Below are 57,671 nucleotides of genomic sequence, written 5' to 3' on the forward strand. Positions count from 1 at the left end.
CTGGAGCCGGCCAAGGCGGCTTGTTGGCGTTGTTCTTTATTCAGCTCACTATTGAGCAACAAACTCAGCATCCCCAAAATCCCATTCATGGGAGTGCGAATTTCATGGCTCATGCTGGCCAGAAATTCAGATTTCAGTTTTGTGGCGTCCTGAGCGGCATCGCGGGCATCGGTTAGTTCCTGTTCTGTGCGTACTCTGTCGGTTATGTCGGTTCGTATCGCAATATAACTGCGAGGTTTTCCGTCCCCTTTGAGGAACGGAACGATCGTTGTATCCACCCAGTACAAAGCGCCGTTCTTATTCCGGTTACAAATTTCTCCGTGCCAAACGTTACCTTTAGCTATGGTGCGGTACATATCACGGAAAAATTCCGTAGAATGGTGGCCGGAGTTAAGTATGCGGTGATTTTTTCCGATCAACTCATCGCGTGAATAGCCGCTAATGGCCGTAAATTTATCGTTAACAAAGCTGATAATCCCTTTCACATCGGTGACGGCAACAATGGCATGTTGGTCAATGGCAAAGCGTTGTTCCGCCAGGTCGTGCAGCATCTGTTCTATAGTATTTACGTTGTCTTCCAGCATGGCTTCATGCCGTTGTCTGGCATCCAACAGTTCGTTGAATCCCTGTGCCAGCAGGCCGATTTCGTCCTTACGCTTTACACTAATAGAATGGTTAAAGTTTCCTTCGGCAGCTGCTGCAGTGGCCTTAATTACATCCAGTAGCGGTCGGGTTTTGCGGCCGGCAATATATACGGCTAGCGGAATGACCGATGCAATTAAAAGCAAAAACATGGACATGATGAACTGAATGGACTGGTGGGCCGGTTTCAGGACATGTTCCTGGCTTTCCTCTACAATAAGAAACCATCTGATGTTTCCCAAATGAATAGCTCGGTGTACGCCAATTACCAATTGACCGAAGGGATCAATGTAACTTAGGGCACCTTCAATGGCGCTTAGATCCTGGTCCATTTTAGCCGCAGGGCTTTCGTCCCAATATATGGTTTTACGAGTGTTGATGATTGTTTCCAACGCCTGGTTGTTTGCTTGGTTGTCTATGGTGCTGCGCAACAGTAAATCGCTACCAACGAGGTAGTTTCGGATTCCGGAATTGACATTGAGGATATCGTGTATGTCGGTAATAGTTATTTCCACTGACAAAATACCTATGAGATAGCCTTTGGAATTAAAAACCGGACTGCTTATATAACTGGTAATGTGGTTGTTATGGGTTTTGATTAAATCCGAGTAAGCTGTTTTCTTTGTGTTGAGTACAGATTTATAGTGCTTTATCAATTTTGCATCAAATTGATTGTCGGCAAATACATTGATTCCTGCGTCGATGTGCTGTCCGGTTTCGGCGCTGTACACAACATTACCGTCTAAGTCCAGGATAAGGCCGTTGGAATAGTAGTTGTAGGCTTTGATAAAGCTGTTTAAGTCGGATTGGTGTTGCCGGATTGTATGTTTCCAGTTTGGAGTGTTCACATAAGATGAGATTTCCTTATTGCGTGACCCACGGTTTAACTGCTCTACAAACTTGACGTTGTGAGTATTCGTCGCTTGAAATTCCACATCGTGGAATCGTTGTTCAAACCAATTGCTGATGTGCCGAGACAGGTCTTCAGCACGCAGGGTCATCGATCGGGAGGCGTCAAGAAATAAGATTTTTTTAGTCTGCTCCAGGCCAATCCAACTGGCTAACAGTACCGGAGTCAGTGCCAGAAACAAAAACCAAAGAGTAAGGTCTCGCGTCAGCCCCGGTCTAAACAGGGCTTGTACAAAGCTGCCGGGAGTTCTGTTTTTGAGTGTATCAGCGTTTTTTTCAAGTGTATCCATGCGGTTTTGTCGTCACTGTCATCTTCTGAATAACGCTGTGGTTATGTTAGGCAGCAATCTTGATGTTATTGCGGCCGCAGTTCTTCGCTTGATACAGGGCTTGGTCTGCGCGGTCTAGCAGTTGTTCCAACTCACTGTCATCGGCGTGTAGTTCCGTTACACCAAAGCTGGCAGTGATTTTTATATTGCGAGGTTGAAGTTGTTCGATTTGAAATCGGATTCGTTCCAATAACGACTCTGCCTCCGTGATATTGCAATGGTCCAATAGCAAAACGAATTCTTCACCACCCACTCTTGCTGCGATATCTTCCGTGCGGCAGGATCTTAATAACACCTGCGCGGTTGCGTGCAGCACTTCGTCGCCAACATTGTGTCCGTAGCTGTCATTAAGGTTTTTAAAATGGTCAATATCAATCATTGCAACGCTCATGGGGAGTGAATGCCGTTTGGCATTGGCGATTTTTTTGACGGCATAGTCCAGGAGATAATGGCGGTTGTAGAGACCGGTTAACTGGTCATGCATTGCCAGGAATTGCAGTTGACTGTATTGTTTTTGCAAGGTGATGTGGGTTTTGACCCGAGCGCGAACTATGGCGGAGTTGATAGGCTTGGCAATATAGTCCACAGCGCCCAGAGCCAATCCTCTTTCTTCATCCTCCGCGTCACTGCGCGCGGTAATGAAAATAATGGGGATATGTCGTGTTTCCTCGTTTGCCTTCAAGCGCTCACAGACTTCATAGCCATCCATATCCGGCATGATAATGTCCAGCAGTATTAAGTCCGGTAAATTTTTTGCCAGATCCAGCGCCCGAGCACCGGAATTGGCGACCTTTACTCGATAGTCTTCTTTGAGAATCTGAGCAAGGACTTGGACATTGCTTGCAGCATCATCTACCACAAGAACGGTAGGTTTGGAATCCATAATATAACCTTTATAAATTTTGAATATTCGCAGCACTTGTGGCTTGAGATACTTTAGTCGCCAATCGTAAATATTTGTAACATTGGGGACGGAAAAACAATAACCACGATTTCAAGTTATATCGGTTGGGAAGAGAATGGTATTTACGTTGAAAAGGGTGGGTTTTAACGTTTTTACAGATTAGTAATACTTATCATGTATTATTTTCAGTAGATATACGTAGAATTACTGCAAAGACCTTAATGATAGTGATAGTTAGTGTTTGTTCCTGGCGTGATCAATGATGGAGCGAAAATAGCAAAACCAAAACCAGAGCAGTCCTGCGGCAAACAGACTGTACAAGCTGACAGTGATCCAAAACAGGAACGGTGTTTCGCCTGCAAGGATGCTTTTTGTTGGGGTGTCAAAATCGAGCATGGACACTCGCCCATGCCAAAATGCTGTGACTACATTGTTTGCGGTGACCCAAGAGCCTGGAAGCAGTATGCAGAGGCCGAGGAGATAAAGCAGGCTGATTCTAAATTTCTTCACAAGTAATCCGGTGTCTCCTTACATTTGCACAGGTGCATAGAAAAAATGTCCATAGTGATGCACTGAGTTTGGTCTATATTTTTTTTAAATGTCCGGTCGGTACTCAGAGGTGCGTATGATTTTGGATTTTTTGATCTTGCTTACCATTTTTTCCAAGTCTTTATTCTCGTACGCCTTGAATGTAATATATTTTCCAATTTCGCCTCTCACCATCTCTATGGGATAGTTATTTTTACTGACGTTTTCTTTGAAACTTTTTACAACCTCTTCATTAAAGCTCAGTTCATACACCATCCCTTCCTGGAGTTGTACGGAATGTTCAAATTTCAAACGACTGATGCGGTTATGCAGGCTGTTTCTATTGGGGCTGCGGCCGCGGTCTCTGGCATACTCTGTGGTATACACATTGTATTGTAGTTTGTGTTCTCCAGGTAACACCTGTACTCCACATAGACCTTCATCAAAGGTACACAAATCGAATATGCGATTGTCCACATAGCGCAGTGCAACCTTAGAAACCACTATGGTCGCTACTTTTTCCATGGGAGCGGCGGCGGCTTTTTCCAATCGGAATATGGTTGTGCTGCAGGCACTCAGAATAAACGTACACAGAACGGCGGCAGCCAGCCGCAGTGGGAATGTGCTCATCAATGTTTTTCCTCTTAAAATGCAAAAAGAAAAATCACTTACTTAGCTGTTGTTTCTTCCCTTTTGTTACGTTCCCTGTATTTAACCTGCAATCCTTTGTTATCTTCCTTGCCCCCAAGATAAGTGCTAAAAACCTACCCGCTTCATTCGTTGTCGACTTTCTCGGCCTGGTAACAGACTTGTCTCTATGGAAAATCTTAACTTTAGGATAAGTTCTACTTTTTCTATTATAGATACTGTCTAAACTTTACTATTTCACGCGGGTGGGATTCAAGTATTTGAGCGGCGGGAAGAAAAATATATTTTTGGATAGCAATGGTGGTTATTAGGAAGTGGTTTGTATATAAATATTTAGTATATAACTGCTCAAACTTCCGCCCACATGCGTAACAAATTAACATAGGAGCGATCCACTTGCTCGGTTTCAGGGGTCTGAGGGTGCTCGGCCAGCAACACATTACGCGCCTGATCCAACTCGAACAGCAGTTCTCGCCGAGCTGGGTCGCGCACCATGCTTTGCAGCCAGACAACCGCAACCAGACGTTGGCCTTTGGTTACTTCTGCAACCCGATGGAGGCTGGTAGAAGGATACAAAACTGCGTGACCTGCCGGGCATTTGATTTTCTGTTCGCCAAAGGTGCTGTTGATGACAAGCTCACCACCTTCGTATTCATTCGGATCATTGAGGAAAACAGTAATGGATACGTCGGTACGAAACTTCACTGCACCACTGCCCATAATAGGGTCATCCACATGATTACCGTATTGCATACCCGGTCCATATTGAGCAAAAACCGGCTGGGCGACTCGAAACGGCAAGGCCGCACTACGGAACAAGGCATTTTCTGCCAAACTTCCCATCAGCAAGTGGTCCAGGTAGTCGGCTTGTTTAGTGCCCTGGACCATTTCTTCGTTGTTTTTTACTTTCTCCGCTGCAGAACCGGCGCTAATTTTTCCGTCTACAAAACGGCAATTCAACAAAGTCGCGCGAATATTTTCCAGCTTGGCCGGGTCCAATACATCGGCTATGGTCAACAACATAGATTTAGCTCCATCGAAGGGTTTTAATATAAGGCAATATTAACAATGAGTTAGGCGAAGTTTACCCAGGTGGTGGCAATGTACTTGACCCCTTTGTTCACAGTGCAGGCGCGGTGTTCATGTGTCCAAAAGGGCGGGAATAAAACCAGTTTACCCTGTTCCGGAGAAACTTTTATATTTTGGCTAAGAAACTCCGTTTCTCCTCCGGGTCCCGGCACATCATTAAGGTACCAGATCGCCACCAGTTGGCGTTGGGCAAATTCATGGCTGCCACTATCGATGTGCCAGTGGTAGTACTGTCCTGCCTGGTAACGCTGAATATTGTAGCCAATGTCCTTAAACGGCCCGTTGAAGAAGGGGAACTGCTCCTTGAATAAGGACATGGCCAAGGCTAAGGAGCGAAACAAAATGGTGTCCACGTCCTTCCAGTTTTCGTGACCGCTGCAAGCCAGGTCAGTAGTGCTTTTAACTGATTGATCTTGTTCAGCTTGTTGACCAATACGTCCTTGATATTGCTGTTCCGTATTGGCTTCAAAACGACGGATGATTTCCTCGCAAATCTCCGGCGTCAGTGCGTTTTTAATCTCAAATATAAAACTGGAGGGTTTGATTTCTTGAAGTTGGTAGGGGGCGACCTGGGTTTTCATAGTCTTAACTCGTTGTTTTGAAAATAAATTGTCTGTTTTTTAATCGCGTACATTGAAAAATTTTTGTAATTAAGCTTCTGTTCCGAAAGAAAAAATTAATTTATTTGCAATAATAGCGATTAAGCATTGAAATATAAGTCCGATACGGTACTATAAGCATTGTCTAATTTTCTGATATTTGAGCCATAAAAACAAAGCTTATAGCAGGCGGCGAAAAGCGAATACGAACTTTGAATTGTAAGTGCTTGGTTAGTTATTAAACCTATGGGAGTTTATCGGTTATGAATGAAGTTTACTACGAAACTATAGATAAAATGGAAAAAGCTAACGTTTCGCGTGAATATGTTGTTGGTTGGGCTAGTGGTTTTTTAAAAAACCCCAAACGGGAAGAGCAACGTTTGAACGACGCCTACGAAGCAGGATACGCGGATGGCGAAGAGCAAAATACCAGTAACTTTTCTGAGTGGGCAAATAAATAAGCTCTCTCAAACACTTTATTCAAAAACAGGCGGTTTTTACCGCCTGTTTTTTTATGTATACCGGGATCCGTTCCAGCGAGCCCTCTAAAGAACACCCCGGTTTCTACCGTTAATGAGTCAAACCACTTTCGGTTACGCTGAAATGCTCAACAGTTTTTATAGACATTTTCACCTCCGGGCCGTGTTCAACCTAGGCGTTGCAGTTACCCTGCGTGGGTTATTATTGATTGTGATCCTCATGGTAAGTGTGCATCCTGTTTTAGCTTACGAGTCCGGTGAATCCGTATCGACACTGCTCAATATCAACACTCCACCGACTATCATCGGTCTCGATGGGGTTCAGATGCTACAGCAGCGCTATCCGGGAGCGCGATTTCAAGTGGTCACCCGCGCGCAATACGAAGAGCTGAAACAGCGTCACAGTTTTCCCGAATATGTTGTTTCTCAGCCATTACAAGTGGCGGTCAATGATCGCGACTATGGAGAGACGGAACCCCGGCTGTCACGAGGCAGTTCGAATTGCTATGAGCCTCGACCGTCCAATGTCCATGTTGGCGGCGGCGCTGATATCCACTTTGGACATATCAACGGCGGCAGGGGAGATGGGGCGCTGATCGTCATTGCCATCGTTGGTATTATTTTGGTGGCTGCATTGGTGGTGTATACCGTTAAATTCCTGGTCCAAGCTATTTCCGGTAGTTTTGATTGCGGTTTGTGGCTGGGTAGTGGTGCCATAGGTGCTTCGGTATCGGGAGATGGTTTTTATGGCGGTATGGGTGGTGTTCATTTTAATACAGGTACCTTCAACGAAAAAACCCATCTAGGTTTGAGCGCGGAGTTAGGTGGGTATGCCTTTACCAAAGAAACACCAAATACGGATTTACATTTTGGAGGGGCTTACTGGTTGGTAGGGCCGGTCATCCATTTTGGCAGTATTCGTTCCGGTTACGGTACGGCATTTTCACTGGAGTTTTTGGGCGGCCATTCCTTTACGGTGGACTTAGGCGCTATGAGCCTACTGCGCTTTAATGTCACCACTTCCCTTGGAGATGCGCACCTGGGTTTCAGTGGGGGTTTGCTGTATGTGGATATTGCGGATGACAGCGGCGTTTTAGAGAATACCAATGAATACAACAGCTATTTCGGCGTAGAATTCGGTACCACTTTTTAGAGGGGCTATGCCTGATTCTCCTGCGCCAGTTGGTACCAGCGTTGCGCTTCTTCCGGATCTTTTTCCACGCCTTTGCCTTCTTCGTACATCATGCCTAAAGTCATTTGCGATCCGGGCAAACCCTGTTCTGCCGCTTTACGGAACCATTCTACGGCTGTGGATTCGTTTTTTTCCACGCATTCGCCGAACATATACATGATCCCCATACCGTGTTGGGCAAACAGGTGGCCTTGGTCCGCTGCGGCCTGCATCCACTTTATGGCATATTCGGGGTTTTTTACCCGACCCAGACCGTTTTGAAACATCATGCCCAAACGATACTGGGCTTCGGCATTGCCTTGTTCCGCCAGCGGTGAGAGTAGACGCAGTGCTTTGGTAAAGTCCTGATCTTCAAATGCGGCGATGCCACTGGCTAATTCCAATTCTTCACTCATAAAAACTTTACCTATATCGCTTGAATTAATTCATCGGTTCGCTGAGTTATGTTGCTACCATGGGTTTTAAAAGCAGCCAGTAAGCCGTGAACAGTTTGTTCCCAGTGCCGGCGGCCTTGTTGTACGCATCTGTCCAATGCTTGTGTATCACCCGATTGCAGCCAACTGCGGTAGGCTTGCAGGGCGCCGGGAAAAAGTTGCTTACGCATGCCGGTGAAATTGGCAAAATAAAAATGTAATGACAATTCGTTGCCGGAGTTTACCAGAGAGGGCAGGGTACTGATACAGTCCGCCAGGTGATCCCTGACCGCACGAATCTGCAACTCCGCCCCGGAATGGGGGATCTGCTGCAGCATGTCTTTCCATGCCTGTCCCACCATTTGCCCCACTTCCGTTTCGCCGACTTCGTGTAATAAGACGTTCTCTGATTCATTTTCGCAGAGGCGATCCAATACTTGTTCCATATCCGGTGCATCAATGAATGCTATGGCCTTCGCCATGGGGTGATTACTGTCTTTTTTCCATTGCCATTCTTCGATTTTCTGCCAGATAAACCGTCTCAATGATTCTTGTCGAATAAATACTTGATTATTCAATGACATAGCGGGAGGTGCTACCAGGTCACGAGCGTACTCCTCAGAAGAGATATACACCGTCAATCCGTTTTGTATCATCTTGCGTTTTAGTTTTCCCAGAAAAAAATGCGGTTTTCCAAAAACGCCATAACCACTGCTGTAGACATAACCCTGTGGGTTTAACACCGCGTTAATTGGATCGCTGTCAAAGGGGTCATAGTGTTGTTTGCCTAAGCGTAGATTTTGATAGGGTTCTTGCTCCAGGGAGTCCCATAATTGTTCTCGTTGTTGTAGCCACTCGCTGACGGCGGGTTTGTGTAATTCCCGGGTTAAGGGTGTTTGTTGTTCCCAGCGAAAATATTCGCGCATTTTCAGCAAAAAAATGCACAGGCTGTAATTTCCCGCATATTGTGCGTCGGAAATGTGACAATTCCTTTGGATTACTGCTGTGAGTTCACTTAAATTCATCATTTATAGCCACGACTCATTTATTTCAGGGTGTGCCGCCCTATTTCAAAGTGTATACTTATGCCGCTTAACTGCAATGACAAAGTTTTTGGGGACATTGCGGTCAATTGTAAAAGATTTATTAAGGTAATCCTCATGGTTCGTCTGAAAACCAAATGGCATCGCAGTAAACGCTCCGAACGCAATAAGGCGGGTTCCAACAAGCCCAAGCAGCTTAAGGATCTATCCAGTGTTATTGCCATGAATATCTGGAAACTGGCCAAAGAGGCCTTCGCCCACATGGAGAAGGAAGGATTTCGGTTCCGTGATGATGAGCAGGCCATCGGCAGTATTAATGAGTTCATGGTTTATCAGCTGCATATTGTGGATCGCATGATTTACACCAAGGTCAGCGAGGATGAGCGTGGCCCGTTTATCAATGCAGTGGCCGGCAATTTAATCGAAACCATGGTGGAGAATCAGGCGGAATTACTGGGGCCGGGGGAGTACCAATCATCAATGGTGGATTTTATGAATCAGCGTCTGTCCCAGTATGCCGAGTGTGATTTTACCGATGAGGGCCCCAGCTACGAATTCACTCGTTATTTGGCTCTGAATGTCTCTGAACATTTGGAACAAACTGACAGTAAATGGGTGGTGGAACAGGTGATTGATATTGAAGCTCCACCTATCATTGAGAAAATCATGCGTGTGGCCGAGGATGTTTTAGGCTTGCGCTTCCGGGGTTAAAAGCCTTTGTTCTGCGGTTTACCTCTGCAATGTCAACCAAGAAGTACATACCCAATAGCGTACCTTTAAAAGTCCGAGTGTGGTTGGCTGTAGCCGCCCTGGTGTTGTTGGTTTACGCCCTACTGCAAACTGTGATCGGTGTGACCTATATGCCGGGTAAGCGGGGTGGTATGCTGTTATCAGGCATCCCCACATTGCTCATCGTTTTTTCTTCCTTGTCCCTATCTCTGGCTTTTTTGTTGACCATCGTGGATCATTATGACACTCGGCCAAATGAACATTGGTATAAGACGGCTAAAAATCGTTGTTACATGGCCACACTCTATCTGCTCATTGCAGCGCCGCTATTGGAACTGGCTGATATACTTTTAAGGCTTTTCGGTTGGGACATGCTACCGCACTTTCACGGTCTGGCTTCCCACTACACACTGTATACGCCTGAGTTACAAAATTATTTACCCCTTCTGCATTCCTGGCAACAATACGATATTGCAGTACTGTTAATCTCGTTTGGGTTACTGTTGATTTCCTGGCTGCTGATGAAGTGGTTTCCCCGCTATGGCTTGATGGGGGCACTATTGTGTTGTGTCGGTTTGGGAGGGTTGTTTTTTGAGTTTTTTCTCCTGACCGTGGAAGATTTTCTCAGCGGCAAAGTCACTTACAATGACGCCACCTTGGAAGCCCTCAAGGAACCGGCGAAGTTCAACGCCATCTTGTTAACCCACGCCGTTATGAGTGTGGTTATGCTGAGTGCCAGTCTGGCAGGGGTTTTCCTAGCCATCCGCAAACGCAGTCGTTTTACCAGTCTGTAAAATCTAAACAAACGGTTCGTCGCTGTCCGCGTTTGTAGGGTGTAGCGCGCGTGAACTGCCTAACCACCATAAACAATTGATTTATCACGCTTACCCAATCTCGGTTATAATTTGGTCCCGATTCGGGATTGTTTTGTAACAAATCACCGCTAGGATCGACTAAATAGGCAATACGTAATCACGAGGTGTAGCATGAAACCGGTACAAATTCTCTTAATCCTGATTGGGGCTTTTTGCCTTTCATCCCAGGCCCTGGCGGCCAAGGCCGTATTTGCCGGAGGCTGTTTTTGGTGCATGGAGTCGGACTTCGAAAAACTCATGGACAAGGGTGTTATCGATGTGGTTTCCGGTTTTACCGGCGGTACCCTGAAAAATCCGACCTACAACGGTGATCACAGCGGACACTACGAAGCCATTGAAGTTACTTACGACCCTGCAAGAATCAGCTATCAACAATTGCTGGATTATTTCTGGGTACAAATAGATCCATTCGATGACAAGGGGCAGTTTTGCGATAAAGGTCATGCCTATTTGAGCGCGATATTTGTAGCCAACGATAAGGAACGCCAATTGGCGGAAAAATCTCGACGAAAAGTCGTTGCACAATTTCCCAATCAGAAAGTTGTCACCCCCGTTTTAGACGCTGCCATTTTCTATCCCATCAAAGGCAAAGAGAACTATCATCAGAACTACTACAAAAATAACCCGGTCCGCTATAACTATTACCGTTATAGCTGCGGTAGGGATAAGCGCTTGAAACAGATATGGGGCGATAAGACGACCCATTAAGTTTCTTTGTTTATGGCCACACCAACGATTACCAGTTGGGATTGTGTGATGAACGACTGCGTGATATCCATATTGGCAATTGCGACGTCAAATGTTATACCTTATACAATCAGCCAATCGAGTAGCCACCATGGAATATCGCACACTGGGTCGTACCGATTTGAAAATCAGCGCCATTGGCTTAGGCACCATGACCTGGGGTTTGCAAAATTCCCAGGCCGACGGTTTTGAGCAAATGGACTATGCGCTGAATCAGGGCGTAAATTTTTTTGACACGGCGGAGATGTATGCCATTCCCCCAAGCCCCGAGACCTATGGAACAACGGAAACCATTATCGGGCGTTGGTTTGCGGCACGACAAAACCGGGATCAAGTCATCTTAGCCACCAAGATCACCGGGCCCGGTTTGAATTGGATCCGCAACGGCGAGGGGATTAATCGTCAAAGTGTGGTGCAAGCGGTGGAAGACAGCTTGAAACGGCTGCAAACCGATTATATCGATTTGTACCAACTGCATTGGCCCAATCGCGGTTCTTATCACTTCGGTAAGACTTGGGGTTATGCGCCTGGATTCGATGTGCAGCAGGAACGGGATAATTTCCTGGAAGTGCTGCAAACCATGCAAGGTTTGGTGGATGTAGGGAAGATCCGCCACTTCGGTTTGTCCAATGAAACCGCCTGGGGTTTAACTCAATGGTTACAGTTAGCGCAGCAACACGATTTGCCCAGGGCGGTTAGTATTCAAAACGAATATTCCTTGTTGTGTCGACATTTTGAGCCCGATTTGAGTGAAATCAGTGTTAATGAAGCTTGCGGCCTACTGGCATGGTCGCCCTTATGTCGGGGCATGATCAGCGGTAAATATCTTGATGGTGCCCGGCCGGAAGGCGCGCGGTTGAGCATTGAAACCCGGGTGGAACACCGCGTACAAGCCCAAACCGATGCCGCCATCGTTGACTATATAGCCTTGGCCAAGCAGCGCGACTGGAATGTGTGTCAAATGGCCATTGCCTTTGTACTCAGCAGGCCCTTCGTCAGTTCCGTATTAGTGGGGGCCACGACCATGGAGCAATTACGGTGTAACATTGCGGCAATGGAGTTACCGTTGTCGGAAGATATTTATACATCCATACAAGAACTGCAACGCAAGCACCCCATGCCTTTTTAGGGGCAGGGGTGACGGTTAACAAAACGCTTAATGTGTGGCTCTATAACGCGTAATGGAGCGGGAAATGTCACGGATTTGTTGTATGGTAAAATCGAATAACGATAGGGAAACAGACCCTCCCGGTCCACGGATGGTCCAGCGCGGGCGCAGTACCGTTGGCATGGAAATACGGATGGAATCGTTCCAATTCAATTTGATCGCTTTGTCCTCGTAGGACAGCACAATGGCCTCCTCATTGATGTCCAGGGTGAGGGATTTTCTGGAGACCAGCAAAAACGCAATTGTGGCTAATATAAATATCCCCGCAAAGACCACGGCGTATTTTAGGCTTAATAGTGATGTTATTGAGTCGTGCAAGCTTACTGCGATGGCTGTAATGCTGGCTATGATCAGCGCTGCTAAAAAAGACTTGAACAGGGTGGACTTAAAACGTTGTGACGGCGATTGAATGATTGTCATCGGCCTGACCTCATAATGGACACAGCGTCCCTGGTCGAGAAGATTAGCCAATAAAAGCCGTTTTGCCCAGTGTTATTTTTTGTAAAAATTCACTTTTTTCTGATCTATAAAGTTGAAAAATTATTTTTCTGGGATCTCATTCCGGATCGGACTTAGTCTAAAGCCGGGGCGATGGTCTGTCGAGTGGAATAGCCCGATAGTGGTAGGGGCGATTACCATGACACGTTATACGGCCTATATTTTAAGGTCAGTTCTTTGCAGGTGGTAAACATGGCAGAGGTCCTGTCCAAAGTTTCGTTGTTCCTTAAAAACAAACCCCAGTCTTTTATAAAAACGGTGCGCCTTGGTGTTGCTGCTCAGCGGATCAACTAATATGGATGATACAGCGGCATCTGAAAAACAACGATTTATAACCATCCGCATGATCACGCTTCCCAGACCCCTGCCGGTATCCTTAATGTCACCCAGCCAAATGTCTACTGCACGAAACCCCGGGGCGATATCCCCCCAATAGTGATTGTCTTCCTTTGCCGGGTCAATAATCTGCACAAAACCCACAGGCCGGCCATGGGCCAGGGCAATTAACTGTTGACGCCACGGGGGGGATCGCTGCAGTTCGGTTTCCCAGTGCCAGTCGTCATTCGGGTCGGCAGCAATAACATGAACTTGTTTATCCCACTGTTGTAGCAATTTCAGGTCATCAATCGTGGCATCCCGTAGTGTGATATGCACTTTGCTCACCTTTTGCAGAGATTTAACTCGTGGCGGACAACACGGCCACTAGTATGACAAAGACAATAGCTACGCCGATGGCGAACCTAAAGAGTTGAATGGCCAGGTTGACTGCGCGCGGAAGACCGCCGTACCGGAATGGTGGTGATCTTCCCGTTTCAAAAAAGCAATGCCAAACATTATAACGAAAAATGCTGTTAAACGCCGTGTCGATACCGATTGCATTTTCGGGTTTCATCGGCGCTACAGTTTCGCTTTTGGCGGCTGTTTGGATGGCCTTCCATACTGCCGGTTTTTTCCGCCGCACTCTGCTCCAGGGTGGTTCCGATTGGAAAGGGCCGATCCGGAAAAGCCAAAGGCAAAAACCAATATCACTCCGATTTGGTGATTTCCAGTTCACCTGGATGCTCCGATGCCGGTTTTTATCCTAGGCTTCATGATATCATTGGCGTTGCGGTGAAACCAGGATAGGAATGATACAGGTAAACTGAAATATGAGTTTGGATATCAAAAAAATCATAAAATCCTCAACCGGCGCGAATTATGCCAAGCATGTAGAAGATATTCAATCCTTGTGGAGCGGCTACGGTAAAATCATGCGCTACGCTTTGAGCGGTGGTGAAAGCCGCAGCGTCGTCGTGAAGCACGTTCGCTTACCTGATCGACGCCATCATCCTCGTGGTTGGGATACGGATTTGTCGCACCAAAGAAAAATACGCTCTTATCACGTGGAGTCAGCTTGGTACCGCGACTGGGCCGGGCGGTGCGATGGCTCTTGCCGTGTCCCTAACAGTTTTGCTTTGGAGCCCGTGGTTGATGCAGAAGAACATGGGGAAGAGTTTCTTATGGTGTTGGAAGATTTGGATGCAAGCGGGTATCCGGTGCGAAAGAGCTCGGCGAACCAACAGGATATACAATCCTGTTTGTCCTGGCTGGCAAACTTTCATGCCACCTTTATGGATATTGTTGTCAGTACGAATCACCCTCCCGAGGGTCTTTGGCCGGTGGGGACTTATTGGCATTTACAAACTCGCCCTGATGAGTTGGCAGCTTTGTCGGATATCGCCTTAAAACAGGCGGCCGCTGCGATTGATGCGCGCTTAAATGCCGCACGATTTCAAACCGTGGTCCACGGCGATGCCAAGCTGGCCAACTTTTGTTTTCCTAAAAAAGGCTATGGCGTGGCTGCGGTGGATTTTCAATATGTGGGTGGTGGTTGTGGCATGAAAGACGTAGCCTACTTTATCGGAAGTTGTCTGCAGGAGGAGGATTGTGAACGTAACGAATTCCAGCTACTACAATTCTATTTCTCGGAATTGCAACAAGCCTTGTCTCGGCGTAACTCGGTATTAGATTTTACGGCACTGGAAGCGGAATGGCGTGAGTTGTATGCCTTTGCTTGGACCGATTTTCATCGGTTTCTAAAAGGCTGGAGTCCGGGGCATTGGAAAATCAACGACTACAGTGAACGGCTGGCGCGGCAGGTTCTACAACAAGTCAATGGAACCGGCCGATGCAGCTGAGCCCTGCGGATTTAGAAATCCTAAGCACTTGTGCCATTGAGGCAGCCACTAAGGCCGGGCAAATGATTGCCGCTTATCCCCATCGCGATTTACAAGTGCAACACAAGGCAGGAGGTAATACCATCGCCTCCCAGGTGTTGACCGAAGTAGACTTGCGCAGTGAAGCGATTATTGTTAAAGAATTGCAGCCTACCTGTGCGTGTTATGATTTGGCTTTGTTAACAGAAGAAAGCGAGGATGACAAAAACCGCTTTCATAAAGACTATTTTTGGTGTGTAGACCCGATGGACGGTACTTTGTCCTTTATTGAATCCCAACCGGGCTATGCAGTTTCCATCGCTTTGGTGTCACGCGAAGGTGAGGCTCTCATCGGGGTGGTGTACGACCCGGTGACTCAAGTTTTGTATTCGGCGGTTAAGGGTCAAAAAGTTCAGCGACAGGGAAAGGATTGGCTTGTTCATGCAGTAGATTCACACAGTGTATTAACACTGATCTGTGATCGCGGCTTTATGAGTAATGAAAAATTCACTGAAGTTACACGAGAGCTGGATGGGGTGGTTAGAGGGCTGGGTTATGCCGGTTTGACAACGATGGAGCGCAACGGTGCGGTACTTAATGCCTGTGCCGTGTTGGAACAACCCCCGGCGGTGTATTTCAAGTTTCCCAAGCCACAAGCCGGTGGCGGTAGTTTGTGGGACTTTGCCGCGACGGCTGCTATTTTTCAACAATTGGGTTTTTCGGCTTGTGATTTTTATGGCGAAAGACTGGATTTAAATCGTAAGGATTCTACTTTTATGAATCACCGCGGTGTCATCTATGTTATGGATTCACGGTTATTGAAGCCTGTTCGAGACTTGTTGACCCTATACAAAGGGTCTTGATTGTTTAAATACATGCTTGCTCGGCTAATTCTTTATACCGACCTTTTAGTCCACCGTTGTAGAAGTCAGCCGATTGTCTTAAGTAAAAGCAGTTATTCTGCTTTGTAACAAGCTTTGTGTTGTTGTCGACCGCCTGTTTACTATAAAATTGCATAATCCAACTTAATTAAGAGAGACCTATGAGCACTATTATGGCTGTTTTGTTAAACGGCGTCGCGCAACTGGAATATCACCGGGACCGTGAGTTGCCCGATCACCAGGCGGTTTATCTGGACAAAATGGATCAAAAAATGGATCAAGGTATTGACCTGGACGGAGAATCTATTGTGCAGCCGGATACAGGGCAAAGAGCCCAGTTCGTTGCAGGAAATCTGGCCGGTGCCATATTGGCGAACAATGAAACCATGGCGACTGCGCTTTGCACTTACCTGGCCGTGCGTATCCCCGAGTTGAAACAGGTAAAAATCCAAACCGAGGATGCCAGTGTGTCCGTCGAACTGATTTTCGATGAATCTTACAGTCGGCAGGTTCCGGTGAAATTCTTTCACTAATTATGGGCTATTCCTAATTAAGGCGTATAATATGCATAGAAGAAAAGTAATAAAAAGTTTGATGTAAATTCTTAAATAGATACAAGTAACTTATTTGCAATGAGGTTGCTATAGAATCTAGCCTTTAATAACGGTCCTAGATTGCTAAAATGGAAACGGTGACTCATAGGGAAAATGAGATCTTGGTGTATGTATTCCCATTGCGGGAGTACGAAAAGTATTATTCGCTTTTCTCCCGACTGTTAAACAACATAGAATCACTCAGAGCGGACTCCTATCGGTTTGTTAAAGATAAAATTCAATTTGTCATCGTGCGCGCAATATTGAAGCTTATACTGGCAAGTCATTTAGATCAAAATCCAAAATCAATAGTATTACAGTACACACGGTATGGTAAGCCCTATCTTCCCGGGAGCAAGTTGCAGTTTAGCGTGACGCATTCGTCAGGGTGGGCCGCCATTGCATTGTGTTACGGTAGAAGACTCGGAATTGACTTGGAGTCGGTTAGACACCGGGTGGATATGATAGGTTTAGCTAAGGAGTTTTTCTGCGAGCAGGAAAATGAATTGCTGCAGAATGCAAGGTTAAACGTCGGTAAAATATTTTTCAATTTATGGGTACAGAAAGAGGCGGTTTTAAAAGCCACTGGTAGCGGGATCGCTCAAGGGCTTGACGCTTTGGATTTGTCTCAAGAATTGCTTTCACCTAGAGTTGTCCAGTATCAAGATCGTCATTGGTTTCTGTTTCCCTGTGTTTTTCCATGGTTATATATCCCTTCGGTCACTCGACCCCACGAATCCGATTCCGCGGTTTGTTTGCTTCCCCATAATATCGATTATACAGCTGAGTTTTCCAATTCATTTTGTTCCAGTATCGCTGTGGAATATTGTGATACCGAGCCCAAAGTATGTGTGAAAAAAAACTTAGATGAACTACTTTTATCACATACTGACAGTGGTTTCGATTTGAGACACAAGGTAAGAAATACCGCAGTTTGTTTGTAACTATTTTTATGCATCTCACATGGTGAGATAAGCATATGTTGTTGTATCTGTGCGATATAGAATATTCAAGGCCTATTAAGCTCTAGGAGGAATACGATGGCCGGCAAGTTGGTTCTGGTGAACTGGTCTGATAAGGAAAGCTATGCTCGTTTAACTGCGACCTTTGGATCTATTCCCAATATCTGTATGGAAAATCTACCCTATGGTGAGGAAGTGGGGGCTGCCGATGAGCCTGTTCTCTATGTGTTTCAAGATAGTCCGGAAATTGATTTGAATGAGTTGAAGCTTAAATTGTCTGTAATGAGCCGGTCGCCCAATGCAACCGTTCTGGTAGTGTCCTATCATGAATCTGTCAAGAAAACGGTAATGGCATTCCGATTGGGTGTGTTGGACTATTTGGTACTTCCGGGTGAGGTCAGGAGGTTGGTGAGTTTTGTAGAACAGCATATGAAAAACACCAGTCCAGAAGTCAAAACTGTGAACTTCACAGCAGCAGAAAAAATAGGTAAAGCGATAAACACAATAGTTACGGAATATCGTAAGGATCTGCGGATGGATAAGTTGGCGGCGAGTTGCAATATGTCAGAAAGTTCTCTTTACAAATATTTTAAAAAGGAAACCGGAGTTTCAATTAGAGAATACATTAAGAACAAACGTATTGAAGCAGCCAAACAGCTTTTGCTGTCTACGGACTTATCGGTAAAAAAAATCAGTTACCAAGTAGGCTACAAAAACATTTCGCTGTTCAATCGAATATTTAAAGATAGCACAGGTATGTCTCCTACTGAATTCAGAGAGATGAACCTGTGTTATTTGTAAATCAAGCTGCCGGCGTCTGGATTTTTTGATTGGACTTGTCCACTTTGACGGCACACCCCGCTGGTATTGATTGGTACACAAATGCAGAGCTGCCAACAACGCAGTGGCTTTGTACTGTGGTGGATCCACCCAGTACTGTTGCATTCGCATATATAGTAACGTTGTCTTCTACCGTAGGATGACGTTTTTCTCCGCGTATAATGTTTCCTCGCTCGTCTTTGGGAAAGGAGAGGGCGCCCAAGGTGACACCTTGGTATAGCTTAACATTGTCGCCGATGATCGCGGTTTCTCCAATAACAACGCCTGTTCCGTGGTCAATAAAAAAGTTTTTCCCGATTTGTGCGCCTGGATGAATGTCTATGCCGGTTCGCGAGTGGGCCCATTCTGTCATCATTCTAGGGAGTAGGGGGACTTCAAGGAGATACAGTTCGTGAGCCAGCCTATATACCAGTACAGCTAAAATACCGGGGTAAGTTAAAACAATTTCTTCATACGAAGTGGAGGAGGGGTCTCCGGCATAGGCGGCCTGTATGTCGCCTTGTAGCATTTCATGAATTGCCGGCAATCGACTCATGAATTTGTCTCTGCTTGCCTTGCACTGGCTGGAAATATTAGCGTCATGTAAAAACGAGCTATTAGCGCTACATTTATCCATTGACAGATGTTGCTGTTCGCGTTTTGGTGTGTTTACTTGTAACGATGAAGCCGTACCGATGGATCTGGCCAGGCATTGTTGTATCGCGATCATATTGCTTTTGACGAGCAGACCCAAATCAATCTGGTTGCCATGTTGCGTATATAGGCCGGGGAAAAAGCTGTCTCTTACTAAGAAAATTAAAGTTTCCACTTCCTCTGATAGATTCTTCGCACCGGAAAGGTGCATATTCCTCATTTTGCTTTCTTTTATACGCAGTACCAATTGCTCTGTGACTGCATCACAGCTTTTTGTCGTTTCAAATAAATCCTTAAGCGGTTCCAGTTCATCTATGGTGGTGTGGAGTTTCACTGTTACGTTCCCTGTGTATGAGTTATATGAGTCACTTTATGTTAGTGGCACATTATTGGTTTAAGGTTACATAAACCTTTTGTTCTTGATTAGTGTCATTAGTGTACGAAAAAGTGAAAGCTTTCTTTGAATATGCGTAACAAAGCTTAATTGATGTAACAAATTGTTTCAATTTATTACGGATTGTAATCACGAGGTAATGGTGCGCAAGTAAGATTGCGTGAACATAAAGATTGCCACTTTTTAATAAGCAAGGAAGAAAAGGTATGAATACTGGAAAGCGAGTGGATGTAGCTGTGATAGGAATGTCTTGCCGGTTTCCGGGCGCGGACAATTATGAACAATATTGGGATAATCTTTCTAACGGTGTTTGTTCAATCGATGAGGTTCCGGCTGATCGTTGGGACTGGAAGAAATATTTTGGCGACCCAAACAAAGAAGAAAACAAAACCAACAGTAAGTGGGGTGGCTTTCTTCCAGAGATAGACCGCTTTGATGCGCAGTTCTTTGGAGTCTCTCCCAGGGAAGCGGTGTGGATGGATCCACAACAGCGATTGTTAATGGAGCTGACTTGGCAGTGTATAGAAGATGCAGGGTATTTGCCAAAGGAGTTGGCCGGTAAAAACGTGGGTGTATTTTTGGGTGTGGGCGGGTTTGACTATCAAGAGCTTCAAAACCGACACTGTTCGGTTTTAGAGGGGCATCGCGCCACCGGAGTGTTTAATTCGATATTGGCTAATCGTCTTTCCTACTATTTCAATTTTCACGGACCCAGCATTCCGGTTGATACAGCATGTTCCGGTTCCCTTGTGGCCTTGCATTTAGCCGCCAATGCCATAGCAAATGACGAATGCGAATCAGCCCTGGTGGGTGGTATCGGTTTGTTTATGACGCCCAGTAACTTCATATCTTTTGCTCAAATGGGCATGTTGTCACCCACCGGACAATGCAAAACCTTTGACGATGCGGCAGACGGTTATGTTAGAGGCGAGGGCTGTGGATTGATTTTTCTGAAGCCTTTGAATTCTGCTTTGAAAGACGGTGATGACATTCTCGGGGTAATAAAAGGTAGTGCGATTAATCATGGTGGAAGGGCTAAGTCTATAACGGCACCAAACGCTATGTCCCAATCCAAAGTAATTACAGCTGCCTTTAAAAGCGCAGGTTTTGAACCGCACACCGTAAATTATATTGAAGCCCATGGAACCGGAACCCCGTTAGGTGACCCTATTGAAATACATGGCCTAACTCGTGCGTTTCGCCAGCTGTCAAAATCATATAAGCAAAAGCCGAATAATCAAAGCTGTGGTTTGGGTGCGGTGAAAACCAATATTGGACACCTGGAGCCGGCTGCCGGAATTGCCGGTGTTATAAAAGTGTTGTTAGCAATGAAAAACAAAATGCTACCTGCTAATGCCAACTTCGACAAAATCAACAGTCGAATCAATTTAGAGAATACACCTTTTTATGTGATGGACAGAAACAGGCAATGGCTACCGGTTAAAGATTCCTCGGGTGAACAGTATCCGTTGAGGGCTGGAGTCAGTTCATTTGGATATGGTGGAGTCAATGGTCATGTTCTATTGGAGCAATCTCCCTTGCAAATTTCGTCAAAGACAACCGGCAGGAGGTCGGATAACAATCAGTCCGAGGGGATGGGGCTGCTTTGCATGTCTGCCAAAAATCCGGATTCATTGCAGAAACTGGCTGAATCTTACCGCAATAAACTATCTTTGGAGAATATAAGCACAATGGATTTGTGTTATAGCGCCAACACCAAGCGTACCCATATGGATAGAAAGATAGCTGTTTTAGCCGGAAAAAATTCTGAGTATGCAGCTGCAATTAGTGCATTTCTAAACGGTACGTCCAACGAAAACTTGATAAGCGCAAGCGGAATCCGAAATGGAAAACTGGGGTTTTTATTTACCGGGCAAGGAGCGCAACTACCACAAATGGGAAAAACGCTTTATCGAAACTATCCGGTTTTTCGCCAGGCTGTGGATATGTGCGATTCCATACTGCATAAACTAATGAACGAGTCTATCAGGGAAAGAATGTTTGCCAAGGATGGCGCTTCTTTATCGCTGACTCAATACACTCAACCGGCCCTGTTTACTTATGAGTATGCCATGGTGCAATTATGGACATCTTTGGGTGTGAAACCGGAGGTATTGCTGGGGCATAGTATCGGTGAATTTGTGGCGGCGTGTGTCAGTGGTGTTATTTCACTGGAAGACGCGCTGAAGTTGGTGGCTAAAAGGGGCGAGTTGATGGGCAGATTGCCCAGTGACGGTGGTATGTTGGCGGTTATGACATCTGCAGAGCAGGTAGAGAAAATCAGCGATGGAAACTTGTGGGGCCTGGACGTGGCAGCAATTAATGCGGATGATTCGATTGTTTTATCCGGTGCGATGGCGCAGGTGCAGCAGGCGAAGGTTGCATTATCGGAGCTAGGGGTGGAGTCCAGGCAGTTGGAGGTATCGCAAGCGTTTCATTCCGGATTGATAGAACCGATGTTGGATGAGTTTCGTGTTGTGTTGGAATCGGTACAGTTTAATGATCCTAAAATTAAAATTATTTCCAACCTCAGCGGAGAAGAGGCTGGACAAAACATGTGTACCGTTTCTTACTGGTTAGACCATATTCGCAAACCGGTTTTGTATGCCGCGGGTATTAAAAGTGCATTTGCAAGTGGTGTTCATACCTTTATAGAAGTGGGGCCTCAGCCCATTCTTTCCGGCTTAACGCTGCGTAATGCGGGGCCGGACAATTCCAAGACCGTCTGTATTCCCAGCGCCGGCAAATCCACCGACGAGAACGCTGCATTTTTACGCGCAGTGGCTACTGCTTATGTGGAAGAATGTTCCCCGGATTTGTCCAAATTGAATTACGGTCCAAGTGTTAAATCCATCAAGTTACCGCTTTATCCCTTCTCCGGTAATCGTTATTGGATCGATTTGGGCGCTAAAAACAGTATTTTGGATTCCGGTGCCGGGTTGTCGCACACAAATCAAGACGATGCGCGGCTACCGGTATTGGGGCGACACGTAGAGTTAGCTCGTCCACGAAAATCTGAATATTTTTATGAATCACTTTTACCTGACGACATGGGTGCATATTTGCTGGACCACAAAGTGGAAGGGCAATCCGTAATGCCTGCTGCAGGATACATCTGCCAGTGCTTGGCTGCAGCGGCTGAGTCGGGTTTGGTGCCGGAAGGTGAATCTGTCAATTTGCGGGAAATAAAATTTCACAAACCCATGATCTTTGATGGCAACAGTTTGCGTTCACAGATCATTGTGGAGCAATCCGATACCGATGCGCTTTATCATATTCATATATATTCCAAGGTTAAGGATGAGCCCAGCTGGACCGAGTTTGCGTCGGCTACCCTTGCGCATACGAATGAGATTAATTTCTCCGCAGTGAAAGAAAGTCAGAAATTCAGCGAGATTCAAGATCTGGAGAGCTATTACCAAAAATTACGGGAAATCGGCCTGCAATACGGTAATGATTTCCGGTCTTTGAAATCACTAAGCGTGGGCAATCGTTTGGCTACAGCAGAATTAAGCATCCCGGATGGTGTGTCCGCCCTGGGACCCCGGAAATTGAATTTGCATCCAGTGATTTTGGATGGTGCGTTTCAAATGTTGGCGGCATTGGTCAATTTGGAAGACCACCCGGGTAAAATTCCTTTACCGGTGGAAATGGAGGCTTTGCAAGTGTTCAGCGATTGTCCCGACCGGGTGCAGGCGCAATTGCAACTGCGTGAGAACTCAAGGGGTGATCACAATTCCTATCACGCCGATATCACTCTTCGGGATATGAAAGGACGAATTATCGCTCAGGCCGGTGGATTGAAAGTGATGTGGGTGGAAAAACAAGCCATTTCCTCTTCTAAGGATCTGCTGCTTAACAGTTGCTTTACACCGAAATGGCGTGCAATTCCGACACCGCTGCAATCAGAATCCAACGTATTGGCAGACTCCGTCTGTTTCTATACACCGCAAGCAGAACCGTTAATGGACTTTCTGGAAGGCGACGATACGTTCGGTGTTTTGGTTAGGCTGGCAAACAACAATAAGAAAATATCAAGGAATCACTGGGAAGTGGATAGCAGCAGTTCCACCGCGATTGTTGATTTACTGACCCGGATTCCACAGTCTCAAAACTTGTTTTACTTAAGCAGTCCACAGGTTGATGTTGACTCAAATGACATAGTGGTAAAACGCACAGGAAAAGCGCTAATCGACAGGGAGTTGAAACCCCTATTCCACTTGCTCAAAGAGCTGGCAAATACCCGCAGTGACCAATCTATGAAACTTCACATGCTCAGCGCCAACAGTTGTGCGGTGTTGCAAGGTGAAACGGGCAATCCTTTGGTCTCGGCTCAATGGGGATTGATTCGTTCTGTGTGTAACGAAATCGGGTCTTGGCAGGCAACGAATCTGGATATCGATATTACCGCGGCGAAAAATGGCACGGCGAAAGTAGTAAGAGAGTCTGTGCGCCGGACTTACCCGGGATTTCCCTTGGGGCTGGCAATCAGAAATGGCGAGTTTTATGCGCGGGAGTTGGTGCTTGCGAAGACTGATGTCAACTCCAACAGTTTAACGAAAACGGGCCTCAATCCCAGTCCCTACAAGGATGAGGGGGTCTATGTAATTGCCGGGGCGGGTGGGATTGGCTTGGAATTAGCCAAAACCATTGTCAGTGATGTCTCTGCCAGGGTAATCCTGTTGGGCCGATCGCCAATGAATGTTGAGATGGAACAAGTGTTACTTGGTATCAACGACCAGAATAGAAAAAAGAGAGGAGAGATTCACTATCTACAGGGCGATATAACCAACTTGTCCAGTTTACAGGCGGCTGTTTCACAAATCAGTGAACGTTTCGGTCCGATCACCGGTGCTGTCCATTCCGCTGCCGTCGTACAGGATAAAAGTATTGTTAATATGACGGAAGATATGTTGGATAAAGTTTTGTTGCCTAAGGTTCTGGGTAGTGAAAACCTTGCCTTGGCTCTAAAGGACCAGCCTTTGGACTTTATACTGTTTTTCTCTTCCGCCATGTCTCTTTTGGCCTCGTCCGGTCAGGCAAACTATATTGCTGCAAACGCGTATATGGATGCATTTAGTCAGGCACTGGAACAACAAACGGGTGCTTCGGTGCGAACCATTAACTGGGGCTTTTGGGGCGAAATCGGTGTGGCGGCTGATAAGTTCTATCACGAACGTTTTGCTTCGCAGGGTGTTTATCCTTTGAGTACTGCAGAGGGCATGGAAGCCATTCGTCGTTGTTTGCTGGGTCAGACACAACAAATAGCGGTAGTGAAAGCGACAGCGAATGTATTGCAACAGATGGGGGTGAACGAACCTGGGTTGTCAGCTCAAATAGCATTATCTGTTTCAGAGGCCGAGTCCGCAGAACAGGCTCTGCTCGATTTGCCGGATGTGGAATCGCTGGCACATTTATCCAATGACGAACTTTCTGTGGAGGTACTCTATGGTATTTCCAGGATCATCGGTGATGTGATGCGGGTGGATGTGCGTAGCGAATTTGGAGACATCCCGCAACTATTGGAAGTTCGATTAACTTCCTTGGGGATAGACTCACTGACTACTGTGGATTTGCGCAACCGGGTCAGAGCCTGGTTGGGTGTGGAAATTCCCGCTGAGCTGCTAATCGGTGGAGGAAGGATCAGTGAAGTGGTTGAGTTAATCAATCAAAAACTTCTGCTGCAGCGCATCAGCCGAACTGCATCCGTTAACAATGATGAAAAGGAAGAAGCGGAGGTATTCGTTCTATGAATATGGCTATAAGTCTAATGAGCGTACTGCAACGGTGTCAGCAATCGGGTGTCGCTTTAAGTTATGACGGAGACTCTCTGAAAGTAGAGGCACCAAAGGGTGCACTGAGTCAGGATCTGAAACAGGCTTTGGTAACACACAAAACCGATTTGCTGAATTGGTTGAAAGAAAGCGATGAACCGCAATCGGTGGCGCAGGAGACCTGTAGTGCCGATTCGGAAAATCTGTTTGAGCCGTTCGCAATGTCGGATCTGCAACGCGGCTTTTTCATGGCTGAAGATCCTTTTATGGAGTTTCATGTCAGGCCTCACTACTATATTGAAAAAAACATCGATAATCTGGATGTGAACCGTTATCGGGCTGCCTGGCACAAAGCTCTGGCACGGCACAGTAAGGAGATCGTGATCGTTCGAGACGATGGGAATCTGCAACTAGTGAAAGATCCCCAGCCCATGCCCTGTCGAGTAAATGATTTATCCAACTTCACCGCTGCGGAAGTGAACCGGGCTTTGGTGCAGACCCGAAAGGAAATGATGCGCGCTGAGCTGCCATTGAAGCAATGGCCGTGGTTGGATTTGCGTATTAGTGTATGGAATGAAGCCGGTCGCAGCAAAGCCAGGATTCATTACAACCACAATAACTTTTTCTCGGACGGTGGTGGTACCACAAAACTTCTGCAGGAGGTGGATCAATATTATAGTGATCCGGATATAGAGAAACCACCATTGCGCATAAGTATTCGAGATGCTCTATTACATCTGGAAAAAATGGCGTTATCCGAAACAGGGCAAAAAGACAAAGCCTATTGGGAAAGCCGTTTGCCCACCTTGCCAGGGCCACCTGCCTTACCGGTACTCGGTAATGTTGATCGGCGGCGTCGGTCCGAATTGCATAGACGCGAATTTTTTATGGATGCTCAGAGATGGGCGCAATTTAAAGAGAGCGCCAGGCGCAACGGTCTAACGCCCACCGGTGCCATTAGCGGTGCCTATGCCGAAGTGATAGCAGCCTGGAGTAATCAATCTCACTTCGTCATCAGCAATATGGTGACACGACGTTTGAATATGCATCCGGATATATGGGAAGTTTTGGGCAACTTTGCTTCGCTTTATCCCCTGGAGATAGATTTGAGCCAAGGGGACAATTTTGCTGCTCGGGCATTGAATATCCAACAACAAGTTATGAAAGACGGGCAGCATTTGCATTGGGGTGGTATGCAGGTGATGCAAGCGTTGAATCAGAACAAAGGCGGATTTGGTCAAGCACCGATCCCATTTGTCATCGGCAGTGGTTTATTCATGAAGGGTTTTGAGCGCTCCGATTTCAGCTGCTTGGAAACCTGTCAAGTGATGTTGGATCATCAATTTTGGGAATTAAAGGACGGATCCTACTATTACGTCTGGGACTTATTAGAAGAATATTTTCCGCCCGGTATGATTGATGATATGTCGGCCGCCTATTTGAATTTGATTCACCAACTGGCAGAAAATCCGGAGTTGTGGACAACATCCCATTTTGAGTTGTTGCCGCTGAGGCAGCAAAGCGTTCGTGAAAAACGTAATCGTGATGCGGCCAAAGTTTGTGCCGGCCTGGAACGACTGGAGCAATTTTTGCCGGCAGTATGCCAAACCTACCCTAAGAAGAAAATCGTACAGTCTCCTCAAGGTTGTTTGACATACGCAGAATTACTGCAACACAGCACGAACCTGGCTGCCGTATTGGCCAAACACGGTATCAAAACACAAGATGTTGTGGCGGTGATATGTGACAGGGGGCCGCAATTGCTGGCAGCGGTGTATGGCACACTGATGGCGGGTGGGGCTTATGTGCCTGTCGATCCTGCTTTACCGCAGGATCGTCGCGATACCATATTGGAAAATTCCAAAGCTCGTGTGGTTTTGGTACAAGACCGTTATAAGGACCTGCAGTTACCACCCGGTGTTGAGTCTATAAATATAGAAACGACAGAAACCGGCATCTGTCAGGCACCTGCTCATACCTCGTCGTTCGATTTGGCCTATGTGATTTACACCTCCGGCTCCACGGGTCGACCGAAGGGAGTTATGATCGAGCATAACGGCGCTATCAATACCATAGAGGACATAAATACACGCTTTAGTGTCAATTCCGCCGATACCGTTTTTGGCGTGTCATCCTTTGGATTTGACTTGTCAGTTTACGATTTGTTCGGAACTGTTGCTGCCGGAGCAACGTTGGTTTACCCGGATGAGAGCAATACGTTGAATCCGTCTCATTGGCTTGACCTTATGTTGCAACATCATGTCACGATATGGAATTCCGCTCCGGCGCTGGCGACTTTACTTGCGGATGCGGCTGAATATCGCAATGTGAAATTACCTCACCTTCGTTTGGTTTTGTTGAGCGGCGACTGGATTCCTCTTGATTTACCGCAACGACTTAAGACGATTGCACCAGGCGCTAAAGTGGTCAGTTTGGGAGGCGCGACTGAAGCATCGATTTGGTCCATTTTGTATGAAATAGACGAGGTTGATTCACAGTGGAGCAGTATTCCTTACGGCTACCCAATGAAGAATCAAAGTTGGTATGTGCTGGATCAGTGGGGGCGTCCGGCCCCGGAATGGACGCCGGGAGAGCTATATATAGCAGGAAAAGGATTGGCAAGAGGGTATTGTAATGATGAAGAAAAAACTCAAGCGGCCTTTGTTAATCATCCTCTCAACGGAGAACGTTTGTATCGCACCGGTGATATGGGGCGCTATGTACCCGGGGCGCTGATAGAATTCCTGGGTAGAAACGACAACCAGGTAAAAATACAAGGGTATAGAATTGAGCTTGGAGAAATTGAAACGGTATTAAGCAATCATACCTGCGTGTCCGGTGCAGTTGTAGTCGTGGACAAGCAGACGGGATCGTCAGACAGACTATGTGCGTTTGTACAACTGGAACCGGGTAAAGAGTTTTCCGAACCCGAACTGAAACGCCATATACAGGCCAAGCTACCCCAGTACATGATACCGTCTTCAATACAGACCATCGAGCAATGGCCGCTCAGCAGCAACGGCAAGGTGGATCGCAAAGCACTGGTAGCCGGTATCCAAACAGACTCGAACATTCGTTCGAACCCATCACTGGAGCAGGAAGTACCTGCAACGGCAATGGAAACTACTTTGCTGAAAATTTGGCAACGTGTATTGCCGGGTAGAGTGTCAGGTGTCACTGAGGACTTCTTTGCTTTGGGAGGCCAGTCCTTCGAAGCCATCCAAATCGTCGGTCAGATAAGAGAAAACACAGGTGTTTCCCTGTCGCTTGGCGACATCTGGCAGGCACGCACCATACGCGAATTGGCGTGTTTAATTGAGAATGCCGGACAGCAACAACAGTCCCGCATTGTTGTTCCTATCGATTTGACCGGAGAAGGCAATCCCATGTTTCTGGTGCATCCCGCCGGAGGTCAGGTCTTGTGTTATAGGCAACTTGGTGGCGGTCTGTCACGCCCTGTATACGCATTTCAGGCGCCGGGCATGGATGGAGTGAATCAACCTTTATCCGACATCCGTGCAATGGCGCGTATCTATGTAGAGCAACTGGTGAGAATCCAAGAAACAGGGCCGGTGCTATTAGGCGGGTGGTCGTCAGGTGGCTTGATTGCCTACGAAATGGCTGTACAACTGCTTGCTTTAGGCAGGGAGGTGGAGGGTATTGCCGTTATAGACAGCCCTGCACCCTTAAATCATGATCCTGTATCTGACAAATGTATGGTCGAGTGGTTTCTCACTGATCTGGACTTGGCGTCTGCATTTTACCAGGCCTATGACAAAGTGGAGTTGGGATGTGAGACAGAAGAACAGCTGTTGCAGAGCGCGTTCAAGATAATGCAGCAACAGAATATCGAATTGGCATCCGACCCGGTTCAACTAAGAAGGATCTATGGCGTATTCAAAGGTATTGTAAATGGTAGTCGCAATTATAGCGCCACGCCGGTTAACTGCAGTATGTTGGTATTGCGTGCGGCGCAGGGATGCGTAAAAGAGTTTGCTCACCATCCGTGTGCTGATGATGTGACCTGGGGGTGGAGTAATCTATCCGGCGGCCGCATTGAAGGTGCCTCTGTAGAGGCCACGCACTACACTATCCTGTCTCAAAGAAATACGCATTCGGTATTGACGGTGGTGGAACGCTGGCTGCAATCCCTGGAAAAACCTGTGCCACTGGAAGAAAACTTGGGAAGTGCAATGTGATACAGGGCGGGAAAGTATTTCCATCGCGATAGCCGACTCGGAAAACTCCGAGGCCACAGAATGACAAACAGAATTTAATGCAATAGGAGTGCATGACAATGGAAGAATTATTGGTTAGCGTAGCCCGTGCCGGAATACAATTGGAGATTTCCGGGAACGATTTGTGTGTCAAAGCTCCGGAAGGAGCACTGACAGATGAGTTGCGTCAAGGTTTGCGTCGACATAAGGCAGATCTGTTGAAATTGTTGAAATCGGAGTCCCGTACTGAAGAAAAGTTGCCCGTATTAGTACCTGATGAGAAAACCCGCCACGAACCGTTTCCGCTCACCGATTTACAACATGCTTATTGGTTGGGGCGAGATGGCTTTATGGAAATGGGTAATGTTGCAACGCATTTATACGTTGAATTGGAATGTGAAAATCTGGATGTTCAGCGTTTAAACCTAGCTTTAAACAAGATGATAGCCAGACACGATATGTTGCGCGCAATCGTTGAGAAAAACGGACAGCAACGCATTCTGCAACACGTCGAGGAATATCAAATTTCGGTGAATGATTGCAGTGGTGTGGGAGATGAAGCTATTGCTGAGTCTATTGATGAAGTACGTGAAGCCTTATCACATCAGGTTTTTGTGGCCAGCCAGTGGCCCTTATTTGAAGTCAGGGTTAGTCAACTGCCACAATCCAAATCCAGGTTGCATGTAAGTCTGGATCTATTGATCCTGGACGCCTGGAGCATATTTCTCTTTTTTAAAGAATGGCATCAGATATACCAAGAGCCGGGACGAAACGATCCTCCCTTTACAATTTCTTTCCGCGAATATGTTGTGGCGGAAAAGGCTCTTTTGCAATCGCCTGCTTACCACCGGGCACAGGACTACTGGTTTAGTCGTCTGGACTCCATACCCGCTGCACCACAGCTGCCTATGGTGATAGATAAAACCTCACGGGATAAACCCCGATTCGTTCGCCGAGAGTCCAGGTTGGATCGAGAAACCTGGAACAACTTGAAAAAGAGAATTCGCAAGGAAGGACTGACACCATCGGCTACGCTGTTGGCGGCATACTCGGAAATACTGTCTCGTTGGAGTCAGGAAGCACATTTTACATTGAACGTTACAATTTCCAATCGGTTGCAAATGCATGAAGAAGTAAACCACATACTGGGTGATTTTACTTCGTTGATAATGCATGAGGTGGACCGTCGCAATGGTGACTTAAGTTTTATAGAGTTCGCCAGGCAGCAACAAAAACTTTTTGCCTCGGATCTGGAACACCGCGAGATAAGCGGTGTCAGCGTGATGCGTGAGTGGGCGAAACGTCGAGGTTTGTCCATGCAGGCAATTATGCCGGTGGTATTCAGTAGTGGTTTGATTTGGAGCGGTGATGATGAAGTTGGGAACCTGGAGCAGTTTGGCAGGAAAGTATACAGCATAAGTCAGACCTCTCAGGTGTGGCTGGACCACCACGTAATGGAATTGGATGGGGAATTGGTGTTTGTGTGGGATGCGGCCGAGGATGTGTTTCAACCTGGTGTTTTGGATTCCATGTTCAGTAGTTATTGTCAAATGGTTCGTCGACTGGCATTGGACGACTCTGCATGGGATAGAGTTAATTTGACCCAACTTCCGGACACAATGTTATCGGTTCGCCAAGAAGAAGTTGCAAATAGCCAAGTCGATAATATGGCATTACATGCCGGGTTTGTTGCTAATGCGTTGAGCAAGCCGGACGACATTGCACTCATCGCGCCTCAACGTACACTAAGTTATGGGCAGCTTCTGGGTGAAAGTGCGTGTTTGGCCAAACAATTGATTAATCTTGGGGTGCGTCCGGGGGAACCCGTGGCTGTTTTGATGCGTAAAGGCTGGGAGCAGATTGTAGCGGTCTACGGTATTTTAATGTCTGGTGGAGCTTATATGCCTGTGGATGCCGACCTGCCGATGAGACGGCAGCTGGACCTTTTGGCTTTGGCCAAGGTACGCTATGTCGTGACCCAAGCCGGCGTCGCCAAAGAAAATATATGTCGTGCTGAGTTTCAGTGTATAGAGTTGCAGGCGGAAACCACTGAAACATTGAACGACTCTTTAATTCAGTCGTTGGACGTTGAGACGACTCAACTCGCATACATTATTTTTACCTCGGGTACGACCGGTGTCCCCAAAGGCGTCATGATCGATCACTATGCGGCTAACAATACGATTACCGAGATCAATAAACTGTACGGAGTGGAAATGCAGGATCGTGTGTTGGGGGTGTCGTCTTTAAGTTTCGATCTATCCGTTTACGACATATTCGGTTCACACACAGCCGGGGCGGCATTGGTATTGCCTGATTACAGTAAAGGCCATGATCCGGCTCACTGGGCTGATTTGATTCAGCAACACCGAGTCAGCGTATGGAATTCTGCACCGCAATTAATGCATATGCTATTGGAATATCACGGATTGGATATGCCCGCAGAAGAGCATCCTTTGTTGGGTTTGCGAACCGTTTTACTCTCAGGTGATTTCATACCATTGAATGTACCGGAACGTTTACATGCAATAAATCCCTCTATGGACGTTGTGAGTTTGGGAGGCGCCACGGAGGCGGCAATTTGGTCCATTCATTATAAAATTGAGGAGATGGATCCCAAATGGAAAAGCATTCCCTACGGGAAGGCCTTGCCCGGTCAGAAAGTCTGGGTTCTGAATCAAGGACACCAGGTATGTCCGGACTATGTACGGGGACGAATATATATTGGCGGTGCAGGTTTGGCTCTTGGGTATTGGGAAGATGAAAACAAAACCAATGCCAGTTTTAAGATTTCACAGACCACCGGAGAACGAATCTACGATACCGGTGATTTGGGGTACTACCGTCCTGACGGCAACATCGTGATAGAAGGGCGGGATGACGGTCAAGTCAAAATTCGAGGTTATCGCATAGAATTGGGCGAAATTGAAACGGTCTTGAGACGCTATCCCGCAGTATCCCAGGCCGTGGTGTCAGCGCTAAGTGATGAAAAGGGTAATAAACAACTGGTCGGATATATTGAATGGCAATCGCAATTAGATGTTATTCAGGATGACGCGCCAATGGAATCGATTAAGGCGTTTTTGGCTGAGTACCTACCGGAGTACATGATCCCAAAACAACTCGTTTCATTAGAGCGCATTCCCGTCACAGCCAATGGGAAAGTGGATTATAGTGCGTTGCCCGACTCCTTTGATCAAGCCGTAATGGCCAGAGAGACAGTTGGGCCGCGTAATGAGCTTGAACAAACAATATTGAATGCTTGGGGTGGCGTGATATCCGGTTGTGAGCTCGGTGTTACGGACAATTTTTTTGAACTGGGCGGGGACTCTGTACTGGCAACGCAACTGGTTCGGGAAATTAACGAAACCTTGCCCGGGTTTCAATTGGAAATGCACGAATTGTTCGAAAACCTCACGATAGAGTCTTTGGCGGTATTGTACGAATCAAGACGGGAGGAAAGTACATACATCGAGCAGCGGGAGGAATCAGACAACGGATTCATGGCAAACAAAACCAGATTGGAAAATCATGTAGACCAATTGTCACAGAGTATACGGAAGATTAAGTTACCGTTGACCGAAGCGTCAACCGGAGCACCCATCGGCGGTCATTCGGTTTTTCTTACCGGTGCAACCGGTTGGGTCGGAGCGCATGTCTTGTGGGAGTTATTGGTGAAAAGCAACTCAACTGTCTATTGTTTGGTTCGAGCTGAAAATACCAATATAGCTCACAAACGGATTCTGGATGCCATGTCCAATTGCCATCTTGTGCTGAACAGTGAGCAGAAAAGCCGGATCCGCGCCCTATGCGGAGATTTGTCGCAGCCACTACTGGGTATGTCTAAGGCAAAGTGGGATCATGTATGTAGTAAAGTAAGTACCATTTATCATTTGGGGGCGTCAGTCAGTGTATTGATGGATTACCAGCGCCATAAATCGGTAAATGTGGATTCCTTGTCCGAACTGGCCTTATTGGCAAGTCACACTCGATTAAAATCTATTCGCTACCTTTCTCCTATGGCGGTATGTAGAAGGAATATCAACGGCAAACTGGTGGTGTTGGGCGAAGAACGAATTCAAGACAGCCCGGATGGTTTGTTAACACCCTATTCTCAGTCGAAATGGGCGGCGGAAATGCTATTAAACACCATGATACAAGTCGGGATACCCGTGAAAATCTACCGAACTTCACACGCACTACCGGCGTTTAACACGGGAAGCGTCAAACCCAATGATACCTATTGCGAAGTGTTGAGTATCGCCTGTAACGCAGGCGCGGTTCCGGACTGGGAGGATTCAGGTGTATTTGGTGTACCGGTGGATATTCTCTCCAGCCTGATAGTTAAGAACGCAATTGATGAAGATGGTTTCAGCGGCGTGGTGCATCTGGAAAATCCGGAACCCCTTAGCTTGAAATCCGTATTGCAACAGTTGATGTCGAGCACTTTGGATGAAAGTAGTAACAACGGTGCGCAATTGCGCTTGTATACGCTGCAGGAATGGAAACAAAAATGTCTGGATAAGGCAGGAAGCATAGGGGAGGCGCAAGGTTTACATGGGACGTCTGCGCAAGGAAGCGCATCGGTCGGAAACATGGGAATGGTGAAGTCTTTGTTTGAAGAACGTCGTACCGGAACCGGTGTGGAAAACATGTTTGCCCGACATCACATCGACGTCGGTTATTTGTCGAAAAGTAAGGATGTAAACGTCATACGGAATATGGTGCCGGCTGAGTATTGGAAAAAAATGACTCCTCTTTTATTTAAACACAGTTCCGGAAACCAGGAAGTAAACAAGTCTGTTTTAAACTCATGCTGCGATGACGCTTCGCAGGTTATGCAAGTCAACTGATCAATTAACATTGGAGGGAAGGGAAATGAGTCAAAAGGAAAAAAGTGATAAGTACTCTGCTATTTTGGTTCAAGGATGGATGGCCATGTTTACCATATATATTGCCAACCTGGTGATGGATATGGTTCGTTGCAATGTGATGGATCAATGCTCAACCTGGGCATCGCACATTGGACCGGGCGGTTTGGTGGTTATTACGATTGTAATGTTTATCTACGCTGTTATGCCCTTGTTGATCAAACTGATCAGCTCACTTTGGTTTCGATATGTAGCGGTTGGTATCACTGCGTTCATTACTTTGTTCTACGTGGCGCATGAGCTTACTCATTTGGTCGCCGGTGATAAACCCTTTGGCATCGCCCATACCCTGGATATTACCCATCACATTGTGGGTGTCGGTATGATAGTAGTGGCAACGCTGTGGGCCAAAAGCGCCAAGAAGGAAGAACAACCCATGCAAAGTGGAGTGTCAGTACCGCTGCAGGCTTCCAGTCAGGCAGGCTAAACCCTGGGTTTGGGGTCTGTTCTGTCGGGGTAGATGGGGTTAGTAAAAATGGACTGTGAGGGATTTATGGAAAATATAATGGACGAATCAACACATCAAGATTTATTGCAGCACTACGATGTGATTATTATTGGAGGCGGTTCCAGTGGTTCCGTCATGGCTAATCGTTTGAGTAAGGACATTTCTCGCAAAGTGTTATTGTTGGAGTCCGGCCCTGAACAGCCTCAAACGGATGGTGTAAAAGCAGCAGTTCGAAACGGTAATCAACCTGCTGTTATGCCGGGTCTGAATTGGAAAATCCGTACCTACATAAAAGGTGAAGCAACTAAAAGCGATTCCACTGCTCCATCAGGCCGGAAACACGCCAGTATATTTGACTACGAAGCCGGTCGTTTGCTGGGTGGTTCCTCAGCAATTAACGCAGTACAGGCTCTGCGGGGCGCCCCTATAGATTTCGACGAGTGGGCGCAAGACTGTGGTCAAGAGTGGTCCTGGAATTCCGTTCTACCTTATTTTCGTATATTGGAGGATGATCCTCAGGGCGATGAGGTTTTACATGGCCGCGGCGGTCCTATGCCGATTCGTCGGGAGCGCCGCGAGGATCTTACTTTGCTGCAAAATTCACTGTACGAAGTTTGTTTGGATCACGGTTTTTCAGAAACACCGGATCACAATGATCCGGAGACGACCGGTGTTGGCGTAATACCCAAAAACGTGGTGGACGGTGTGAGGATGTCAACCGCCATGACCTATTTGCAACCGGCTCGTAAACGGGAGAATCTGCACATACTCACCGGTGCACATGTGCACAAACTCATTATAAAAAACCGTAAATGTGAAGGGGTTCTGGTAGAACGAGGTGGGGAGTTGCGACCACTCACCGGGGAACGCATTGTACTGTGCGCCGGAGCGATGAATACACCACCGATATTGATGCGTTCGGGTATTGGTAATCCCCGTTTGCTTCAGCCCATGGGGATTGACGTGTCTGTACCGTTAAGCGGTGTTGGTGAGCATCTCATGGATCATCCTGTTGTGGGTATATGGGGAATTCCCAAACGCGATACCTGTGAGGTGGGCGAACCCTTGCGACAAACCTTACTGCGATACAGTTCCAGTGATTCAGGTTACGAAAACGATATGCATATTTGCATGATGGCGGGTATTGACGTGGCGCATATGTTTCCCAAGCTGGCTGCTTCATCCAGTGCTACAACTATTGCCGGCCTGACAACCTGTTTTAATAAATCCACCTCAGGAGGATATGTGCGGATTCGTTCCGCCGATCCTTATGAAGCGCCCAATGTAGTGATAAATTGTCTGGCTGATAAAACCGACGTGGCTCCACTAAAGGAAGGTGTGCGTATTGCCTGGGATCTAATGCAGTCTCCCCGGCTTAGGCAACGTTTTGACAAGGTGTTGGCTTGGTCCGACGGTATGATTCAGTCTGATATGGCTTTGAATCAAGCGATTAACTCATTTGTTCGTCCCAGTGCTCACGCCTGCGGCTCGGCAAGGATGGGAAGTTCGCCGGACAAAGGAGCTGTGGTCGATGCTAAAGGTAAAGTCTACGGTGTGGACAATTTATGGATCGCGGATGGTTCAATCATGCCTATGATACCCAGCTCTCCACCCCACCTGACCTGTTTGATGATTGCGGAGAAACTGGCTGCCGAACAGTGTTTGCATTAGGCGGCGCCGGCACCACCGTACTTAATGACGCGAACGTTAAGTGAAACACATAGAGTCGATAAAACCAATTGGGATGGGAAATATGTCAGTAAAGGAAATACAAGCGGGTGCTTGCCTGCGCCTATTACGGAAGTCAGTAAATGCAGATGCGCGTTTGATCTGTTTTCCATGGGCCGGGGGAGGGGGGAGTTTTTACAGGCGTTTTTCGGCTGATATTCCGCACAATATGGAGCTGTGGTCAATTCAATATCCCGGTCGGGAAGACCGCTATTCAGAGCCGCTTTGTAACCGTATGGAAACACTAGTGGAACATATTGTTACCGATTTGAAATATTTGAGTGACAAGCCCATGGTATTTTTTGGACACAGCATGGGAGCTCTGGTGGCTTATGAAGTAGCAGCGATGATGCAGCAGCGCTTTCGTCGCGAACCGGAGCTGCTGGTGGTATCCGGTTCCGGTGCTCCGGGATACGATCGGACTTATGTCCGCTGTCGTTGGGATGAAAGCGATGCGGTATTCATGGAGGAATTGCGGCGCTTGGGTGGAACGCCGGCTCCAATTCTTGAAGACAGTCAGTTGATGCAGTCTTTGTTACCGGTGATTCGTGCCGATTATGAGATTTTGGATCATTACGAAGCGACTCCGGAAGGCAAGTTAAACTGTCCCGTGATTTTTTGTGCCGGTAAAGATGACCACAGTGTGTCTGAATACTCACCCATCGCTTGGAGACGTCACAGTTTGGGAGTTTTTCAAGAACACTGGTTTGAAGGAGATCATTTTTACTTGTATGACCGAACGCCGGAACTGGTTAAAGAGTTGAGCGATTGGATATTTGGTTGTCGAGAGCAAAGCAGGAAAATTAGAAAGATTGTTATTTAATCACCAGAGTCCGTTGATGTTCCCGGGCTACAGTGGAGCACAGGACGCTACAAACTACTGACAAGGAGTGCGAAGAAATGAGAAAGGCTACTGTAATGAAAGTTATGCTAACATTGTTATTGTTGTTACCAAGCTTGGCGTTGGCTCATACCGAGGACGATGGCAACGGTTTTATTTCCGGTCTGCTACATCCCATATTTGGATATGATCATTTACTCGCCATGCTGTGCGTGGGGATTGTCAGCGCGCAGTTGGGAGGAAGGAATATATGGGTCATCCCCACACAGTTCGTGGCCTTTATGGTTCTGGGTGGTGTGCTTGGTGCTAATGCAGTGTTGTTTCCTTTTGTTGAAGTGAATATTGCCTTATCGGTTGTATTATTGGGTTTGGCTATTGTTTTTGCTAATAAAAACAGAAGCGTCATACCCATTATGTTGTTTGTTGCATTTTTCGGTACGTCGCACGGTTATGCCCATGGAGTGGAAATGCCCGGCTCGGCCAGTCCCGTGTTTTACTCCTTCGGCTTTGTTGTCAGTACCAGCTTGATTCATTTGTTGGGGGTCGCTATCGGCCATTTTTTCATCACCAGCCAGAAACTGCATCAGGGGTTGACTTATATTGGTGCAACGGTTTCCGCTGCCGGTGTGTTTATTTTATATAGTGCAATGGGTGCAGCTTAAGATGACAAATGTTGTTTCAATTTTGGAAAACGCACTGGGTGCATTGACCGTTGAGGTTATTAAACGGCCATTGTTAACGATATGGTTAACTCTTACCATGGTCGTTATTTTTGCCGCGGGTGCATCTCAAATCTATATTGACGTTAGCAATGAGTCATTGTTTCGGGATGATGACCCCACATTGAAACAATATCAGGCATTTCAACGGCAGTTTGGCCGGGATGATGCCGTCATTGCCGCCATTAGCTCCAAATCGGTTTTCAGTGCTGAGTTTTTCTCAAAGCTGGAATCATTGCAAAGGGACCTCGAAGCTGAGGTCCCTTTTCTGGATCTCGTTACCAGTTTGGTTAGTGTGACATCCATCAGCAGCAAAAACGGTGATGTGCTGATAGATGATCTGCGGGAATTATGGCCAACTGATGCAAATAAGTTTCCAGCTTTCAAACAGGAAATTATTAAGAATCCCTTGTACCGGAATCTGATTGTTTCCGAGGACGGTGAAACTACTTTGCTGATCATTCAGGCAAATGCGTATGCATCGGATATGGATAGTAAGGTTTCCTTCAAAGACAAAATCGTCAATCTGCATGATCGGTTTATGGATTTCATGGCAGGCCGTTCGCAGGAGAAAAAATCCCAAGCTGAGGCACCGTCGCCGAAGTCCTCCCCATCCAGGTCTCTGAGTGGTGAGTTGGACTTGGGGATGTTACCGGAAGAGGTGAAAACCGCCGGTGGTTTTGCGGGAGGCACAGAATCTGAGCAAAAAGTGTTGAAGCCCTTAACGGCGTCTCAGCTCAGCCAATACATGGATGCAGTGGAGAGAGTTATCCAGCGGCATCAATCGGAACAGTTCAACATTCGTCTGGCCGGTGGGCAGATGATTGATGCGGAACACAAAAAATCGATTCATGTGGACCTGGCAATGTTATTACCCATCGCTTTTATAGTGGTGTTTATCGTGCTCTACATTGTGTTACGACGAATATCCGCCGTGTTGTTATCGCTGATGGTGGTTATCATGAGTTTGCTGGCAACCATCGGTTTCATGGGCTGGATAGGGTCACCTATTACGCCGGTGGCGGTTGCGCTTCCTCCACTGTTATTGACAATTGGTGTCGGGGATTCGGTGCACCTATTGGGGTATTTTTATTCACACTTGAGTAAAACACAGAAAGTAGAGCAGTCTATTGTGTATGCGGTGAAGCGTACCGGTGTTCCTATCGTGTTTACCACGCTCACCACAGCTGCCGGATTTATGGCGTTTGTAGTATCGGACATTAAGTCGATATCCAGTTTCGGCTTGCTTGCGGCGTTTGGTGTCAATATGGCGTTGTTAATCAGTATTACCATGGTGCCGGCAGTGTTGATGCGCATGAAAATAACCGAAACCCCGGGTGCCTTTGAGCGCCGTTGGCATAACTACGCCCGTTTCATGACCGCCTTGACCCGCTCCAGTATGCGACGTCCCAAAACCGCTATCGTCGTTACCGTACTGTTGATCGCCGGGTCCATTCCGGGGGTGATGCAGTTGAGATTTTCTCACGACGTGCTGAGCTGGTTTCCCCAAGACAGGCCGGTAAGAGTTAACACTATCGCAGTGGATAAAGAGTTTCACGGCAGTATCCCTTTAGAGGTGGTTATTGATACCGGTACGGTAAACGGAATTTACGAACCGGAATTTATGCAAAAACTGGCTCAATTTCAGCAGTTCGCCCAAGGTTTGGAAGATGAGCATATAGACATGGGTAGAGCAACTTCCATCGTAGATACGCTGAAACAAATCCATCTCACCATGTCCAACGGAAATCCCGCGAAGGAATTGCCGGATAATCGAAATCTGGTGGCTCAGGAACTGTTGTTATTTGAAGGCAGTGGCGCGTCGGACGTAGCCAAACTTATCGACAGTAATTTTTCCAAAGCTCGGGTTACGGTGCGCATGTCCTGGGCGGATGCCGTGAACTATGTGCCGGTTCGAAATCAGATCGAGCAAAAAGCCAAGGAGATCTTTTCCGGGACGGCCACTGTCAGCGTGACCGGTTCCATTGATCTGGTCAGCAGAAGCCTGGTGGGTGTAATGCAAAGTATGAGTTCCAGCTATCTCATTGCGGCCTCGGTTATAGCTCTGATGCTGATATTGTTGACCCGAAGCGTGCTCTACGGTCTGGTGGGCATGATTCCCAACTTTTTACCGATTATTATCACTTTAGGTATCATGGGTTACGTGGGCTATCCCATCAATATGTTTACGGTGTTGCTTGGTGGTATTGCTCTGGGGCTGGCCGTGGATGACACCTTACACTTTATGCACGGGTACCGCTATCATCGACGGGAGCGTGGCGAGAGTGTGGAAACCGGAATACTCAATACAGTGAACATGGCCGGCCCGGCGTTACTGTTTACAACACTGGCCATTAGCCTGGGTTTTTTCCTGTTCACTATGTCCACCATGGACTCATTGTTTTACTTTGGCATATTTTTGGGGTTGACCTTGGTCAATGCGCTTATCGCAGATATCGTGTTAGTGCCCGCATTGCTGAAATTTATGGATCGTACACCGGTTTCTCAAATAACATCGGGACAGTCGTCTATGGGTAATTCGAATCTGGCACAGGAATCGAATGCGGCCGGTATAGGGCAGAATCATCAATAGGAAAAAGGGATTATTATGCTTTGCAAAGTAAATATAACGGATCTGGTAAAGTCAGGGTTTGTATTGATGACATGTTTTCTTGCGGTGAGCCTTGCTCACGCGGCTGATCCCAGCGCAGCGCAAGTAATGAAGCAAGTGGATGAAAGATATCAGGGTGATACCAGAAAGCAAAAAGGTATACTCACTCTCATCGACAAGAGTAAGAATAAGAGGGTGCGAGAGGTCCATGAATGGATGAAAAAATTTGGCAGCGACGAAAAAGTCTTTACGCGTGTGATATCGCCGTCGGAGGTAAGTGGCACCACTATTCTTTCTTACGAATGGCAACAACGCAGCAAAGATGACGAGACCTGGCTCTATCTTCCGGAACTGCGCAAGGTAAAGCGTTTGGCCACTACGGATAAGTCCTCCTATTTCTTAGGCAGTGATTTTACCTATTCGGATCTTAGCGGTATAGACGTAGATGACTTTACTTACCGTTTCGATGCTGAGAACGCCAAAATGGCGTCACAGGGTACCTGGGTGATAATGGCGGAGCCGGTTCAGGACCGGCTTAGCCAGGTCTTGGACGAGACCGGATACACAAAAATCAAATACTGGATAGACCAGGAGAAAAAAGTCATTGTAAAAGCCAAATACTGGCTTAAGGATGGAGGAAAAATTAAATATTTTACCGCCTCTGACCTGGTGCTAAAAGACAAAGTATGGGTGACTACAAAGGCACAAATGGTAATGACTCAGGGTGGGCATTTGCAACATGCCAGTATATTCGAAATAAAGGATGTGGTTTTTAACAGCAGTATAAAGGATGAGATTTTTACGACTTATGCGATGGAACGACAAATTAACTAATAAACGAGTAAAGACGTTCATTGGAGCGTTGCTTACAATCCCGGTCTTAGTCGTAAATACCACCGCTGTGGGCGTAGAGACTGATGCGGCAAAGACAGAAGAATTCTTCGGAATTATCGATCTTTCTGAGAACAAAGTGGTGACCGAAGCCAAGAAGAAGGAGACGGGAGTCACCGCGGGTGAATCCTGGTCCATCAAAGGCTATGTTAAGCAACGTTACGCCTATTCTCTGGAACAGCCGGTTTCAGCGAGCACTCGCAGAGAAAGTGAGGGCTTGTCACAAGTCAGGACTGTGTTTGATGTGAGTCTGGAAGGTAAGTTGTATAACACACTGGAATACCGCCTAAATGGCTATCGCAGTGAAGACAACTACGCCACCTGGGATGACGGCTTTGAGTGGCGCGAAGCCTACATAAATTTTCCTGTAGGAAATCGTCTTTGGCTGAAAACAGGCAGGCAAATTGTCGCCTGGGGTCAATCCGATTTTACCCAGATTCTGGATCAAACCAATCCCAGGGATGTTCGTGAGTTCGGTTTGGTGGAAGCTGAGGATATTCGTATACCGGTAGCGGCCACAAAACTGAATTTTGTGGGAAACCGATGGGGTGTCGATTTGGTTTTTACTCATGAGTATCGTTCCAATCGTATGGCCGCGCAAGGAGATGATTTTGATCCGTATGTGGTGTTACGTGGCAACTTCTATATAGATGACGGTCGAGAACCGGAATTGGATGACCCGGAGATTTTGTTTCGAAGCTTTTTTTCGTTCAGCAAGGGCGATATAAGTTTTATCTACGCCGATGTGTATGATGATAGTCCGGTCTTGCGCATCACAGGCCCGGGTCAGATGCAGCGGTACTATAATCCCATTAAAGTCGCCGGTGTTGGTGCCAATTGGATTGAAAACCAATGGTTGTTCAAAACAGAGTTGGCGTATAAGAAGGATGTGGAAATACTTCGCAATAATTTCGCAGGAGGCCGTGTTACTGAAACCGGAGCCAAATGGGTGGCAATGCTGGGCGCGGAGTACACAATCAACGGCGATGCCGGTTTAGCCTTGGAATATCTAATGGAGCAGATTCAAGACTATTCAATACAAATGCGTCCCGAGGAAAGCGAAACATCTTTTATTTTATCAGGAAGGTTTGAATATCTGCGCGATCTGGCCACCCTCACACTGGCTTGGGGGCATTGGGAGGAAGGCAAGAGCGATATATACCGGGTCACTTTCGATTACGATGTTGCTGATAACCTGGAACTGTCTGCCGGTTATCTCGTCTACCAGGCCGAAGAGCCCGGATCACTACTATACAGTTTTCGCAACAATGATCAGTTCAGCGTGGGTTTGCGTATGGGCTTGCAGTAAACGAATATAAAACAGCTTTCGGTAGAAAGACAAAGGCCGAATTCGAGGAACTTGTCATTCAGGGATAGGATATGAAATACGATTATATAATAGTGGGAGCCGGTTCTTCAGGGGCCGTATTGGCATCACGGTTAAGTCAGGACACCGGTTGTAATGTGTTGCTGGTGGAAGCCGGTAAGGACTATTCCAATACGGATGACATGCCGGAGGAGCTGAGGGCAGCCCATGAAGCAGTCATCGGTTCGCACAACTGGCCGTTTAGAGCTCAAGTCAGGCAAGCAGCGGTCAGTGCCACTCTAAAAGGTGCAAGTGCGGTTTTTTCCGCAAGCTCAAATCAATCTCGGCTCAATATGGCCAAAGCGGCTATTAAATCCACCTTGGACCGAAATTCCTGCCTAACTCAGTTTGTTTACCCAATGGGTAAAGTGGTTGGGGGCGGGTCCGCCATCAATGGCACCTTGGCACTCAAGGGTGCCGCAGATGATTACGATGAATGGGCTCGATTGGGTAATAGTGAATGGTCTTGGCAGCGAGTGTTGCCTTATTTAAAAAAACTGGAGCATGACCTGGATATGCAGGGGCCTGAATACGGAAACAGTGGTCCTGTTCCGGTACAGCGCACACCTTACGAGAAATTGCATGCAGTACAGAAAGAATTTTTTGACAGCTGTTGTAATCTGGGTTTTACACAGGTGGATTTGAATCGATCTGTCCCGGGAAATGGAGTAGCCAGTATTCCCCGCAATATTTGCAACGGCCAACGCGTGTCAACGGCTGTTGCTTATTTACGCGAAGTTAGAGACCGCCCAAATCTGACTCTATTAGCGGAAACCTGCGTTAACAAACTTGTGTTTGAAGGTAACCGGGTGAGTGGCATAGAAGTCACAAATCAGGGTATTACTCATCAGTATAGAGCAGATCGGGTGGTTTTGTGTGCAGGTACGATCAATACTCCCGCCATACTGATGCGTTCCGGTGTAGGGCCGGGCGAGATTTTGCGTTCACTGGGAATACCCATCGTCCAAGAGTCCCCCGGAGTGGGTAAGAATCTGACGGACCATCCTTCAGTAGGAATTTGGATGGTGCCCAAGGAAGGTGTGTGCAGCTTTGGAGAAGACGCACACCAAGTCATGTTGCGTTACAGTGCTCCAGGATCACAGTATCAGGATGACTTGCAGCTGTATATGGTCAATTCGGTGGATACCCGAAAAATTCCCGAATTGAACACGGCTTTGGGCAGTGATATGGGTATGTCCATTACCACGGTGTTGGGTAAGCCACTGTCCCGAGGCAGTGTGGAAATCGTCAGTACCCAACCCGATTCCAATCCGAAAATTTGCCTGAATTGTGCCGTGGAAGAATCGGACATGGAACGCTTGAAATCCGGTATAAGAAAGGCCTGGGAAATACTCAATCACTCAAAGCTGCGCAGTCACGTTCAGCGAGTGTTTGCATGGAACGATCACATTATTAATAACGACAAACTGCTGCGGGAAACCATTTCCACGTTTGTTCGGGGTTCTTGGCATCCTGTGGGTACGGCAAAAATGGGACCGGAGAACGATCCCATGGCAGTGGTGGATCAAAAAGGAGCCGTATACGGTTGTTCCAACCTCTATGTTGCGGATGCTTCCATCATGCCCACTATACCCAGAGTTCCGACCAATCTTAGTTGTATTATGCTGGGTGAAAAAATCAGTGATCAACTCATGCAATCAGCTCATGAAGTGGACGAGCCGGAACAGTCGCAAGCTCCACTGGTATATGCGGAATACATTTAAACTCACGAGAACAAAAGGGATGCTATGTTACTCATATTGAAATCGCTGCGTCAGACATTCATTTGGTTTGTCATATTTGTACCGTCGCTTATGGCTCAGACACTGGATACGCAAGAACGAAACTTAACAATTCATGTCGGTAATCTTCCGGACGATACCGGTATGGTGGTGGCGCGACTATTTCGCCCCGGTGATGATATATTTAAAACACCGTTTAAAGTGATAAAGTCACACTCATTTGCGAAGCAATCCACGCTGGTTTTTCGCGACTTGGAGTTCGGTCAGTACGCAGTTGTGGTGTTTCAAGACAAGAACGCCAATGACGACCTGGATCACAATTTTCTAAACCTGCCGGCGGAGCCCATTGGTTTTTCCAACAATTTCACCTTAGGTGTCTTCTCCGGGTTCCCCAGTTTCAATAAACTCAAAGTCAATTTTGACCCGGAGCATGAGTCTTATCAAATAGATGTGCATTAGAGTAGAGATTGTTGGTCGCGGGTATTTGTTGGCAACTAAGGAATGCATTAGACCTTGGGACATTCGCAGGGTTGACTTTATTCGTTTGGGGGCTTGCCGGTTCGTGTGGCATGATCATTGAACCCGGATAAGCGTTGCAGGATAAACTGCAATTCCTGTTCGCTGATGTTGATATATTCAAGCACCCGTCCATAGAGCATAACCGTAGGCGCATTGCGACCGCTCAACTCTTTCTGCAACTTATGAATGCAATACAGCACTACACGTTCTTTTCGCGTCAGGCCATCGCGCACGTCAGGAATATTGTCAAAGTCGCTCGGTTTCATAGACATTCGGTTTCATAAAAGTGTAGGGTCAGCTCCGGGGCTCGATATGCATTGATCGTGTCGTCGCCATAATAGTCCTGGCGGCGTTTTAACCGCGATGTTAACGGTAATTAACAATAGAAAGTTAATTACCTAGCGTCAACACAATAAGAGGGTTAAAATTCACGTTCCATCGCATGTCAGCCTCATTGCGTACCAGATCCCGGAGAGAATCAATTGTGGAAATATCACGCACCATTTGTCGGTATTAGAACATCTGGAGTTTTGCTAGACTGCGACTCTATTCAACTGACCGCCGGAAAGGAATTTATATGCTTCAGAAAAATCAAAATGCACCGGAATTTTGTGTTCCGAATCAACGCAATGAGACTATCTGTTTGTCCGATTTTAAAGAAGCTAAGACGGTGGTATTGTATTTTTATCCTAAAGATGACACGCCGGGGTGTACCATTCAAGCCAATCAATTCACGCAACTGGCCGAGGAATTCGCTGCCGTTAACACGGTGGTATTGGGTGTGAGCAAAGACTCATGCGACAGTCACCAGGCATTCATTGATAAGTTTAACCTGAAAATTGACTTATTGGCAGACACCACAGGTGAGTTGTGCGAGGCATACAATGTCTGGCAGGAAAAGGAAAAAAACGGCGAGAAGAAAATGGGAATTGTGCGATCCACTTTCGTCATCAGTCCCGAAGGCTTAATCGTAGCGGCCCAATACGGTGTCAACGCAGAAGGGCATGCGCAGCAGATTTTGGAAATGATTAAGACCTCTTAGTGGCTTGTGATGATAAAAAGAAGCCGGTTTTTAGCCGGCTGCTTTTTTAGACTGCAGCATTTCGGTTGATTCGTGTACTTGACGAGTAACTTCCTGATACAAAACCGGAAGATTGCTGGAAAACAACTCTGATACATTCAGTACCGGAATAGTTTTACCGGACTGAACAAAACTACTGACAGCGAGGGTTTGCCAAATCAGATCCTCGGGCATAGGGCAGGCTTGCTCCTCCGCCACCATAGTGAGTACGGGAGCGGAGCGCAGGCCCAGAGCGGCATATTGTAACGTTTGTCCTTCCTGTTCTTGAAAGGCCAGTACCATTGCGCCCGTATAGCCTGTGGGCTGTGATTCACCCGGATGAGTGAAATAAGCCAGATCGATGACAGGGATGAATTTCTCGCGCCATTTCAGCATGCCGGGGCAAAAATTCTGTTGTAATGGGAGCACCTCAAGCGTCGGTGCATAAATGTACTCGGCCATGTGATGATTACCGACGGCGATGTACTCTTCCCGCTTAAACGGCAGCAGCCAGGCTCTAATTTCAGGCATGAGCGACCTCCAACTCGCTTAAATAGAATGCCAGTTCTCCCGGTGCGCTCGCGCTGATCATTTTCTCCATATACTGTCCCATGCGTCTTAGCGGGGAGTTTTCTTGTATGGAAAAGTCGGGAATATCCTGCAACATTAAGTCATCATCCGCAGCGAGCATAGTGATCTGATCGCAGACCAAGCCGATCATGTTGTTTTGGTGGGATAGCAGAATGCAAAAGCGTCTCTGCTCGGGTAACTCGGAGTCTAATTCCATGCGGTGATTTATATTATACACCGGCCACTCACGGTCGTTGTATTTTAGTCGGCCTACTTGAACAGACTCATGATTTTTTGTATCGAGCGCTGCAATCAGGGAAATGAATTTGGCGTCTTTCTTGGGGATGGCAAAATCCAGTCTGCCCAATTGCAATACCAACCAGCCGGGCGCTTGATGAATTTGTGTTTCAGTCTGCACGGTATTCATGCTGCTCTACTCACCACCGAACTTAAGCGTGAAAGCAAGTCGCTTTCGTGATAAGGCTTGGTTAAGTATACATCTACTCCTGCCGCCTCAGCCTGCACCCGGTGTTTCTCACTGGAGCGCGAGGTGATCATAATGACCGGTATCTGCCTGGTGCTCTGTTGTGATCGCAGTCGGGCCGTCAGTTCTAACCCGTTCATGCGAGGCATTTCCATGTCAACTAACAAAACATCGGGGACTTTCCTGTTGATTTGCTCAATGGCTTCCATGCCGTCAATGGCAGTTCTCACATCGAAACCGTCATCATGCACCAACTGTGACAATGCGGTACGAACACTCAAGGAGTCATCAACAATCAGAATGTCCGATGTTTTACGTTCAAAACTCGGTTGATCGGTTTGAGCGCGGGAGACTGTACTTTGGCCTATGGATTTTTCCTCCAGTAAATCCAACATGTCCAGGATCGGTACCACACGCCCATCACCCAAAATGGAAGCACCGGATACGCCATTGATGTTGCGCATGTATTTTCCAAGACCTTTGATGACCAGGTCACGTCCACTGACCACTTTGTCTACGACCAATGCTTCTTTGCCCTCAAGCGTTTTAACCAATATGACGGGACGTTCGTCATCGTCCAGCGCCAGTCCCTGAGCGCCATGGCCTACACCCAATAGCAAATCCGACAGCAGACGGGCAGGGCAGGTTTCCTTGCCATCGCGAAATGCATAACCGGTACCGATTTTTTGAATTTTTTTAGCGCCCTGAAAAACAATGCGATCCAGGTTGTCGGTGGGCAGGGCAAAGGTTTTCTGGCCCACATCGGCCAGCAGGCAGTGGGCGATACCCATGGAGAGGGGAGCCCGCAGTATAAAAGTGCAGCCTTTCCCTGACTCAGTTCGAATATCGATACTGCCTTTCATTTTGGTTATGGTGTTGTTAACAATGTCCATACCGACACCACGTCCGGATATTTCCGTTACCGTTTCACTGGTGGAAAATCCGGCTTGAAGAATCAGGCGCATAGTCTCCTCGTCGGATAGCTCTTGATCGGGGGAAACCAAACCGCGTTCAATGGCCTTGGAGCGAATGAAAGGCAGGTCCAGTCCGGCACCATCGTCCTGGCATTTTATAACCAGAAAGTTACCGTCTCGGGCAAAACTCAAATCGATAGTGCCCGTTTCCGCTTTGCCCAAATGGACTCTTTCCTCGGGGGATTCCAAACCGTGATCCACGGCATTGCGCAAAATATGTTGCAAGGGATCGATAATCAAATTTACCATTTGGTCATCAAGCATGACATTTTGGCCGTGGATATTGAGTTGAACAGGCTTATGGAGTGAGTCGGTAGCCTTGCGAACGGCTCGTTGCAGGCGGGTATTCAACGTGCTGGCAGGCACCATGCGTGCGGTCATGAGCTGGTCGTGCAGCTCATTGTTAATCAATGCTTGCTGGTTTACGGTTGTGCCGATTTCCGACAAATTGTCCAGTACCTGGATACCCAGCATTTGTAAGTCCGCAATGGTTTCTATGACTGTATGCACGCCACTGTGCAGTTCACTGTATTGGTCCATCTCCAGTGGGTCAAAACCGCTGTTGACCACACCCACGCGGGATTCGATTTCCCGTTGACCCGCTGCGACACCTTGGGTGGATACCAGACGTTCCAGATCGTTGGCGCGGTGCCACAGTATATTGTGGCGTTCCACCAATTCTCTAAGTACACTCAAGCTCTGTTGCAGACGTTCCTGTACATGACCGCGGGAAATGGCCATTTCTCCGGATAAACGTTGCATTTCTTCCACGGATTCGGCCGATACCCTGACTTTGGCGTCCACCTGCGGGGTACTGAGTGGTTGGAATTGTGCGCTTGGGTTATGTGAGTCCTCAGCCGGGGATTCCTGTGTTGCTGACATAGATGAAACAAAAGAGTATTCCTTTTCAAACTCGCCCTTGTCGATGGCGTTGGCCACATCCAGCACCTGTTGTAGCACCGACAAAGCATGTTCGGGTGGGGAGCCAGTGCCCAGTAACGCCTCAAACATCATTTCCAGACAATCGGCTACATCCAGCAGCAGTCGGTTAATGCTCCCTTTAGGCAGCATACCGTTGTCACGTAAGTACTGCAGAATATCCTCTACGTGGTGAGACAATGAGGCCACACCGCGAACACCCACGGTATTGGCTTCACCTTTTAAGGCATGAATAACCCGTCGGGCTTCGTCAATGGCTTCCACTCCGGCCCGGCCGTTTTCTATGCCCTGGATCATAGAGGAGTAGTGCATAGCTTGAAGCGGTCCTTCAGTAAGAAACGCTTCCACCAGTTCCTTGTTAATGTCGTCTTCCAACTGCAAGGCGATATCTTCCATGGTGGCTTCTATCTGGCGCGACTCGGTTTGTTCGATGTCTTCCGGTTCTTCGCTGATGTCTAAGAGTTTTTGCTCCAGTGAGCTGGCCAGCTCTGACTCCGGTGCCATGGGCCACTCTGCGTGAAAACAGTGTTGCGCCAGGGCACGACATCGTGCTTTGTCCTTTGGCGTTGCCAGATAGTCCAGCATAAGATCGGGCCACTGGGCAAACAAGTCCAGATTGGTACTGCCGATGTTTTGCGGACTGAGCACGGAGAGGTTGGTTTCTATATGCCGGCAGACCCACTGCAAGCCTGCCAGATTCAACAGCCCCGTCACATCACTGATGCGCTGCAATTGCTCGTGATAGGTTTCCACGCCTTCTTGAAAAGCGTTTTCATCTCCTGATACGATTTCAGACAAGGCCGTCTGAAAGACCGGGGAAGAGTCACTGAGTTCGTCCGACAAAACAACAAGTATTTCCGGCGATGGCATGATATTAACTCGCTTCTTTCATTTTTACGGGCTGTGCTGATCTCATGGGCACCACGTTTTCCGGTAACTCGAAAGCAGCTACCGCACTGGCCAGTTCCTGACCCAGCGCTTCCAATCGCGATACGGTGGACTCGGTTCTATCCATTTGCTCGGCCGCCTGTTCGGTAACCTCACCACCTTTGACCACTTCACCGATGGCTTTGTCCATGGCGGAGATGGTATCGCTGGTTTCCACCTGAATATTGCTGACCAGTTTTGCGATTTGTTCTGTTGCCCCTTTGGAGCTCTCAGCCAGTCGTTGCACCTCGTCGGCCACCACCATGAATCCGCGGCCCGCTTCACCGGCTGCGGCCGCATGCATATTCGCGTTCAAAGCCAGTACGTTGGTTCGTTCAGCGATATTATCGATCAATTTAATGATACCGCCGATTTCCTGAGAACGTTCGCCCAAACGTTTGATGCGTTTTGCGGTCTCTTGAATGGTACCGCGTAATTCGCTCATACCCTTGGCAGCACCAAGAACGGTACCTTTGCTCTGTTCGGTATTGTGTCTTACCTCACTGGAGGCGTGTATCAATTGTTGGGAGGCGGCATCCACATTACCCAGTGTTTTGGCAATGCCCTCTGACATATTATTAATCGCATCCCCCAATGCGCCGGTGATATCCTCATTCACCGGAGCTTTGGAGTTCAGATTACCTCGGCCTAGTTTGGAAACGGCGCGTACCAGGGCAATGATGGAGTTGTTGAGCATTTCGTTTTCTTCTTCGGTTTTCATAAATTTACCGCGATCTTCCAACATGGTGTTGAAGGCGGAAGCCAGAGTACCGAATTCGTCTTTGGAGTGCAGGTCTACACGTACACTGAAATCACCTTCGGCCATTTTTCCTACCGTGTTTTGTAGCGCATCCAAGGAATGGTTAATCAGTTTTCTGACTCGGAACAGCATGGTTCCCGCTGCAACCGCAGACAGAATCAAAATGACGCCAAAACCGATAAGTATTATCAGGTGATTGGTTTTGTGAAGTTGTTTATTGCTTGCTTGGTGTTTCTCAAGGAAACTGCGCAATTGTTTTACCAAGGGATCCGCTTGATGAATGGATTTTTCAATACTCTCGATGTCCGCATTAACAGTTTTGAAACCGCTGACCAGAGTAGCGAAATGGGCTTGATAGTCTTTCATGTTGGTTCGAATTGTGTCTTTAGCGGTCTCAGACAAAGTGCTGTCTGCTACGAGGCGATTGAATCGTCGTTGCTCAGCAGCCATTTTGCTGATGTATTCTTCGGTTTGCGTGTCTAGAAAGTTCTTCTCGAATACACGCATGGTAAGTAAGGAGGCTTTCAGTGGTGCTACACCGTCATAACGTAAATCAGCCTCCACGCTCCGGGCCGATTCGTTTAATTGGCCCAAGATTCCGCTTTTGTCATTTAGACCCAAATCGATTTGATGTTGTGCCGTGGTTTTGAACTTTTTCTGGTAATCTGAAATCGTGTCTTTAAGCTTGGCTAACAAAGCGTGCTCGCCCTCTACGTTAGTTATCTGATCCAATTGAGCAATGCTCTTAAAGGCCGAATCTAGGAAGGCGCTGTGAGTTTCGAGATATTTTTCATCTTTGTGCAGCAGAAAGTTTTTCTCCTCCTTTCTGGCATTCTGTACAGACGAAAGGGCTCTATCCGCTATAGTGGCGAATTGAATTACGCGTTCGTCCTCTTTAAAGGTATTGGTCGTGAGCAAGTCCACCGCCAAAAACGCGAGACTGATCATCACAAAGCCCGCAATCATTACACCCAGAACCTGGTTTAGCCTTTGGGATACCGTTGATCCGAGGCTAAATTTTTTGAAACCTTTCATTCGTCTTTCTCCAGTTTAGTCATACTCAGCCGTATCATGCTGTATCGATACAGTCCCACGGAATCTATGCCCAAGGGGTACGCTATATTGCGATTTCCTCAGTCAATCGTTCAAAAAAGTTTTTTATTTGGATGTCTATCCACACCAGGTCTTCGTAGTCATAGGCTGCCGTAGCCACGGGCTCCAGGCGCTGCGGTACCGGAGGCAGACTGCTCAGCTTTTGCTCGGTTGGTATGGTTTTACGTTCGGGCAGCCCTTCAATCAACAGGCCGATACTTTCGTCATTGTGACCGAAAACCAGTAAATAGGGTTCTTTACTCCGGTCTCGCTCCACGTCTAATGCCAGCGACAAATCAACAACGGGAACCAGCCCGCCGCGTATATTGACTAGACCGATCATCCAGGAGGCGGTATTCGGTATAAAATTCAGTGTCGGTAGCTTGGTGACTTCTCTGCTGCCGTCTTGCGGGTACAGTAAACCAATGTCACCAACGCGGAAACCCATTCGATGAATTACCAAATGTTTGGTTTCGCTAATGCTGTCGTGGGACGATGCAGAAGGAAGTACAAATTCACGAGTCAGCGCATCGCTCAGACTGATGTTTCCAGATGGCCTTTGATCGGCCGATGGTGCCTGGCGTGTGTCTTCAGTGTTCATCGTATCTCTCCTATCGTCCCACGACATGTAGGTTAACTATTGTGGGTTAACTACCGTTGTGGTTTAACTACAGTGCTTGCAGTTGCTCCAGGATTTGCTCGGAAGTGTAGGGTTTGGTGACATAACCGGAGGCACCCTGTTCTTCACCCCAAATTCGGTCGGCTTTTTCACCTTTGCTGCTGACCAGAACTACAGAAATATCTTTGGTAGCATCATCGGACGTGATGGCGCGGCATGCCTGAAAACCGTTCATGCCATCCATAATGACATCCATTAAAACAGCGTCCGGGTGATCATTTTTAGCAACGTTGACAGCCTCTTCTCCGGATGAGGCGGTGAGAACGGTGTATCCTGCGCTGGATACGATCTGTTGCAGGTTTTTTAAATCAGTGGTTGAATCGTCAACAACAAGCACTTTTTTTACTGACATCTTATTTCTCCTATTTGCATCACAATTGGCTTTGGGTTATGAACCCTGATGGTTTTAAAAAGTGCCTGTTCTCAATCGATTGAATTGGTTTGATGAGCTTTGGCACACACTGGGCGCTACTTTTTCTACTGCTTCAAGTAGTTTCTTGCTATTTACCGGTTTGGTTAAATAGACATTGGATCCGGACATCATTCCCCGAACTTTGTCGAAAGAGGTGTCTTTGCTGGTGAGCATAATGACCGGAATGCGTTTGGTTCGTTTGGAATTTTTGATTTGCTTGCAAATGCTATAACCGTCCATTCCGCCCGGCAGCATTACATCAAGAAAAACGATATCGTAGTCTATCTCTTCAATTTTTGTAAAAGCGTCTTTGCTATTGGTTGCGAAATCCAAGTCCAGCTCTAACGAGCTCAAAGCGACGCGAATGTGTCTTTGTACTGTATAACTGTCATCGACGATCAGAGCCCTGGGCTTTGTGGATTTAACTAAACCGTTTTTCATAAGCAGCCTCATTCAAATTGTTTGTTGAGTTTTCAGCGGCGCGGCATGCTCGCATGGGTAATATATAAGTAAGTACCGCGCTCGAATACTTTATCGTTTTTATAGGTTTTAGCTGAATGGAGTTCACTACATTGCCACACTTGGATCATAGTGGGTTATAGCTGCTTCTAAGTCTTTTCAGGCTACTCATTAGAAAGGAAATATTTATCTTTGTGACGCGGAAGAAACAATCCAATCCATACTGTTTGCTGCGTTGTAACGTGAACAGTATGTTAAAGCGGGAACTGGTTCACAGTTTACCGGCGAACAAAAATCGCTTAGCGATAGCTTTTTTGCGGTGTCATGCAGGGTAGGATAAAGGGGGGCGGGTATGTTTTGTAGCTCGATACGATCGAGGTCTGTTCCCATGCCGGAACAACAAAATGTATTCCGGTGTCAGGCGGACGTCACAAGATTCAAATACACTCCGACTGAGGTTTGCAGCAATCGGTTTGTGGTGCTGGGGCCGGCTGATTGCCCAACTTTCGGGTAACGAACAGATAGCTTGCAGGCATTAACCAGCCAGTAAAAAACACCAGCAAGCCAAAGCCTGTGTGCCGGGTAAAAGCTAAAAGCCAGAAAGCCATTGTTAAGGTGAAAACGGATAACCCCAGGATGATCTTGGTATTGTGGGGCATGGGGCCGGACCGCCGAAATAAGCCCACAACCGGTCCAAAAAACAGAATGATCAGAACGCTAAGAATTCCCCAGCCGATCAACCGATTTACCGGGTCGCGTATCTCGTCACCGCAGGCCAGGCTAAAAGCGGGTAACATGCAGATAAATAGTGCAAGTCGTCGAGTCATGGTAAGCAGGCTCCTCAAATGCATGGATGGGGAATATCATACGCACTGGAAATGAAATACCAATGACCAATTATGATGAATTCCGGCGCCAATAGCCGGACAAATGTCACAGATTGATTTGTAAGGGCTCTAGTGAGAATGTCATTTACTATTTTTAGCACCGCGTTTTAATTCAGCTGACTTTGTGGTTTGTGACATCGAAATGCTTGCAAATTCATGAACAGCCTCCAATTCGCATTGACAATCACTCAATCCAAACTACATTGGAACAATACTATTCAGTTGGCGTGCTGTCTGTAAGGCATAATAATTGCAGACTGGGACGGGCTCAGGCCTGGCCCTCGCTGGGTTTTTGACGTTTAAAAAAGTAGCGCGCATAGAATATTTGGTCCTCGTGCCAAGTTCAAACTTTAATAATAGTTAATAAAGAGGAGAAACTATGACAATCCCTCGTTTCGGTTTGCGAATTGCAACGAAGAAAATTAGTGTCTTACTTGTATCCGTGCTGGTTCTTGCCGGGTGCGGTGGAGGCGGTGGGGGAGGCAGCTCACCTCCGCAAACCACAATGGGAGGGGGGAGCGTCAAGGGTCCGTTGGCCAATGCTCAATTCGCACTGTATGAATTCGATTCAGTATTCATCAATTTTCAGGCGCAAAGTCCTGTTGCTTCCGGGCGGACCAATGCCCAGGCCGCGTTTCAGTTGGGATTGCCAACATCCAGCGTGAATCCTCCGTACATATTGGTTTTCACCGCAGATGCCTCCACAACGGATTTGATGACCGGTGCCAGACCGATAATCACCAACATGAAGACGGTTGTGACACAGGACATGCTGGACAGTGGCAAGAACCTGTACGCGACACCTCTAACCACCTTGGCGGTGGATGTGGCGATTAAAAACTCTCTGTCAAATCGTGCGCCATATTCAAACGATGAAGCTTATACAAATGCCACAACGGTACAGGAAAGGTTTCTGGCCGCTTTACCCATAGCAGCCGGCGAGGTTAAATCCACATTGGGTTTCGGTCTGGATGAAAATATCGATATATACACCACCGCACCTCTTGTGGACTCTGATACTACCAGTTTGGAATCACAAACCCAGACGGCCAAATATCGCGGCGCTGTAGAAGCCTTTGCTGCGGTGGTCGATCAATTACAGGGTCAAGTGAGCGGGACCATTGCTCCGGTGGACACGGATACTATCGTGGAAGCATTGGTCGCAGACTTAGCCGACGGACAGATTGACGGAACGGATGTTGACGGAAATTCAATCGTAATCCTTCCTGTTGAAGTTCGCGCCACCCTGGAAAACACAGATCCGCAACAGTTGATGATTCCCGGGACTTCTACAACCGTTGCACAAATTGAAGCCGTTTTGGCATCTGAAACATCTCAAACCGGTAATAGTACGGTTGATACAACAAACCTGAGCGATAGCACCATCGACACCAGCACTGAACCTGCTCAAACCAATCCGGATCGAGACGGTGACGGTGTGGTGAATTCCGATGACGCATTCCCGGATGACCCTGCGGAAACCAAAGATACCGACCATGATGGAATCGGGAATAATACCGATACCGATGACGATAACGATGGTGTGGCAGATGGGGCCGATGCCTTCCCCTTGAACAGTGCGGAAAGTGGCGATCTGGATGGGGACTGCGGTACCATAGCCACCCAAACCACGACATCCGGAAATGGCTGTGGTGACAACTCCGATCCAGACATTGACGGAGACGGTGTTGATAATGCCAGTGATGCCTTTCCACGCAATGCCTCAGCCCAAAATTCCAATGATTCCGACGGTGATGGCTGGGATGATAATCTTTACGATAATAACGTCGGTTTAGTTGATCTTCCTGCACCCGTTGACAGTGATGGCGACGGTATTCCCGATGTGGATCAAAACGGTGTCGAACTGGACACAGATCGTGATGGAGACGGCGTATCCAATAGCTTGGATGCACTACCGGATGATTCCACTGAGACCAGCGACAATGATGGTGATGGAATCGGTAACGTAGCCGATACAGACGACGATAATGATACGGTATTGGATGTAAATGACGCCTTTCCATTTGATCCAAATGAGTCAGTTGATACAGATCATGACGGCGTAGGTAACAATGCCGATCCCGATGACGACAACGATACCGTGCTGGATGTAAACGAAGCCCTCGGTTGCGAATTGTTGCGGGACTGTGACGGCGACGGTCGTACGGACAACGTGGACGCATTCCCCGGTAACAATACTGAATGGGTGGATACGGACGGTGACGGTATTGGTAACAATGCGGATACCGATGACGACAACGATACCGTGCTGGATGTTAACGATGCCTTTCCGTTGGATCCCACTCGCAGCACATTGGATACCGACACGGACATGGACGGTTTTCCGGACAGTATCGACAACTGCCTCAATGATCCCAATCCTTTGCAGCAAAATCTGGATGGCGACTTGCTGGGGGATGTCTGCGACACTGACATCGACGGTGACGGGGTTGCTAACGATGTGGATGCGTTCCCCTATAATCCCAACGAATCAGTCGATACTGATGGTGACGGTGTGGGTGATCAAAGCGACAACTGTCCCAATGCAGCCAATCCGGTACAACGGGATCTGGATGGAGATACCCTGGGAGATGCCTGTGACAGCGATATAGACGGTGACGGGGTTGCTAATGGAGCCGACGCTTTTCCAACAAATCCCAATGAATTTTTGGACACGGACGGCGATGGCATCGGGAACAATTCAGATACGGATGACGACAACGACGGCCTGTCAGATACCGCTGAAGCGACTTTGGGTACCAATCCATTGTTGGTGGATACTGATTCGGACACAGTGAATGATGGTACCGACAATTGTCCATTGGATTCAAACAGTGATCAATTGAATACAGACGGGGATTCTCAGGGTAATGTTTGTGATGCTGATGATGACAACGATGGTGTTCCTGACAATCTGGACGCTTTTCCAACGGATCCCACTGAAACACAGGATTCCGATGGTGACGGTGTCGGTGATAATGCGGATGTCTGCAAATTTAACCCAAATACGTCTACCGATGCCAGTCAGTGTGCCTTCCTGGATCTTGGTCCTATCCTGGAACAGGGTATCACGTGGGCAGAGTCCCGATTTGAGTGGGATGGACAAGCGGATGTATTGCAGTTCAACTACGGTACCTTGCAGTGGAACAGCACGCAGGGCACGACTACCGATGATGAGTATGTTTTCCACGAAACCAATCTGACCTGGGATTTACAAGTACCCACCACCAACTCGGTGATGTTTGATACGACGGGTGCAGGGGGTTGGGTAGCGCTGGGAGACAATTTGAAAGTTCAGAGTGTCAGCACCAGTCAAAGTACGGCCGTTTTGGTTAAAACCGATGCGTCAAG

46 protein-coding genes (2 of these 46 cut by a window edge) are annotated in these 57,671 nt (G+C 47.3%); 25 read left to right on the forward strand and 21 right to left on the reverse strand.

Going from position 1 to position 57,671, the window contains the following annotated elements; translation table 11 throughout:
- The 6 genes from OEY58_06495 to OEY58_06520 all read right to left on the reverse strand — a co-directional run.
- A protein-coding gene (locus OEY58_06495; GenBank protein ID MDH5325093.1) for a response regulator crosses the window boundary here: on the reverse strand, positions 1-1,841 show its 5' end (the start). It extends 2,122 nt beyond the left edge of the window; only the first 1,841 of its 3,963 coding nucleotides appear in the window; the start codon lies at positions 1,839-1,841; the stop codon falls past the left edge of the window.
- Positions 1,842-1,887: 46 nt separating this feature from the next.
- Entirely contained in the window at positions 1,888-2,763 is an 876-nt protein-coding gene (locus OEY58_06500) for a diguanylate cyclase (protein MDH5325094.1), read from the reverse strand.
- Positions 2,764-3,018: 255 nt separating this feature from the next.
- Positions 3,019-3,294, reverse strand: coding sequence for a hypothetical protein (locus tag OEY58_06505; protein ID MDH5325095.1), 276 nt, complete (start codon positions 3,292-3,294; stop codon positions 3,019-3,021).
- 84 nt (positions 3,295-3,378) lie between these two features.
- Positions 3,379-3,942, reverse strand: a complete 564-nt coding sequence (locus OEY58_06510) for a hypothetical protein (protein MDH5325096.1) — start codon at positions 3,940-3,942, stop codon at positions 3,379-3,381.
- A gap of 366 nt (positions 3,943-4,308) precedes the next feature.
- Entirely contained in the window at positions 4,309-4,983 is a 675-nt protein-coding gene (locus tag OEY58_06515; GenBank protein MDH5325097.1) for a Fe2+-dependent dioxygenase, read from the reverse strand.
- Between the two features lie 50 nt (positions 4,984-5,033).
- Positions 5,034-5,630 (reverse strand): 2OG-Fe(II) oxygenase, encoded by a 597-nt coding sequence (locus OEY58_06520; protein MDH5325098.1) that lies wholly within the window; start codon positions 5,628-5,630, stop codon positions 5,034-5,036.
- A 281-nt stretch (positions 5,631-5,911) separates the two neighbouring features.
- Here OEY58_06520 and OEY58_06525 point away from each other — a divergent pair, with 281 nt between their 5' ends.
- Together OEY58_06525 and OEY58_06530 are read left to right on the forward strand one after the other, a co-directional pair.
- Positions 5,912-6,109 (forward strand): hypothetical protein, encoded by a 198-nt coding sequence (locus OEY58_06525; protein MDH5325099.1) that lies wholly within the window; start codon positions 5,912-5,914, stop codon positions 6,107-6,109.
- A gap of 112 nt (positions 6,110-6,221) precedes the next feature.
- Positions 6,222-7,280 carry a hypothetical protein gene (locus OEY58_06530; protein ID MDH5325100.1) on the forward strand — a complete coding sequence of 353 codons (1,059 nt, stop codon included), beginning with the start codon at positions 6,222-6,224 and terminating at the stop codon, positions 7,278-7,280.
- Between the two features lie 5 nt (positions 7,281-7,285).
- On the opposite strand, the gene OEY58_06535 is transcribed toward OEY58_06530, so the two are convergent.
- Positions 7,286-7,714 (reverse strand): sel1 repeat family protein, encoded by a 429-nt coding sequence (locus tag OEY58_06535; protein ID MDH5325101.1) that lies wholly within the window; start codon positions 7,712-7,714, stop codon positions 7,286-7,288.
- Between the two features lie 11 nt (positions 7,715-7,725).
- Positions 7,726-8,760, reverse strand: a complete 1,035-nt coding sequence (locus tag OEY58_06540) for a hypothetical protein (protein MDH5325102.1) — start codon at positions 8,758-8,760, stop codon at positions 7,726-7,728.
- Positions 8,761-8,892: 132 nt separating this feature from the next.
- Here OEY58_06540 and OEY58_06545 point away from each other — a divergent pair, with 132 nt between their 5' ends.
- From OEY58_06545 to OEY58_06560, 4 genes are all read left to right on the forward strand, one after another.
- Positions 8,893-9,486, forward strand: coding sequence for a hypothetical protein (locus tag OEY58_06545; protein MDH5325103.1), 594 nt, complete (start codon positions 8,893-8,895; stop codon positions 9,484-9,486).
- 29 nt (positions 9,487-9,515) lie between these two features.
- Positions 9,516-10,298: a hypothetical protein gene (locus OEY58_06550; GenBank protein ID MDH5325104.1), complete on the forward strand. Its 783-nt coding sequence runs from the start codon at positions 9,516-9,518 to the stop codon at positions 10,296-10,298.
- Positions 10,299-10,490: 192 nt separating this feature from the next.
- Positions 10,491-11,087, forward strand: a complete 597-nt coding sequence (gene msrA / locus OEY58_06555; GenBank protein ID MDH5325105.1) for a peptide-methionine (S)-S-oxide reductase MsrA — start codon at positions 10,491-10,493, stop codon at positions 11,085-11,087.
- A 130-nt stretch (positions 11,088-11,217) separates the two neighbouring features.
- Positions 11,218-12,255, forward strand: coding sequence for an aldo/keto reductase (locus tag OEY58_06560; GenBank protein MDH5325106.1), 1,038 nt, complete (start codon positions 11,218-11,220; stop codon positions 12,253-12,255).
- A 27-nt stretch (positions 12,256-12,282) separates the two neighbouring features.
- Here OEY58_06560 and OEY58_06565 read toward each other — a convergent pair whose 3' ends face one another.
- The 3 genes from OEY58_06565 to OEY58_06575 form a co-directional block, all read right to left on the reverse strand.
- Positions 12,283-12,714 (reverse strand): hypothetical protein, encoded by a 432-nt coding sequence (locus OEY58_06565; protein MDH5325107.1) that lies wholly within the window; start codon positions 12,712-12,714, stop codon positions 12,283-12,285.
- Positions 12,715-12,948: 234 nt separating this feature from the next.
- Entirely contained in the window at positions 12,949-13,446 is a 498-nt protein-coding gene (locus tag OEY58_06570; protein MDH5325108.1) for an acetyltransferase, read from the reverse strand.
- 22 nt (positions 13,447-13,468) lie between these two features.
- Positions 13,469-13,846 (reverse strand): hypothetical protein, encoded by a 378-nt coding sequence (locus tag OEY58_06575; GenBank protein MDH5325109.1) that lies wholly within the window; start codon positions 13,844-13,846, stop codon positions 13,469-13,471.
- A 94-nt stretch (positions 13,847-13,940) separates the two neighbouring features.
- Here OEY58_06575 and OEY58_06580 point away from each other — a divergent pair, with 94 nt between their 5' ends.
- The 5 genes from OEY58_06580 to OEY58_06600 all read left to right on the forward strand — a co-directional run bounded on the left by OEY58_06580 (position 13,941) and on the right by OEY58_06600 (position 18,224).
- Positions 13,941-14,969 carry a phosphotransferase gene (locus OEY58_06580; GenBank protein ID MDH5325110.1) on the forward strand — a complete coding sequence of 343 codons (1,029 nt, stop codon included), beginning with the start codon at positions 13,941-13,943 and terminating at the stop codon, positions 14,967-14,969.
- Positions 14,960-15,850 (forward strand): inositol monophosphatase, encoded by an 891-nt coding sequence (locus tag OEY58_06585; protein ID MDH5325111.1) that lies wholly within the window; start codon positions 14,960-14,962, stop codon positions 15,848-15,850. Before OEY58_06580 ends, OEY58_06585 begins: the two co-directional genes overlap by 10 nt.
- A gap of 179 nt (positions 15,851-16,029) precedes the next feature.
- Positions 16,030-16,401 carry a hypothetical protein gene (locus OEY58_06590; protein ID MDH5325112.1) on the forward strand — a complete coding sequence of 124 codons (372 nt, stop codon included), beginning with the start codon at positions 16,030-16,032 and terminating at the stop codon, positions 16,399-16,401.
- Positions 16,402-16,550: 149 nt separating this feature from the next.
- Positions 16,551-17,405, forward strand: a complete 855-nt coding sequence (locus OEY58_06595; protein ID MDH5325113.1) for a 4'-phosphopantetheinyl transferase superfamily protein — start codon at positions 16,551-16,553, stop codon at positions 17,403-17,405.
- Between the two features lie 96 nt (positions 17,406-17,501).
- Positions 17,502-18,224: a DNA-binding response regulator gene (locus OEY58_06600; protein MDH5325114.1), complete on the forward strand. Its 723-nt coding sequence runs from the start codon at positions 17,502-17,504 to the stop codon at positions 18,222-18,224.
- A 1-nt stretch (position 18,225) separates the two neighbouring features.
- Here the strand turns inward: OEY58_06600 and OEY58_06605 are convergent, their stop codons facing one another.
- The gene (locus tag OEY58_06605; protein MDH5325115.1) at positions 18,226-19,230 is read right to left on the reverse strand and encodes a serine acetyltransferase; all 1,005 of its coding nucleotides are present in this window, start codon (positions 19,228-19,230) and stop codon (positions 18,226-18,228) included.
- 266 nt (positions 19,231-19,496) lie between these two features.
- Here OEY58_06605 and OEY58_06610 point away from each other — a divergent pair, with 266 nt between their 5' ends.
- From OEY58_06610 to OEY58_06665, 12 genes are all read left to right on the forward strand, one after another.
- Positions 19,497-25,043 carry an SDR family NAD(P)-dependent oxidoreductase gene (locus OEY58_06610; protein MDH5325116.1) on the forward strand — a complete coding sequence of 1,849 codons (5,547 nt, stop codon included), beginning with the start codon at positions 19,497-19,499 and terminating at the stop codon, positions 25,041-25,043.
- Positions 25,040-29,263 (forward strand): amino acid adenylation domain-containing protein, encoded by a 4,224-nt coding sequence (locus OEY58_06615; GenBank protein ID MDH5325117.1) that lies wholly within the window; start codon positions 25,040-25,042, stop codon positions 29,261-29,263. The genes OEY58_06610 and OEY58_06615 overlap by 4 nt, the downstream gene beginning before the upstream one ends.
- A gap of 98 nt (positions 29,264-29,361) precedes the next feature.
- The gene (locus OEY58_06620) at positions 29,362-34,134 is read left to right on the forward strand and encodes an amino acid adenylation domain-containing protein (protein ID MDH5325118.1); all 4,773 of its coding nucleotides are present in this window, start codon (positions 29,362-29,364) and stop codon (positions 34,132-34,134) included.
- Between the two features lie 25 nt (positions 34,135-34,159).
- Positions 34,160-34,639 (forward strand): hypothetical protein, encoded by a 480-nt coding sequence (locus tag OEY58_06625; protein MDH5325119.1) that lies wholly within the window; start codon positions 34,160-34,162, stop codon positions 34,637-34,639.
- Between the two features lie 78 nt (positions 34,640-34,717).
- Entirely contained in the window at positions 34,718-36,331 is a 1,614-nt protein-coding gene (locus OEY58_06630) for a GMC family oxidoreductase N-terminal domain-containing protein (protein MDH5325120.1), read from the forward strand.
- Between the two features lie 82 nt (positions 36,332-36,413).
- Positions 36,414-37,211, forward strand: coding sequence for an alpha/beta fold hydrolase (locus OEY58_06635; GenBank protein ID MDH5325121.1), 798 nt, complete (start codon positions 36,414-36,416; stop codon positions 37,209-37,211).
- 77 nt (positions 37,212-37,288) lie between these two features.
- Positions 37,289-37,891, forward strand: a complete 603-nt coding sequence (locus OEY58_06640) for a HupE/UreJ family protein (protein ID MDH5325122.1) — start codon at positions 37,289-37,291, stop codon at positions 37,889-37,891.
- Between the two features lies 1 nt (position 37,892).
- A complete protein-coding gene (locus OEY58_06645) occupies positions 37,893-40,541 on the forward strand; it encodes an efflux RND transporter permease subunit (protein ID MDH5325123.1) in 2,649 nt (882 codons plus the stop codon).
- A 66-nt stretch (positions 40,542-40,607) separates the two neighbouring features.
- Entirely contained in the window at positions 40,608-41,393 is a 786-nt protein-coding gene (locus tag OEY58_06650; GenBank protein ID MDH5325124.1) for an outer membrane lipoprotein-sorting protein, read from the forward strand.
- Positions 41,350-42,759 (forward strand): hypothetical protein, encoded by a 1,410-nt coding sequence (locus tag OEY58_06655; GenBank protein MDH5325125.1) that lies wholly within the window; start codon positions 41,350-41,352, stop codon positions 42,757-42,759. The genes OEY58_06650 and OEY58_06655 overlap by 44 nt, the downstream gene beginning before the upstream one ends.
- Before the next feature lie 71 nt (positions 42,760-42,830).
- A complete protein-coding gene (locus tag OEY58_06660) occupies positions 42,831-44,540 on the forward strand; it encodes a GMC family oxidoreductase (GenBank protein ID MDH5325126.1) in 1,710 nt (569 codons plus the stop codon).
- Positions 44,541-44,564: 24 nt separating this feature from the next.
- Positions 44,565-45,017 carry a DUF2141 domain-containing protein gene (locus tag OEY58_06665; GenBank protein MDH5325127.1) on the forward strand — a complete coding sequence of 151 codons (453 nt, stop codon included), beginning with the start codon at positions 44,565-44,567 and terminating at the stop codon, positions 45,015-45,017.
- 77 nt (positions 45,018-45,094) lie between these two features.
- On the opposite strand, the gene OEY58_06670 is transcribed toward OEY58_06665, so the two are convergent.
- The gene (locus tag OEY58_06670) at positions 45,095-45,343 is read right to left on the reverse strand and encodes a hypothetical protein (protein ID MDH5325128.1); all 249 of its coding nucleotides are present in this window, start codon (positions 45,341-45,343) and stop codon (positions 45,095-45,097) included.
- Between the two features lie 311 nt (positions 45,344-45,654).
- On the opposite strand from OEY58_06670, the gene OEY58_06675 reads away from it, so the two are divergent.
- Entirely contained in the window at positions 45,655-46,119 is a 465-nt protein-coding gene (locus OEY58_06675; protein ID MDH5325129.1) for a peroxiredoxin, read from the forward strand.
- A gap of 30 nt (positions 46,120-46,149) precedes the next feature.
- Here the strand turns inward: OEY58_06675 and OEY58_06680 are convergent, their stop codons facing one another.
- From OEY58_06680 to OEY58_06715, 8 genes are all read right to left on the reverse strand, one after another.
- Positions 46,150-46,668, reverse strand: coding sequence for a chemotaxis protein CheW (locus OEY58_06680; protein ID MDH5325130.1), 519 nt, complete (start codon positions 46,666-46,668; stop codon positions 46,150-46,152).
- Entirely contained in the window at positions 46,661-47,134 is a 474-nt protein-coding gene (locus tag OEY58_06685) for a hypothetical protein (GenBank protein MDH5325131.1), read from the reverse strand. The genes OEY58_06680 and OEY58_06685 overlap by 8 nt, the downstream gene beginning before the upstream one ends.
- A complete protein-coding gene (locus tag OEY58_06690; protein ID MDH5325132.1) occupies positions 47,131-49,974 on the reverse strand; it encodes a response regulator in 2,844 nt (947 codons plus the stop codon). The genes OEY58_06685 and OEY58_06690 overlap by 4 nt, the downstream gene beginning before the upstream one ends.
- Positions 49,975-49,978: 4 nt before the next feature.
- Positions 49,979-51,826 carry a methyl-accepting chemotaxis protein gene (locus OEY58_06695; protein MDH5325133.1) on the reverse strand — a complete coding sequence of 616 codons (1,848 nt, stop codon included), beginning with the start codon at positions 51,824-51,826 and terminating at the stop codon, positions 49,979-49,981.
- Between the two features lie 82 nt (positions 51,827-51,908).
- Positions 51,909-52,484, reverse strand: coding sequence for a chemotaxis protein CheW (locus OEY58_06700; GenBank protein MDH5325134.1), 576 nt, complete (start codon positions 52,482-52,484; stop codon positions 51,909-51,911).
- 67 nt (positions 52,485-52,551) lie between these two features.
- Entirely contained in the window at positions 52,552-52,914 is a 363-nt protein-coding gene (locus OEY58_06705; protein ID MDH5325135.1) for a response regulator, read from the reverse strand.
- 54 nt (positions 52,915-52,968) lie between these two features.
- On the reverse strand, positions 52,969-53,415 hold the full coding sequence (locus OEY58_06710; GenBank protein ID MDH5325136.1) for a response regulator: 447 nt from the start codon (positions 53,413-53,415) through the stop codon (positions 52,969-52,971).
- A gap of 455 nt (positions 53,416-53,870) precedes the next feature.
- Complete coding sequence (locus OEY58_06715; protein MDH5325137.1) at positions 53,871-54,260, reverse strand: hypothetical protein; 390 nt, start codon at positions 54,258-54,260, stop codon at positions 53,871-53,873.
- Positions 54,261-54,699: 439 nt separating this feature from the next.
- On the opposite strand from OEY58_06715, the gene OEY58_06720 reads away from it, so the two are divergent.
- Positions 54,700-57,671, forward strand: partial view of a thrombospondin type 3 repeat-containing protein gene (locus OEY58_06720; protein ID MDH5325138.1) — the start only. The gene runs 3,775 nt beyond the window's last position; 2,972 of the gene's 6,747 nt are visible here — the first part of the coding sequence; its start codon is at positions 54,700-54,702; its stop codon lies beyond the right edge, outside the window.

It is taken from the genome of Gammaproteobacteria bacterium, from assembly GCA_029882975.1.
Classification (GTDB): Bacteria; Pseudomonadota; Gammaproteobacteria; order SZUA-152; family SZUA-152; genus JAJDNG01.

Bases quoted from the DNA above. Each gene is read 5' to 3' on its own strand.
- OEY58_06715 (MDH5325137.1), bottom strand. From the start codon at position 54,260: ATGACTCGACGACTTGCACTATTTATCTGCATGTTACCCGCTTTTAGC.
- OEY58_06585 (MDH5325111.1), top strand. From the start codon at position 14,960: ATGCAGCTGAGCCCTGCGGATTTAGAAATCCTAAGCACTTGTGCCATT.
- OEY58_06550 (MDH5325104.1), top strand. From the start codon at position 9,516: ATGTCAACCAAGAAGTACATACCCAATAGCGTACCTTTAAAAGTCCGA.
- OEY58_06645 (MDH5325123.1), top strand. From the start codon at position 37,893: ATGACAAATGTTGTTTCAATTTTGGAAAACGCACTGGGTGCATTGACC.
- OEY58_06705 (MDH5325135.1), bottom strand. From the start codon at position 52,914: ATGTCAGTAAAAAAAGTGCTTGTTGTTGACGATTCAACCACTGATTTA.
- OEY58_06565 (MDH5325107.1), bottom strand. From the start codon at position 12,714: ATGACAATCATTCAATCGCCGTCACAACGTTTTAAGTCCACCCTGTTC.
- OEY58_06625 (MDH5325119.1), top strand. From the start codon at position 34,160: ATGAGTCAAAAGGAAAAAAGTGATAAGTACTCTGCTATTTTGGTTCAA.
- OEY58_06685 (MDH5325131.1), bottom strand. From the start codon at position 47,134: ATGAATACCGTGCAGACTGAAACACAAATTCATCAAGCGCCCGGCTGG.
- OEY58_06540 (MDH5325102.1), bottom strand. From the start codon at position 8,760: ATGATGAATTTAAGTGAACTCACAGCAGTAATCCAAAGGAATTGTCAC.
- OEY58_06675 (MDH5325129.1), top strand. From the start codon at position 45,655: ATGCTTCAGAAAAATCAAAATGCACCGGAATTTTGTGTTCCGAATCAA.
- OEY58_06580 (MDH5325110.1), top strand. From the start codon at position 13,941: ATGAGTTTGGATATCAAAAAAATCATAAAATCCTCAACCGGCGCGAAT.
- OEY58_06655 (MDH5325125.1), top strand. From the start codon at position 41,350: ATGAGATTTTTACGACTTATGCGATGGAACGACAAATTAACTAATAAA.
- OEY58_06680 (MDH5325130.1), bottom strand. From the start codon at position 46,668: ATGCCTGAAATTAGAGCCTGGCTGCTGCCGTTTAAGCGGGAAGAGTAC.
- OEY58_06630 (MDH5325120.1), top strand. From the start codon at position 34,718: ATGGACGAATCAACACATCAAGATTTATTGCAGCACTACGATGTGATT.
- OEY58_06530 (MDH5325100.1), top strand. From the start codon at position 6,222: ATGAGTCAAACCACTTTCGGTTACGCTGAAATGCTCAACAGTTTTTAT.
- msrA (MDH5325105.1), top strand. From the start codon at position 10,491: ATGAAACCGGTACAAATTCTCTTAATCCTGATTGGGGCTTTTTGCCTT.
- OEY58_06510 (MDH5325096.1), bottom strand. From the start codon at position 3,942: ATGAGCACATTCCCACTGCGGCTGGCTGCCGCCGTTCTGTGTACGTTT.
- OEY58_06635 (MDH5325121.1), top strand. From the start codon at position 36,414: ATGTCAGTAAAGGAAATACAAGCGGGTGCTTGCCTGCGCCTATTACGG.
- OEY58_06535 (MDH5325101.1), bottom strand. From the start codon at position 7,714: ATGAGTGAAGAATTGGAATTAGCCAGTGGCATCGCCGCATTTGAAGAT.
- OEY58_06660 (MDH5325126.1), top strand. From the start codon at position 42,831: ATGAAATACGATTATATAATAGTGGGAGCCGGTTCTTCAGGGGCCGTA.
- OEY58_06560 (MDH5325106.1), top strand. From the start codon at position 11,218: ATGGAATATCGCACACTGGGTCGTACCGATTTGAAAATCAGCGCCATT.
- OEY58_06615 (MDH5325117.1), top strand. From the start codon at position 25,040: ATGAATATGGCTATAAGTCTAATGAGCGTACTGCAACGGTGTCAGCAA.
- OEY58_06690 (MDH5325132.1), bottom strand. From the start codon at position 49,974: ATGCCATCGCCGGAAATACTTGTTGTTTTGTCGGACGAACTCAGTGAC.
- OEY58_06695 (MDH5325133.1), bottom strand. From the start codon at position 51,826: ATGAAAGGTTTCAAAAAATTTAGCCTCGGATCAACGGTATCCCAAAGG.
- OEY58_06545 (MDH5325103.1), top strand. From the start codon at position 8,893: ATGGTTCGTCTGAAAACCAAATGGCATCGCAGTAAACGCTCCGAACGC.
- OEY58_06650 (MDH5325124.1), top strand. From the start codon at position 40,608: ATGACATGTTTTCTTGCGGTGAGCCTTGCTCACGCGGCTGATCCCAGC.
- OEY58_06590 (MDH5325112.1), top strand. From the start codon at position 16,030: ATGAGCACTATTATGGCTGTTTTGTTAAACGGCGTCGCGCAACTGGAA.
- OEY58_06640 (MDH5325122.1), top strand. From the start codon at position 37,289: ATGAGAAAGGCTACTGTAATGAAAGTTATGCTAACATTGTTATTGTTG.
- OEY58_06520 (MDH5325098.1), bottom strand. From the start codon at position 5,630: ATGAAAACCCAGGTCGCCCCCTACCAACTTCAAGAAATCAAACCCTCC.
- OEY58_06670 (MDH5325128.1), bottom strand. From the start codon at position 45,343: ATGAAACCGAGCGACTTTGACAATATTCCTGACGTGCGCGATGGCCTG.
- OEY58_06500 (MDH5325094.1), bottom strand. From the start codon at position 2,763: ATGGATTCCAAACCTACCGTTCTTGTGGTAGATGATGCTGCAAGCAAT.
- OEY58_06665 (MDH5325127.1), top strand. From the start codon at position 44,565: ATGTTACTCATATTGAAATCGCTGCGTCAGACATTCATTTGGTTTGTC.
- OEY58_06620 (MDH5325118.1), top strand. From the start codon at position 29,362: ATGGAAGAATTATTGGTTAGCGTAGCCCGTGCCGGAATACAATTGGAG.
- OEY58_06700 (MDH5325134.1), bottom strand. From the start codon at position 52,484: ATGAACACTGAAGACACACGCCAGGCACCATCGGCCGATCAAAGGCCA.
- OEY58_06515 (MDH5325097.1), bottom strand. From the start codon at position 4,983: ATGTTGTTGACCATAGCCGATGTATTGGACCCGGCCAAGCTGGAAAAT.
- OEY58_06600 (MDH5325114.1), top strand. From the start codon at position 17,502: ATGGCCGGCAAGTTGGTTCTGGTGAACTGGTCTGATAAGGAAAGCTAT.
- OEY58_06525 (MDH5325099.1), top strand. From the start codon at position 5,912: ATGAATGAAGTTTACTACGAAACTATAGATAAAATGGAAAAAGCTAAC.
- OEY58_06610 (MDH5325116.1), top strand. From the start codon at position 19,497: ATGAATACTGGAAAGCGAGTGGATGTAGCTGTGATAGGAATGTCTTGC.
- OEY58_06710 (MDH5325136.1), bottom strand. From the start codon at position 53,415: ATGAAAAACGGTTTAGTTAAATCCACAAAGCCCAGGGCTCTGATCGTC.
- OEY58_06595 (MDH5325113.1), top strand. From the start codon at position 16,551: ATGGAAACGGTGACTCATAGGGAAAATGAGATCTTGGTGTATGTATTC.